Origin of the sequence: Streptomyces sp. NPDC050263, from assembly GCF_040655955.1 — a bacterium.
Classification (GTDB): domain Bacteria; phylum Actinomycetota; class Actinomycetes; order Streptomycetales; family Streptomycetaceae; genus Streptomyces.
Map to the genome: position 1 here is coordinate 1 of NZ_JBFAKW010000058.1, position 56082 is coordinate 56082.

The following is a 56082-nucleotide window of genomic DNA, read 5'->3' on the forward strand; positions in this document are numbered from 1 at the left end:
GCCAACGGCTCCAACGAGGTCCTCCAGCAGCTGCTGCAGACCTTCGGCGGACCGGGCCGCCGCGCGATCGGTAGTGATAGGCGTGGACGACCGCGTGGCCCTTTCCGCGGCCGATCATCCACTTGTTGACCGGTGTGGTGATCAGGAAGGCGACCGCGAAGCCGCCGAGCAGGGCGGACCAGAACAGCCCGTCGGAGAGATGGGCGTCCATCGCTCCCGGGACAAGGGCGATGATCCCGTTGTCGACCAACTCCATCACGGCGATGGAGACCGTGTCGGCGGCGAGTGCGACCTTGATCGCGGTCTTGAGGTCCAGGCCGGCCCGGCGGACCGCGAACAGTGTGAAGGAGTAACCGAAGACGAACGCGAGCGCGATCGCCAGGACCATGGTGGGCACGTTGCCCCACATGAGGGCGGTGCCGATGACCATGCCGAGGATCTCGCCGACGGCGCATCCGGTGAGGCAGTGCAGGGTCGCCTTGACCGCCGTTCCCCAGGAGGCTCCAGCGTGCGTGTCGTGGCCTGCGTGGCCGTGGTGACCCTCGTGGGTGGCGTGGTCGTGCACGGTGCCGGCGTGGTGAGCGCTGTGGTCCATGGCCTTCCCCATTCCCGTCGAGTGTGGCCCGCTCCCCGAGCCCCACAGTCGTAACTGTATACCCCCTGGGGGTATTCCCCAAGGGGCTTCCTCTTGAGGATGTCTGCCGCGAACCCTGGGCGGCGGTGTCGCGGAGAGTGGAAACCGGCCGGTCGACTCCCGCTGCCCGCATGCACGCACACGCCTCAGTGCACGTGCGGCCCGCCGCTCATTTGCGGTTGGCAGGTGTTGACGACCCCGGATACGAGGCCGGCCTCGTGGTGGTCCACCATGCCCAGCGCGAGTTCCACGGTCCGGGGCGGGACTGCTGGATCCCGTCCCGGACCGGGGGCCCGAGGGCTCAGGCCCCGTAGGCCACGAGCGCCATCATCCCGGCCTCGCCGTGGTAGGCGTTGTGGCAATGCAGCATCCACTGGCCGGGGTTGTCCGCGTCGAAGACGACGGACACCTTCTTCTTGGGGAGCACGAGGGTGGTGTCCTTGCGGGGGCCGGTGCTGCCGACCTGGTAGGTGTGGCCGTGCAGGTGCATCGGGTGCCACATGTCGCTGCTGTTGACGAAGTCGAGGCGGACGCGTTGGCCCTCCTCGACGAGCAGCGGGTTCGCGGTCGGGTCGGCCATGTCGTACCGCCTGCCGTTGACGGCCCAGTCGTACTTGGCCATGCTGCCGGTGAGTTCGATGCGGTGGACCCGGTCTGCTTTCTTCGCGTCCAGCCGTACGTCGTCGGCGGCGCGCAGCTGCGAAGCGGTCACGATCAGGCCGTCGAGTTCGGCCGGTCGTACGGTCGACCTGGGCGTGCTTCCCGACCCGGTGCGCATCAGAGCCATGCCGCCGGCGTCCTTGCCCTCGGCGAGCGCGACAAGCGGGAAGACGCCGTCGCCGAGGGTGACCAGGACGTCGTATCGCTCGCCCATGCCGACCAGCAGCGCGTCGACCTGCCGGTGTTCGACGGGGAAGCCGTCGGTGTGGGTGATGGTCAGCCTGTGGCCGCCGAGCGCAACCCGGTAGGCGGTGTCGCCGCCCGCATTGATGATCCGCAGGCGGACACGCCGGCCGGGCTTGCCGGTGTAGACGGCCGGGTCGGTCGGCACTCGTCCGTTGACCAGGTGGTAGGGGTACCTGACGTCTCCCGCGTCGCCGCCGAGCAGCTCGCTGGTGGCGCCCATGAGCATGAACCTCATCGACATGCCGTCCCCAAAGGAGGCGGACGAGGACGGCGAGGCCGTCTCCTCCGTGCCGGAGCCGCTCATCTCCATCCCGCCCATGCGCCCCATGTCCTGACCGGACGAGTCGGCCGCACCGGAGGGAGTCGACGAGTCGCCGGAACCGCCCATGTCCATGCCGCCCATACCCTGCCTGAGCTCGGCGAAGGCTTCGTCGGGGGTGCCGGTCACGCCGTCGAGCCAGTCGTCGAGGACGACGACCCACTCGTCGTCGTACGCCAACGGCTCCTTGGGGTCCTCGACGATCAGCGGGGCGTACAGGCCGCGGTCGAGCTGGACGCCCACGTGTGGGTGGAAGAAGTACGTGCCGGGCGCGTCGGCGATGAAGCGGTACGTGAAGGTGGACCCGGCTCGCACCGCCGTCTGGGTGACCGGCGGTACGCCGTCCATGTCGCTGCGCAGTGCGAGGCCATGCCAGTGGATGGAGGTCGTGGTCCCGCCGGGCAGCTGGTTGGAAAGCTCGGCGGCGAGCGTGTCGCCGGCCGAGATCCGGATCTCCTTGCCGGGAGCCTGGCCGCTGAAGGCCCAGGACTTGGCCATCGTGCCGCCGCCCAGGTCGAGCATCCCGGAAGCGGCGGTCAGGTTGAGACGGTGCACCCTGCCCGTACCGCTCCGCTTCTTCTCCGTGCGGGCAACCTGGGAACCGGAAGGGCTCAGGAGGGAGGGACTGCCGGAGGCGTCGTTGCTGCAGGCGGCGAGCAAGCCGGTACCTGCCGCACCCAGTCCGGCGAGCAGGACGGAGCGACGGTTGATGCTGTTCACGAAAGGTCCTCTTCTCGATGCGCGATAGGCGTTCGGGGTGGTCCGGACACGGCTCGCCGGCGTCGCGGGGACGCGGGGAAGCCGTGGGACGGCGGCCTATATGCGCAGCTGAGAAAGGAGGGACAGGTCGGGTGGCGCACGATTCACGGAGCGTGCGATGTCCACGCCCGTGAGCTCCGCGATCCGAGCCGGGACGGTCGGAGCCGGCGACTCGGGTGGTGCCGTGAGCTGTACGGCGTCGACGCCGGCGGCCGCGCAGAGCTGCATGGCCATGGACGGGCAGGCGGCGCCGTCGGGACCGTGTGCCATAGCGCCAGTTGAGGGTGGTGAGCCCATGTGAGGGTGGGCGGCAGGAACGGACACGGGTCCCGACATGGCGTGCGGTGTGGCCATCGACATCGTCGTGACCGGCGAGCCGGCGAGCTCGTGGTGGAGCAGGACGGCGACCACGGCGCACAGCGTGACGAGCAGGCCGCGTACCCAGCGGGCGGCACCGCCGGTCTGGGGCCAGGGCCACTTTCGTACCGTCATCAGAAGCGTCCGTACTTCCTGCCGTCGCGGGCGACCGACTATACCCCATACGGGTATACGGGTCGCCTGGAAGGTCGGCGGACGCGCTCTTTGGCGGCGGTGGACGCGTGCGCTGCGAGGGGTCGTTGAGGAGACGGGCCGCCGAGCGACGCGGATCTGTGCCATGACCGGGACTCAGGCGCCGGACCTTGAGGGGGTGACCTGGGCGACGTGTCGCCTACGAACCGGCCGAGTGCGGACCATGGACGGAGTGGCGACCCTGGTGGTGTGGCGGACGTGCGGTGCCGTCCGTGTGCGGGGGCGCGTCCGCCGCGTCGGCGGGGCTGGGCCGCACTCCGGTCAGTGTGACCGTGACGAGCCGGTGCACCGCGGCCTCGGAGGGGAGGTCACCGGCCGCGGTCAGGGCGTGCAGGCAGAAACTCGCGAGTTCGCCGGGCGCGATGTCGTCGCGGACGTCGCCGGTCTGCGAGCCGTCGGCCAGCAGCGCCTCGACCATGCCGTGGAGCCTTAGGGGGCTTCTGATGGATCTCCGCGGCGTCGCGACGCCCGGCACGCACTCTCGCCGCACCGGCCGAAAGCCCGAGTACGTCCAGTACGAGGACTTCCGGCCGGCACGCCGAGAGCACGCACCGGACGCCGCTCCTTGACGGGCGAACGTTGCCTGCCGCGGCACTAGACCGCCATTGAGACGCTGTGTATATCACAAGAGGCAGAATTGAGTATTGGACCGGCTCAATGGCCTGGTGTGACGCTGAGGGAGCCCACCTTCCCGAGGTTCGTCCAGCAGGAGGCCTTCATGTCCGCCGACTCCGACATCGTCGTCTGCCAGCCGCTGCGTACACCGATCGGCAGGTTCGGCGGCGTTCTGGCGGGGCAGCGTCCCGCACAGCTGGCCGCTCTCGTCGTCGCCGAAGTGGTGCGACGCAGTGGGATCGACGCCGAGCACGTGGACGAGGTCGTCCTCGGCCACAGCTATCCCAGCTCCGACGCCCCGGCGATCGGCAGGGTCGCGGCCCTCGACGCGGGGCTGCCCCAGACGGTGACCGGCCTCCAGGTCGACCGCCGGTGCGGCTCCGGACTTCAGGCCGTGCTCGACGCGGCGATGCAGATCCGCGCCGGATTCAGTGAGGTGGTCGTCGCGGGCGGGGTCGAGGTGATGAGCGCCGCCCCCCTCTACACGCATGAGGGCCGCTGGGGCATCAAGGGCCCCGGTCTCCAGTTGCACGACGCGCTCGCGCGTGGGCGCGTCACCGCGGGGGGTGAGAGACATCCCGTGCCCGGCGGCATGATCGAGACCGCGGAGAACCTGCGGCGCGAGTTCGGGATCGGCAGGGCCGACCAGGACGCCCTCGCCCTGCGCTCCCAGCGGCGGGCGGCGAGGGCGATGGAGGAGGGACTGTTCAAGGACGAGATCGTTCCCGTCGTCGTGCGGACCCGCAAGGGTGAGTCGGTCGTCGACACCGACGAGCACCCGCGACCCGGCACCACGGCGGAGCAACTCGCCGTGCTGCGGCCCGTCATGGCCCAGGCGGACCCCGAGGCGACGGTCACGGCCGGGAACGCCAGCGGTCAGAACGACGCGGCCGCCGCCTGCCTGGTCACCACCGTCGGTCACGCCCACCGGCTCGGGCTCGCCCCCATGCTCCGGCTGGTGTCGTTCGCCCGCGCCGGCGTCCCCGCGGCGGCCATGGGCCTCGGCCCCGTCCCGGCGACCCGTGCCGCACTGGACAAGGCGGGTCTGACCCTCGCCGACCTCGACCTCATCGAGATGAACGAGGCCTTCGCGGCCCAGGTTCTGGCCTGCACCCGCGAGATGGGCCTGACCGACACCGACCATGAGCAGCGCATCAACGTCAACGGCTCCGGCATCTCGCTCGGCCATCCCGTCGGCGCGACCGGCTCACGCATCCTTGCCACCCTGGCCTGGGAATTGCACCGCAGGCAGGCCCGCTACGCGTTGGAGACGATGTGCATCGGCGGCGGGCAGGGGTTGGCCGCGGTGTTCGAGCGCGTGTAAGGAGGCCGCCCGGCCGGGTGTCAAGGGCGTCGGGGTCCGTCCGTCTGGCGGCGGGCCGGCCGGGCCCGACGCCTTGACCTCAGCCGAAGAAGACCTGTTGCAGCAGATAGAGGTTGATGCCGGAGATGAGCAGAGCCGCCACCCACCCTACGAAGGTGGTCACGCGGCGGTTGACCAGATCTCCCATCAGGTCCCGGCGGCGGCTGATCAGCACCAGCGGGATCAGCGCGAACGGGATGCCGAAGGAGAGCACCACCTGCGACGCCAGCAGGACCCTGTCCGGCGACATGCCGAGCGCGAGGACGACCAGCGCGGGTGCCATGGTGATGGCCCGCCGGAGGAACAGGGGGATCCGCATCCGCAGGAAGCCCTCCATGATGACCTGGCCGGAGTAGGTGCCCACGCCTGAGGACGAGAGGCCCGACGCCAGGAGCGCGGCGGCGAAGGCGAGCGCGGCGCCGCCGCCGACGAGCCGGTCGAAGCCCTGGTGGGCGCTGCCGAGACTGCCGTCGAAGTCCCCGGCGGCACCGTGGAAGACGGCGGCCGCGACGCAGAGCATCGAGAGGTTGATCAGTCCGGCCAGGCTCAGGCCCAGCGTGGTGTCGACGCGCAGGGCGCGCAGGGCGCGCTTGCGCTCGGCCGGGCCCTCCGGCGCCTGCCGCTGCGCGGTGAGGGCCGAGTGCAGATAGATGACGTGCGGCATGACCGTCGCACCGATGATGCCGATGGCCAGTACCACGGAGTCGGTGCCGTGGAAGGCCGGCCTCATCCCCGAAGCCAGCCCCGAGGCGGACTGGCCGCCGGCGGCGGCGAGGGTGTACGCGAAGCCCAGGGCGATGACGCCGAGCAGGAAGACGATCGCCAGCTCGAACGGGCGGTAGCCGCGCCGCTGGAGGGCCAGGATGGCGAAGCTCACCACGGCGGTGATCAGCGCGGCGGGCAGCATGGGCACGCCGAAGAGCAGATAGAGACCGATCGCCGCGCCCACGAACTCCGCCAGGTCGGTGGCCATGGCCACGACCTCGGCCTGCGCCCACAGTCCCACCACGACCGGTCGGCGGAAGCTGTCCCGGCAGAGCGTCGGCAGGTCACGTCCGGTGGCCAGGCCGGTCTTGGCCGACAGGTACTGGATGAACATGGCGACCGCACAGGCCGAGACGAGGACCCAGACGAGCAGGTAGCCGTGCCGGGCTCCCGCCTGGAAGTTGGTGGCGAAGTTGCCGGGGTCGACGTAGGCGACGGCGGCGACGAAAGCAGGCCCGTAGAAGGCGAGTCGGCGCCGGCGCACGGCTCGACGGAGGGCGGGGCCCTGGGTGAGGGGCGGGGCTGCTGCGGAGGTGCCGGTGCTCATCAGAGGGCTCCTGCGAGTCGGGAAGGGGAGCGGGTACGCATGCCGACACCGACGGACAGACGTCACGTCAGACCGTGTGTGCGTATGATTGTCATACAATACTTGCGGGCGGGAGTCCGGGCAATGGAGTGGGATCAAAGGAGTGGGATCAAAGAGATTCGGGCCCTCGAGCCGCGCTCAGTTCAGCGCGGTACCGGGCTCGGGGCCGCCGAGGGCGGCCAGTGCCCGGAAGCCCGCTTCGTACGAACGGTCCACATGCGTGGCGCAGGCGAGGACTGCCCGTTCGGCGTCGCGGTCGGCCAGCGCCTCGTAGACGGCGCGCAGTTCGGCTCCCGCGACACGCGCACGGCCGGGCGAGCACAGGGAGGCGCACATCAGCACGATGATCCGTGCCCGCAGTCTCGCCAGGGCGTCCAGCGTGACCATGACGCCGGCGGCACGCAGCAGCAGTCCGTAGAAGTTGTCCCGTGCCTGGAGCAGGGCCGACGGGTCCGGCGGGAGCTCCGCCAGGTCCTCGAACTCCATCAGGGCGCCGTGCAGTGCCCTGAGCTGCGAGTCGGAGGCGTGGGCGACGAAACGCCGCACCGTGACCTCCTCCAGAGCACGTCGGACCTCGTCGATCTCGGCGGCCTCCTCCGGCGAGGGCACGCCCACCACGCATCCCTCGTCCACGGTGGTCAGCCAGCCCTGGTCGCACAGGTCACGGAGGGCCTGTCGTACCACGCTCCGCGAGACGCCCGTGCGTCCCACGACGAGGTTCACGTCGAGCCGCTGCCCTGGAACGAGCCGTGACCAGCAGATGTCCTCGCGCACCGTCCGCAGGACGCGGTCCCTGGAGTCGGCCATCACCGAGGCCGACTCCAGGCGCGAGTGGGGCGTCCTCGCCCACGAGCCTTCGTGCTCCACGACAGCGAGGCTACGGCCGGCTCGTCATACAATCAATGCCTTGTGTGGCGCGATTTCGCCGTATGCGCCCGCACGGGGCGTCGGGGCGCTCGCCGCGGTCGTCGTCACGGGGCGGGACGGCTCTCGCTCGGGCGCGCGCTCTCCGTGACGACCTCGGCCCGCTCCAGCAGGCGCGTGCGCAGCATACGCCGCAGACGGACGACCGAGTCCTCGTTGAGATGGTGCAGCGGGTCGTCGTACGTGGTCAGCTCGATCCTCGCGCCCAGGGAAGCCAGGGCGCCGGCCGTCCGCTCGGCCCGCACGAGGGGGACGAACTCGTCCTCCTGCGCGCACAGCAGCACGATCTCGGTGCCGGGCAGGCCGCTTTCCGGTCGCGCGGGCCAGGGCTTGGCCACCGGCCCGAGATGGCCGCCGGTGTGCAGGAACGCGCCGGCGCACGACGGCTGGTCCCGCAGCAGGTACTCGGAGAGCAGGCAGGCTCCCTGGGAGAAGCCGAACAGCACCACGTCCCGTGCGGCCCAGCCCATGCGTTCCAGGTCGGCGAGGTGGGTGCGTACCGTGTCGAGGGCATGGTCCAGGTGCGGCTGGTTCTCCTCCAGCGGTGCCAGGAAGCCGCGCGGATACCAGGTGTCGCTGTCGGCCCCCGGGACGACCCAGGCCACGCCGGGAAGGTTGACCCGCTCGGCCTGCTCCACCATGAAGCCCGGGCCCTGCCCGCGCCCGTGCACCGCGTAGACCACCAGCCCGGCCCGGTCGAGGGGCGCGCCGTGCGGCAGTGGCGGGCGCGTCAGGTGCGGGTTGTCGGGCGCGGTGGTGAAGGCCGTCGTCTCTGTCCCGGGCGTCTCAGGCATCTCGGATCGCCTCGCTGTCTCGTGGTGGCTCCCCGGCCCAGGCACGGGTGAGCAGGTCGGTCAGTTCCTCGGTGCCGACCGGGACGGGGTTGTCCTGCGGCACGTACGGCAGGATCAAGCCGGCCGCCTCGGGGATGTCCTCGCGGCGCATTCCGTGGTCGGCCAGTGCGCGCGGGGCGTCGAGCGTCTCGCGCAGCGCGTTCAGACCGCTCACCGGCGTGGCGCTGCCCAGAGCGGCGGCGATCCGGTGGGCCGCGTCCGGCGCACCCGGCGCGTTGAGCTGCAGCACATAGGGCAGCACGGTGGCGTGGGTCTGGGCGTGCGGCAGGTCGTACGCCCCGCCCAGCACATGACAGATCTTGTGGTGCAGCCCCGAGCCGGCGGAGGCGAAGGCCACCCCGGACAGGTAGCAGCCGTACAGTGTGGCGTCCCGTCCGTCGATGTGGTCCGGCTCACGGACGATCCGGCGCAGCCCGTCCGCGACGGCCCGCAGGCCCTCCATCGCGAAGGCCTGGTTGACCGGATTGGTCCGCGGGGCCCACATCGAGTCGACGCAGTGGGCGATCGCGTTGAGTCCGGAAGCCACCGACAGACCGACGGGCAGCGACAGGGTGAGTTCCGAGTCGTAGACCACGGCGACCGGGAGGACGGCGTCGTCGACGCCGGTGGTCTTGCGGGCGGCCTCCGTGAGTCCCCAGACGTTCGTGGCCTCGGAGCCGGCGTACGTCGTCGGCACCGCGACGATGGGCAGCCGCGTGGTGAGCGCCACGGCCTTGGCCAGTCCGGTCGTGGAACCGCCGCCCACGCAGACGACGAGGTCGGCGTCGCAGAGGGAGGCCGCAGCGCGGGCCGCCTCGGCCTGCTCCACGGGTACGTGGGGCCGGACGTCGGCGTGCCGCAGCACCACCGGGAGGTCCGCCGTGACGCGGTCGGCGATCGCGGCCTCGGCCGGCGCGGCGATCACCATGACTCTGCGGGCGCTCAGGCGGTCGGCCTCCGCGGCGAGGTTGCGGGCGGCACGGCCGTACCCGAAGAGGACGCGTTGGCCGAGCGTGATGTTCTCGAAGGTGAGGCTCACTGTTCGTTCCTGTTGGGGCGGGCGGGGACGACGCTGCGCGCCGGGGCCCGGGCGTGATGGGCGCGCCCGGGCCCCGGGCGGATGCGGGAGAGCGGAGGGGCGGGGGACCGTCAGTCGGTCGTGACCGGCTCCAGACGGGCGAGGATGTCGTCCCGCTCGCTCTCGAACTGCGGCGGCAGCATGAAGTTCTTGCCGAGCTCCTCGGGAGACTCGTCGCAGTCCCAGCCGCCCTCGTCGTCGGTGACCGCCAGCTCGAACAGGGCGCCGCCCGGAGTCCGCACGTAGTGGGACTTGAAGTAGGTGCGGTTCTTCAGCTCGGAGATGTCGGTGTAGCCGGCGCCCTCGATCTCGAACTTCACCGCGTTCTGGTTCTCCAGGGTGTCGAGGTTCCAGGCGAAGTGGTGGTAGGTGCCGGCACCGTAGCGCCAGGTGCCCTGCTCGTCGGAGCGGTTCCCGCGCAGCTCGATGAAGTTGCCGTACTCCTGGGTGCCGGCCTGGAAAGAGGCGAGGTCGCCGTCCTCCTCGACCTTGCCCTGGGAGAAGAAGGCCTCGTTCCCGAAGTCGACCATGCGGTCCTGGTCGTACACGTGGATGCCCATGCCGTGGATGCCGTGGACGGCGGCCTCGGGGGCCACGCCGTTGCCGGAGAAGCCCTCGCGCGGGTCGTTCTCGTTGCCGACCAGGACGTACTCGATGCCGGAGGGGTGGAGGAAGGCGACCCGGCCCCGGCCGAGGGCCTCGAAGCGCCTGGCTTCGATGTCGTGCTCGCCCAGCCGCTTCACCCAGTAGTCGAGGGAGCCGGCCGGAACGGAGAGGAGAACCTCGCGGGCCTGGTTGGTGCCCCGCTTGCCGTACAGCCCCGCTTGGGCCCACGGGAACGTGGTCACCACGGACGACGGGTCGCCGTTCGCGTTGGAGTAGTAGAAGTGGTAGATCGGCGTCGAACCGTCGTACAGCACGGTCTTCTTGATGAAGCGCATGCCCAGGACCCGCGTGTGGAAGTCCACGTCCTCCTGCGCACCACCCACGGACAGCGTCACGTGGTGGGAGCCGACGAGATACGTCATTGCTCGGTTCTCCTTGTCTGGTCGTGCCCTGCCGGAAGGGGAGCTCGGCGAGCCGTATGATTGTCATACGATATGACGGCAGAGGTCAATACGATGGAGCGCCCTCTTGCGGCCGGGAACTTTGGGCGAGGGGGGATGCCTGCCCATTGCGAGGGTGTCTGGTCTGCGCTAACGTGCTTCCGACAGATTGTCGGACAATCATACGGGGTGACCGTGATACCTTCACCCGTCGACGAGACGTACGAGGTCCTCATCGTGCGGTACGCCTCCCGTACGACGACCCGCGGGCTCGTCTTCCTCAACCACCACCTGTACGGCGAGCCGGACGGTCCCATCGGGATGGACTACTACATCTGGATCGTGCGCAACGAGCGCCGCACGATCGTCGTCGACACCGGCTACAGCGAGCTCGGCGGACGCAACCGGAACCGGGGCCACCTCATCCACCCGGGGGAGGCGTTCCGTCGCCTGGGAGTAGAGCCGGCCGAGGCCACCGTGGTCCTCACCCACGCCCACTACGACCACGCCGGCAACGTGGACCTGTTCCAGGACTCCCAGGTGATCGTGCCGCGGACGGAGTTCGACTTCTGGACCGGTGACTGCGCACGGCGGTTCCAGTTCCACCACACCGTCGAGGAGGCCGAGATCGACCATCTGCGGACCGTCCACGAGCAGGGCCGCATGGTCTTCCACCACGGCCACCAGGAAATCGCGCCCGGTGTGGAGCTGATCGAGCTGGGCGGCCACTCGCCCGGGCAGGCCATCCTCACCGTCAACACCAGCGAGGGCCTGGTGCTGCTCGCCTCCGACGCCACGCACTACTACGAGGAGTTGGAGCGCGACCTGCCGTTCTTGGTCGTGGCCGACCTCGAGGCGATGTACCGGGGCTTCGACCACATGAAGCAGCTCATCGCGGACCGCGACGCGATCCTCGTCCCCGGCCACGACCCGGCCGTGCTCGACCGCCACCGGCGGCTCGACGGCCCGATGGGCGAGTTCGTCGCGGTCATCGGAGGCGCGCCGAGTGGCCGCCTCAATGGCCCTCAGAGCGGAGGAACGGCATGACCGGCACGACAACGCCGGTGGGCTTCATCGGCCTCGGCAACATGGGCGGGCGGATGGCCCGCCGCCTGGTGGTCGCCGGGTACGAAGTCCTCGGCCACGACACCCGCCCGGAGAACGTCATCGCGTGCGGGGCGACCCCCGCCGAGTCCGTCGCCGAGGTGGCGCGCAGGTGTGACGTCGTCCTTCTGTCCCTGCCCGAGAGCAAGGTCGTCGAAGCGGTGGTCCTCGGTGAGCAGGGCGTTCTGGCGGACGCCCGCGAGGGTCAGGTCGTCGTCGACCTCAGCACCTCGGCGCCCGCCTCCACCACGCATCTGCACGAACAACTCGCCCAGCGGGGCGTCACCCTGCTCGACGCCGGCATCTCCGGCGGCGCGGCCGCGGCGGAGAAGGGCGCCCTCACCCTCATGGTCGGCGGGGACACCACGACCCTCGACCGGGTGCGCCCGCTGCTCGCGGCCTTCTCCGTCAACGTCTTCCACTGCGGACCCGTCGGCGCCGGCCACACGGCCAAGCTGCTCAACAACTTCCTCAACGCCGTCGCCCTGTCGGCGACCGCCGAGGTGATGGTCGCCGGACGCAAGGCGGGACTCGACCTCCAGGTGCTCCTCGACGTGCTCAACACCAGCTCGGGCGTCAACTTCGCGACGCAGAACCGCTTCCCGAAGATCATCCAGGGCGACTACCTCAAGGGCGGCCTGACCAACGCGCTGATGATGAAGGACGTCCTCGCCTACGTCGACCTCGTCACCGGCCTCGGCGTGGCGAGCCCCAACTCCGCCGCCCCGCTCGCCTCCTTCGGCCTCGCCCTCCAACTGGGCTACGCGCAGGACATCAGCAACACCGTCGTCGACGCGATCGGCGACGTCTCCGGGCGCGTCCGCGTCCACGACGGCGCGTACGACGCCGGGAAGGACAAGCCGTGAAACTCATCCACGGAACCACCCAGCACGGCCCCGGCACCAAAACCGGCTCGCAGTTCACCGGCACGGTGCACGCCCACCTCACCATGCCCGCCACCGACGGCGTCACCATCAACACCGTCAACTTCGCACCGGGAGCCCACACCTACTGGCACACCCATGAGCACGGCCAGATCCTCCAGGTGCTTGCCGGAAGCGGCTTCGTCGCGACCGAGCAGGACGGCGTCCGGCCGCTGCGGGCCGGCGACACCGTGTGGTGCCCGCCGGGCGAGCGGCACTGGCACGGCGCCGCCCCCGACTCCTATCTGACCCACACGGCCATCTCGCTCGGGAAGACCGCCTGGGCCGAGGAAGTCGGCCACGAGCAGTACCCCGCTCCCGTCACCGCAGAGGACTGAGACCCCATGGCAACCGATCACCCGACCACCGCCGCCGAGCCCCTGACCACCGACACCAGCCCGCAGGACGCCACCCACCGCGACACCTACGAAGCCGGTCTCGCCATCCGCAAGGCGGTCCTCGGCGCCGAACACGTCGAGCGCTCGCTCGCCCGGGTCACCGAGTTCTCGCGGCCGATGCAGGAGCTTGTCACCGAATACTGCTGGGGCGCCGTGTGGAGCCGTCCGGGACTGGAGCGACGTACCCGCAGCCTGGTCAACCTCGCCATGCTGACCGCCCTGGGCCGCAACCACGAGCTCAGCGTCCACGTCAAGGGAGCACTGACCAACGGGGTGACGACCGAGGAGATCCAGGAAGTGCTCCTCCAGACGGCCATATACGTCGGCGTCCCGGCGGCGCTGGAGTCCTTCCGTGTCGCCGAACAGGTGATCGGTGAGGTCAACGGCGATGCCTGACCGCAACGAGACCCCCGCCGCCCTGCCCTCGGTGGCCTTCATCGGCCTGGGGAACATGGGCGCGCCGATGTCCGTGCGCCTGGTCCGCGCCGGATACTCCGTGACCGCGTTCGACCTGAGCCGGGACGCCCGTGCCGTGTCGGCCGCCGCCGGAGCCGGTACCGCAGAGACCGCGGCCGAGGCGGCGCGGGGCGCCGACGTCGTCGTCCTCATGCTTCCCGGCAGTCCGGTGGTCGAGGCGGTGCTCGGTGATCCGGCGGTGTCCGAGGCGATGGCCCCGGGCAGCACGGTCGTGGACATGAGTTCCTCCGACCCGTTGTCCACCAGGCGCCTGGCCGCCGTTCTCGGCAGCCGAGGGGTCACCCTCGTCGACGCCCCTGTCTCCGGCGGGGTCAAGGGCGCCGAGAACGGCAAGCTCACGATCATGGTGGGCGGTGCCGAGGGCGACGTCGAACGGCTGTCACCGCTGCTGGCGACCATGGGCGCCGCCCGTCGCGCCGGACCGGTGGGTGCGGGCCACGCGCTCAAGGCCATCAACAACCTGCTGTCCGCCACCCATCTGCTGGCCACGGCCGAGGGCGTCCTGGCGGGGGAGAGGTTCGGGCTCGACCCGGCCGTCATGGTCGAACTGATCAACTCCTCCAGCGGGCGCAGCGGTTCGACGGACAACAAGTTCCCCAACTTCGTGCTGCCCGGCACCTACGACTCCGGCTTCGGTATGAAGCTGATGGTCAAGGACATGCGCATCGCCGTCGACCTGGCCCACCAACTCGGCGTCGAGAGCCCGCTCGCCGACCGCGCCGTCACTCTGTGGGAACGCGCACTCGAAGCCCTGCCCGACACAGCGGATCACACCGAGATCGCCCGCTGGGCGTTCGACGCTTCCGCAGACCGAGAGCCGGTGGCCGGATGAGCGCGCCGCCCGAGACCGAACTGCGGGAAGCCGTCGTCGAGTTGCACGGCGCCTGGGACGAGCAGTGGCAGGCGGTGCTCGAACTCGCGCCCGAACTGCTCGCCGCGTACGTACGGCTGGCCGGTGTGCCCCAGCGCAAGGGGCACCTGGACCCCAAGACCCGCGAACTGATCTACCTGGCAGTCGACGCGGCGGCGACCCACCTGTACGCCCCCGGCGTGCGCCGTCACATCCGCCGGGCTCTCGACCTCGGCGCCACGCCGGGTGAGATCACCGAGGTCATCGAGCTCACGACGACCCTGGGCATCCACGCGATGAACATCGGTGTGCCGCTGCTCGCCGAGCTCCTCGAAGAACGCGGCCTGCGCGATGGCCCCGGCGAACTCGACGCGTACCAGAAGGAGCTGAAGGAGCGGTTCACCGAGAACCGGGGCTACTGGCACGAGTTCTGGGACGAGATCCTCGAACTCGACCCGGAGATGTTCGAGGCGTACACCGACTTCTCATCGGTGTCGTGGCAGCACGGCTCCCTGGAACCGAAGGTGAAGGAGTTCGTCTACACGGCCTTCGACTGCGCCTCCACCCACCTGTACGTCAAGGGGTGGAAGGCGCACATGAACAACGCGCTGAGTCACGGCGCCACCGTCGGCGAACTCCTGGAGGTCATGGAGATCGCCTCGGTCATGGGCATGCAGAGCGCACTTGAGGCCCTGCCGGTGCTGCGCGAGCAACAAGCCCGACTCCTGCGACAGAAGTGAGGCGGAAAGACATGACACTGCGCGGACTGGACGGGAAGGTCGCCGTCGTCACCGGGGCCGCCGGTGGCCTCGGACGGGCCACGGTGGAGCGGCTCGTGGAGGAAGGCGTGAAGGTCGTCGCCGTCGACCTCGACGAGGCGGACGCCAAGGAGGTAGCCGCGGCTGTCGGCGGCGAGTCCGTCGGCGTCGGTGCGGACGTGACGACCGAGGACGGCGTCGACGCCTACATGCGGACGGCCGTGGACGTGTTCGGGCGGGTGGACCTGCACCATCTCAACGCCGGTATCGCCGGCTCCCTGGCCGACCTCGTCGACGTGAGCGTCGAGGAGTGGGAGAAGGTGATGGCGGTCAACCTGCGGGGCCCTTTCCTCGGCGTACGGGCCGCGTTCCGCCACTACCTGGAGCGCGGCAGCGTCGGGTCCATCGTCGTCACCGCCTCGATCGCCGGCCTGCGCGGCAGCAACGACCTGCTGGCGTACACCACGTCCAAGCACGGCACGGTGGGTCTGGTCCACGGGGCCGCCGTCTACGGGGGCCCCATCGGCGTGCGGGTGAACGCCGTCGCTCCGGGGATCGTGCCCACGCCGATCTTCGGTGAGGCCGGGATGGCCGACATGCGCGGGCGCGCGGGCACCTCGCCGCTGCGGCGCGCGGGACGGCCCGAGGAGGTGGCCGCGACGGTGGCGTTCCTGCTCAGCGACGAGTCGAGCTACGTCACCGGCGAGATCTTCTCCGTCGACGGCGGCGCCAGTGTGCAGAACACCAACCGCCGGGGTGGGGGAGCGGGGCTCTGGGACGTGGCGGTGACCGACGAGGCGCTCCTCGCGCGGCACGCGGCGGGAGCCGCCGGGACGCAGGAGGCCACCAGATGACGACGATGAGAGCAGCCCTGCTGCGAGGCTTCGAACAGCCCCTGACCGTCGAGGAGGTGGAGCTGCTCGACCTCGCGCCGACCCGTGTGCTGGTCCGCACCAAGGCGACGCCGTTCTGCTCCACCGACGTCACCAGCTTCCACGGCCGCCTCGGCAAGGTCCCGCCGACGATCCTCGGCCACGCCTCGGCCGGCGAGGTCGTCGAGGTCGGCAGCCAGGTCCGCGGCATCGAGGTGGGCCAACGCGTCGTCGTCCCCGGCACACCCGAGTGCGGCCACTGCTTCTACTGTGGCATCGGCCGCCCCGACCAGTGCTCGGAGCTGTTCGACCTCGGCGGTGTCTACCCGGACGTCGCCCGGACCTCCGACGGCCTGGTGGTGAACGCCGCCGGATGCGTCGGCGGCTACGCCGAGATCATGAACGTCTCGCAGAACCAGGTCTTCCCCGTCGACACGGATCTGCCCTGGGAGGTGCTCTCGCTCCTCGGATGCGGGGTCACCACCGGGGTGGGGGCGGTCCTCAACGTCGCCCGCGTCCGGCCCGACGAGGTGGTCGCCGTCGTGGGAGCGGGACACCTGGGGCTGTGGGCCGTCCAGGCGGCGCGTCTGGCCGGGGCCCGCGAGGTCGTCGTGATCGAACCCGAGGAGGAGCGCCGCGGCGTGGCGACCAAGGTGGGAGCCACGGCCGCCGTCGCACCCGAGGACGCGCTGGAGGCCGTACGGGGCGTGACTGGGGGACGAGGGGCCGACAAGGTCATCGAGGCGGCCGGTCCGCCCGCCGCACAGCGCCTGGCGCTGGAGATCTCCCGGCGGGCCGGCACCGTCGTGCTCTCCGGCCTCAAGGACGCCACCGGTCAGGTCACGTTCGGGCAGATCCCCCTCGCTGTCCAGAGCCGGCAGGTGCTCAGCACCCAGAACGGCAACGTCCGCATGCGCCGCGACCTCCCCGCGTACATCCGTCTGCTCGAACGGGGCGCGCTCGACCCGTCGCCGGTCATCACCGCGACGTACCGGCTCGACGACATCAACACCGCTCTCGAGCGGTCCGAACGGCTCGAGGACCTCTCGGGCGTGTTCGTCTTCTGACGGGAGCCGAGATGAGAGCAGCGGTACTGGAGGCGTTCGGCGCCCCCATGCCGGTCCGGGAGCTCACCCTGCGCGAACCGGCCGAGCACGAGGTACTCGTACGGACGGTCGCCGCGCCGTTCTGCTCCACCGACTGGCTCGGCTGGCGGGCGATGCGCGGCAAGAAGCCGCCGGTCGTGCTCGGCCACACCGCGCTGGGCGTGGTCGAGCGCTGCGACGGCGGCGCCCACGGTCGCGGCTACGGCGTCGGTGACCTCGTGGTCGTCGCCGGGACGCCGCAGTGCGACGCGTGCTTCTACTGCGGCATCGGCCGGCCGGACCAGTGCGCCCGTCTCTTCGAGAGCCCCGAGCCGGTCGTCGCCACCGACCCGGCGGACCGTCCGGTCCGCGCGGCCGGTCGCGTCGGAGCGTACGCCGAGTTCATCCTCGCGGACCGCAGCCAGGTGTGGCCCGTGCACAGTTCGCTGCCCGCCCCGCACCTGAGCCTGCTGGGCTGCGGCATCACCACCGGGCACGGCGCGATCATGAACGTGGCCGAGGTCCCGCCGGGCGCGTCCGTCGCGGTCGTCGGTCTGGGACACCTGGGGTTGTGGTGCGTGCAGGCCGCCCGGGTCGCCGGCGCCGGCCGGATCGTCGGTGTGGACCTGCTGGCCGACCGCCGTGCCACGGCCGCCGGGCTGGGGGCGACCGATGTCGTGGACCCCACGCAGGGCGATCCGGTCGAACAGGTCCGGTCCCTCACCGAGGGGCGGGGCGCGGACGTGGTCGTCGAGGCCGCGGGCCCCGAACAGGCGGTGCAGCAGGCGGTCGCCATGTCACGGCGGGCCGGGACGGTCGTGCTGACGGGCGTGCAGTGGGCGGACGGCCGTATCTCGCTGCCGCAGAACGCCGTCGCGATCCACGGCAGACGGATCCTGTCCTGCCAGAACGGACAGAGCGTCATGTCCCGCGACCTGCCCCGCTGCGTGGAGCTCCTGGAGAGCGGTGAGTACGACGCCCGGCCGATCGTGACGGCGCGGTACGCCCTCGACCGGATCAACGAGGCGCTGTACGCCTCCGGAGAGCTCCGGGACCTCAGCGGGGTCATCACGTCCTTCCGCCGTCAACCACCTACGCAGGAGTGAGGGATCATGCCCCGGGCCCCTAAGCCCACGACCACGACCACGACCACGACCACGACCTCGACCTCGACCTCGACCTCGAACTCTCTCGCCCCGGCCTGGACCACCAGCCCCGTCGGCCGTGTCGCCGCACCGCTGCGCGAGCAGGTCGTCACGGCTCTGCGCGAGGCGATCCTCGACTTCCGTCTGGAGCCGGGCCGCCGCCTCGTCGAGCGCGAGCTCGTCGAGCAGCTCGACGTCTCCCGCACCACGGTTCGGGAGGCACTGCGGGAGCTGACCTCCGAGGGGCTGATCAAGGTCGTGCCCCAGAAGGGCGCCGTGGTCGCGGTGCCCACCCTGGACGAGGCGCGCGACCTCTACGAGGTCCGGTGCGCGCTGGAGACGCTGCTGGTGCGACGGTTCATCGAGAAGGCGCCGCGTTCCAAGGTGTACGCCCTCGAAGCGGCGGCGGAGCACTTCGCCGAGGTCGCCTCGCGGGACGACGCCGAGCCGCGTGACGTGCTCGACGCGCGGCGCGACTTCAACTCCGTCCTGCACGACGGCGCCGGCAGCGAGGTGCTGCGGCAGTTGGTGGAGGGCGTCCAGGCCAAGGTGCGCGTCCTGGTGGTCAAGGGCATGTCGACGAACCACGCCGAAGTGATCCAGGAACTGCGCGACATCGTCGCCGCAGTCAGGGAGCGGGACGCGGACACCGCGGTCGAGATCTATGCCAAGCACATGCGGCGCGTGGCCGCCAACGTCCTTGAGGGCCTGAAGGGGATCCAGGAGCGGTAGAACCGCTCCTGGATCCCCTTCGCTGTCCCGTTCCCAGGGCGCCGCCTCAGCCTCCCCGCTCGGAGGTCACCGCCGCGAACGACTGCGCGGTGCGCTGCGTGTCCATGTACTCGCGGACCGCGCTGACCCGGTCGGCGGAGATTTCGTACACGTTCGCGTACCGGTTGTCGTAGCGGCTTCCGTCGCGGAAGAAGCCGCTGCCCACGGCCTCGGCGACGACCCGGCTCCCTTCGCCGACGAGGCGGGTGATCTCGATCTGGGGGCCGGTCGCGTCGAAGAGCGCGAGCATCTGCGAGAGGACCCCGACCAGGGCCTCCCCGTTCATCGGCGCGCCGGCGCCCGGCAGGTCGTAGGCCTGGATCGTATAGGTGAAGTCCGGTGTGATCAGCTCGCCGAGACGGTCCCAGTCCTGGCGGTTGAGCGTGTCCACGAAGGCCTGGACGACGTCCTTGGGGTCGATGGCCATGGAGGTTCTCTCTTCGGCAGGGATGGCGACGGAGGTGTCAGAAGGTCAGCGGCTGTCCGAAGTGGAAGCGCGAGACCGACCCGTAGGTGACGTCCCACTTGGCGGCGATGTGCGTCTTGAACATCGCGACGTCCCGGTAGTACTTCTCCATGGGCGACCCGAGCCGTGCCGAGCTGGATCCGGCGGTGGAGAACGCCAGGTCGACAGCCTGGTTCGCCAGCTGGGCGCCCTGCAGGATGACGCCGCGCAGCCGGGCGTCGTCCTCGGGTGTGAACTCCTGGCGGGTGCGCTCCCAGCGCCGTCCCAGCTCGGTGTACTGGCGCATCGCGCCGAGCAGCAGGGTCTCGCCCGCGTCGATCTGGGCGAGCATCTTGCCGTACCAGCGGTGGAACTCGGCGGAGTCGGTGCGCGGCATCATCGGAGGGAAGCTCGTCGGGCGGGTGGCCATGAGCTCGTCGAAGGCGTCGAAGGCCGCCCAGGCGGCGCCGATCTGGGTGGCGACGAGCTCACAGTTGAAGAAGGCCAGGGTGCGGCCCAGGTACATCGGGTTGCGGTGCAGCCGGTAGCCGACGGTGCCCGTGTCGCCCAGCGTGTGGTCCTTGAAGTCGTAGACCACGCTGAGGTGTTCGGGGACCAGCGCGTCCGTGACCTGGAGGGAGTTCGAGCTGGAGGCCCGCATGCCCAGGACGCCGGACCAGTCGTCGAGGATCTCGTAGTCGGATCGCGGGACGATGAACGCGCGCAGCCCGAGCGGCTCGTCCCGCTCGGTGAAGGTGGAGGCGACGAGCATCGCGTGGGTGCTCCACATCGAGCCCGAGCAGTAGTCCCAAGTGCCGGAAAGCCGGTAGCCGTGCGCGGTGCGGACCGCCCGGCCACGCGGGATGGTGCGCCCTGGCGCGATGAGGTCTCCCGCGAACAGCTCCTGTTGGGCCTGTTCGGGAAAGAAGGAGGCCACGTGCCAGGCGTGTCCGGCGCCGAGGACGAAGGACCAGCCGACACCCGGGTCGCCGCGTGAGATCTCCACGGCCACCCGGAGGAAGTCCTCCAGCGGCAGTTCGAGGCCCCCGTACCGCTTCGGGTGGAGCATCCGGTAGAAGCCGGCGTCGAGCAGCTGTTTGTGGATCGCCTCCGAGTAACCACCGAGCGCCTCGTGCTCCGCCTGCGCGGCCCGTAGGACCGGGCGGAGCCTCGTCGCCACCTCGAGAAGGTGATCGACCGTGCCCTCCGCCGCAGGCTGAGGGGCGGAGTCCGCGGCATACAGGCTTGCGCTCATCGGGCTGTCCTCTCGACACGTAACTTTGTATGACGATATTATAGGCATGCAGAGAACGGCGCTAGATGGGGTCGCCGACCAGTGCATCGACTCTGGTACTCGCCCCTCGCCTCCCCCTTTACGTCATTGTGCGATCGTCATACAGTCCCCCGCAGGCCCCATGCCCCCGGTCCGGGACTTCAGAGGAGTTGGTTGTGATGTCCACGCCGTCATCCGTCACCCGGTCCGGCTCCCGCCCGGTCACCGCGCGGGAGTTCCGCGACGTCATCGGACGGTTCGCCACCGGCGTCACCGTCATCACGACGGAGAGCGGCGGCATCCGGTACGGCAGTACCGCGAGCGCGGTCAGTTCGCTCACCGACGATCCCCCGATGCTGCTGATCTGCCTCAACCGGAACTCGGCCACCGCCGCGGCGGTGCGCGACAGCGGCGCCTTCGCGGTGAACGTCCTCGCCGAGGACCACGTGGAGCTGGCGACCCGCTTCGCCTCGCGCGTAGCGGACAAGTACGACGGCGTGCCCACCGAGACCGCGTCGAACGGCTCTCCCCTGCTCGTCGGCGCCATCGCCCACCTGATCTGCCGGGTCGCCGAACAGGTCGAGGCCGGCACCCACTACGTGTTCCTCGCCCATGTCGAGGAGGCGATGTCGTACCCCGGCCATCCGCTGGCCTACTTCCGCGGCCGCTTCGGCCGGATGCAGACGGCGCCGGAAGCCGGCGTCCTGCGCGAGGTCCGCGCCCGCGTCCTCGACGCCGGCAGCGACGTCGAGGAGATCATCGACACCGGTCGCTGGGCCGAGGACCTCGGGGTGGACACCAACCGCGTCCACCGCGCCCTGGTCGCCCTCGCCGACGAGGGGCTCATCCGGCGTCAGGCGGGGGAGTACCTCATCGCACCCGTCCCCGACTCGATCATCGACGACGTCTACAAGGCCAAGCTCGCCATCGAGACGGGCGTCGCGGAACTGACCGTCGGCAAGGTGACCGCCGGGCAACTGGCGCGGCTGCGCGAGCTGATGGAGGACACCCTCGGCTTCGTCAAGGACGGCCGGTTCACCGACCCCGAGGGCTGGGTGCGCGCCAACGAGCGCTTCCACGAGTACATGGTCGACCTCGCCGGATCCACGATCCTGCTCGACACCTACCGCCGCCTCTGCCTGCCGGGCCTCAACCTGCGCGCGCTCGACGCGGCGAGCTACGCCTCCAGCTCCCTCCTCGACGACCACCGCCGGCTCGTCGAGGGATACGAGGCCGGCGACCTGGCCCAGGTCTCCGGCGTACTCCGGCAGCACGCGCGGCGTCCGCTGGAGATGCGCCGCGAGGACCAACTGCGCCGCGCCACCGACGCGAACCCCGTCGCCTGAACCCGGCCACGCCCCGCATAGGAGATTCGATGACCACAGCACACGTCGCCGCACAGCCCGACCTGGCCGTGCCCTCGCAGGAGGAACTCGTCGGGCGGGCCCGGGCGATGCGCGAGGAACTGCTCGCCCGCCAGGAGGAGGCGGAGCGGCTGACCCACCTCCCCGACGACCTCCACGAGCAGTTCGTCGCGAACGGCTTCTACGACATGTTCGTCCCGAAGAGGTACGGCGGCCTCGAGGTCTCGCCCCGGACGTTCTTCGCGGTCTGCAAGGAACTCGCCCGCGGCGACATGGGCAGCGCGTGGTGCTTCGCACTGGCCGCGAACCACGCCCTCCACGTCGCCTCCTGGTACCCCGAGGAGGTCCAGGACCGGGCGTTCGGCAACCACGACTTCCGGGCCGCGTCGGTGTCCGCGCCGACGGTCAGGGCGAAGAAGACCGACGGCGGATACGTCCTCAACGGCGTCGTGGACTACTGCTCCGGCATCCCTCACTCCACCTGGTACCTCGGCCAGCTCATGGTCGAGCAGGAGGACGGCTCCGCCCCGGCGATGGGCATGTTCCTCGCGCCCGAGGAGACCTTCGAGCGTCTGCACAACTGGGGCGAGTCGACCGGCCTGAAGGCCACCGGCTCGGAGAGCATCCGCTTCACCGACGCCTTCGTCGAGGCCGAGCTGGTCGTGGAGGACGCCAACATGATCGACATCCCGGTCAAGGACGGCACCGTCGGCTCCCAGCTGCACGGCAACCCCATGTACGCCGGACGCGGGCTGCTCACCTTCACCGTGTCCCTGGCCAGCCTGGCGGTGGGCGGGCTGTACCACGCCCTCGACGAGTTCGAACGCCTCATGCGCACCCGCAAGACCCCGCTCCCGCCCGTCCGACTCCGCCTGTACGACGTGGACTACCAGCGGCACTACGGCGCGGCCTGGACGAAGATCAGGACCGCCGAACTGGCGCTGGACGGCGTCATCGCTCAGCACGAGGAGTTCTGCCGCGCCACGGTCGACGGCAGCCGCGAGTACACCTTCGTCGACGACTGGAGCCTGGCCTGCGTGGTCCGGGAGATCATCATCCAGCTCTGGGAGACGCTCGAACACGACCTGCTGCGCGTCGTCGGCTCAGGCTCCATGCGGCAGGGCGAGCGGTTCGACCGGATCTTCCGCGACATGAGCTCGCTCCTCACCCACCGCAACCCGATGCTGCGCGAGCAGGCGTTCCGCAACACGGCCAACCTGCTTCTGGAGATCCCGCCGCCCGAGGCCCGCTGACCGCCGACTCCCTTCCCCTTCCTCCCTGTTGGGCCGCCGAGACAGGACGACCGAGCATGACCGACATTCCGCCCCATCTCGACGACCGGGTCGAGCCGATCACCCTCCGCACCGGTTTCTTCTGGATACCGGGCGAGCAGATCCCCACCCCGCACGGCACCCTTCCGCGTGGACCGCTGTACGTCGAGTGGCTGGCACCCGCGGAGGTCACCCGCCCCCACCCGCTCGTCCTGGTCCACGGTGGCGGCGGCCAGGGCACCGACTGGCTCGGCACCCCGGACGGCCGCCCGGGCTGGGCCTACGACCTCGTACGCGCCGGATACGCGGTGTACGTCGTCGACCGACCCGGCCACGGCCGCTCGCCGCACCACCCGGACGGACTGGGGCCGGTGGCCCCGCCGCTGCCACTGGAGTTCGCGAGCTTCCTGTTCGCGCCCCCGGAAGCCGCCGGGTCCCACACCCAGTGGCCCTGGGACCGCACCTTCGACGGCCCCGAGTTCCAGCAGCTCACATCAGCGATGGGCTTCTTCCTGGCCGACTTCGCCGAGGGCCAGCGCATGGACGGGGAGCGCATCGCCGCCCTGCTGGACCGGATCGGCCCGGCGGTGCTCATCACCCACTCCGCGGGCAGCCCGGCCGGCTGGCTCGCCGCGAACCGACGTCCCGACCTGGTCGAGGCCATCGTCGCGATCGAACCGATGGGACCGCCGTACGCCGACTTCCCCGGCCTCGGCGAGATCACCTATGGCCTGACGTACGCCGAGCTCACCACCGAGCCCGCCATCGACGCCCCCGACCGGCTGAAGGCCGACCCCGCGGGCCACCGCATCCCCGGCCTCAGCGGCACCCCCATCGTCGTCGTCACCGGCAGCGCGTCCGGCAGCGCCGCCCAGTCCCCGCCCCTGGTCGACTTCCTGCGCACGGTGGGCGCGGACGCCGAACTGCTCCCGCTGGCCGACGCCGGCATCGTCGGCAACGGCCACGGGCTGATCCTGGAGGCCAACTCCGCCGAGACGGTCAAGCCGGTCATCGCCTGGCTGGACGGACTGGAGAGCTCACGATGACGACGACCACGCAGGAGCACACGGACCTGCCGGACGAGGCGGTGCGCCTCCTGACCGAGTTGGTCGGTGCGGACGCCGTCCTGCTGACCGACGCCGAACGCGACACCTACCGCGACCCGTACTGGTTCCAGGGCGACCGCACCTACGACTCCTCCGCCGTCGTCTTCCCCACCTCCACCGACCAGGTGCGCGAGATCGTACGGATCGCGAACGAGTACCGCATCCCCGTGTGGACCTCCTCCCAGGGCCGCAACAACGGCTACGGCGGCCCGTCGCCCCGCGTCCGAGGCTCCCTCCTGATCAGCTTCCGCCGGATGAACCGGGTCCTGGAGATCAACCGCGAACTGGCGTACGCCGTGGTCGAGCCGGGTGTGCGCTGGTTCGACCTGTACGAAGCACTGGAGGCGTCCGGCAGCGGCGACCTGTGGTGCTCGATCCCCGACCTCGGCTGGGGCAGCGTCATCGGCAACTCCCTCGACAACGGCGTCACCTACGGCCCGAACGGCTCCGACTTCCAGAAACTGTGCGGGATGGAGGTGGTCCTCGCGGACGGGGAGGTGCTGCGCACCGGCATGGGCGCCATCCCCGACAACCCCTCCTGGCACGTCTACCAGCGTGGCCTCGGCCCGGTCCTCGACCCGCTGTTCATCCAGTCCAACTACGGCGTCGTCACGCGCGCGGGCGTCTGGCTCCAGCGCCGCCCGGAGGCGTACGCGCCGCTCTACCTCACCGTCCCCCGGGACGACCAGCTCGCCCAGGCTGTCGACATCGTCCGCGAACTCCGCCTCGACGGGGTGATCCGGGGGGTGCCGAACCTGCAGAACACCATCACCATGGCGGCCCAGTTCCCCGAGCTGCTGGGCGAGTTCATGGGCGCCGAGGGACCGGCGAGCGAGGAGGCACTGGACGGCCTCGCCGCCCGCACCCGCATCGGACGCTGGGGGCTGCGCACCGCGCTGTGGGGCGACGGGCCCGTCGTCGAACACCACCTGCGCCGCATCCGTGAGGCGTGGTCGGCCATCGACGGCTCGCGCGTCGACCACCACCGCACCTATCTGTGCCACGAGTGGGGCGAGCTGAACACCTTCATGGAGAAGGTCCAGGCCGGCATCCCGAGCATGGACCTGATGGAGGTCGTCCCGGAGTTCGTCGGCCACATCGGCTTCTCGCCGGTGGTGCCGCTCACCGGCGGCGAGGTGCGCCGCGTCGTGGACGTGATCCATCGGCTGGTCATCGACCGGGCCGGAACGAACTTCGTCTGCGCGATCTTCCCGATCAACGACCGCAGTGCCATCGTCGTCAGCAGCATCAGCTTCGACACACGCGACGAGAAGCAGGTACGCGCGGCGGTGGACACCGCGAAGATGCTGGTGAGCGAGGTGGGGGCGCTCGGGTACGGCGAGTACCGCGCCCACCTGGACTTCATGGACCTGGCGGCCGACCAGTACTCCTTCAACGACCACGCCTACCGGCGCTTCGTCGAGCGGATCAAGGACGCGGTGGACCCGAACGGGATCCTGTCCCCGGGCCGGCACGGCGTCTGGCCCGCCTCCTACCGAAAGGCCGTCGCGTGACCGTGATCGAGGAAGTGAGCGGCCTCGTCGCCGTCGTCACCGGCGGCGCGTCGGGCATCGGCAAGGGCATCGCCCAGCGGCTGGCGGAGCGCGGTGCCCAGGTGGTGATCGCCGACATCGAGGAGGACCCGCTGGAGGCGGCCGCCAAGGAGATCGGGGCGGTGGGGATACGTACCGATGTCACCGACGCGGCGAGCGTGCTGGCGTTGGCCGGTCAGGTCGTGGAGCGGTTCGGCAAGGTGCACCTGGTGTTCAACAACGCCGGGGTGGCCCCCGAGTCGCGCATCGCGGACATGACACTCGGGGACTGGAAGTGGATCCTCGACGTCAACCTCGACGGTGTCATCCACGGCGTCCACGCCTTCCTGCCGCTGCTGAAACGGCACGGAGAGCCGGCGTACATCGTGAACACGTCCTCCATGGGCGGCTTCGTCGCCGACATGCCCGGACTGGGGGCGTACGCCACGACGAAGTTCGCCATCATGGGCCTCACCGAGGCGCTCGCGCACGAACTGGAGCGGGAGGGCTCGAACGTGGGCGCCGCCGTGCTCGCGCCGGGCACCGTCCGCAGCAACATCGCCCGCAGCCTGCGCACCAGGCCCGCGAAGACCCAGGGTGGCAGCAGCTTCGTGCAGAACGACATCTCCGACAACGAGGAGCTGGCCAAGCTGCGCTGGCTGGACCCGACCGAGGTGGGAGACGTCGTACTCGCTGCCCTGGCCCGCGGCGAGACCCACATCGTCACGCATCCCGAGTGGTACCCCATGGTCGCCGAGCGCGCGGCCGCGATCGACGCGGCGTTCCGACGCGGGGCTGCCGCACGGGAGGAGAACTCTGACGGCAACTGACCCCGAGGACGCCGTAAGAGCCTTCGTGGACGCCCTCAACCGCCAGGACCGGAACCCGCTTCCTCTGCGACGGAAGCCCGTACGCCAACCGGTACGCCAACGTCTACGAGGTCGCGGGCGACCGCGTCAGGACACTGCGCGAGTACATGGACACCCAGCACACGGCACAGCCGTTCGCCGCAGCGCGGGAAATGCGGTAGCGGCGCGCCATCCGCGGGCTTGAAGAGAAACGGACATGCTGTGGGGCCCCGACTCGGTCGGGGCCCCACAGCATGTCCGTCGCCGTCTCAGCCGCGATCAGCCAGGTGGCGGAGGTTCTCCGGCCAGATCCCGTGCCGGCCCGGCGACAGGATCCCGTTCGGATCCACCGCGTCCTTGATCGTCTCGCAGAACCGGCGGTAGGCGTGGTCGTTGAAGGAGTACTGCGCCGACGCCAGGTCCATGAAGTCCAGGTGCGCACGGTATTCGCCGTACCCGCGTCGCCCCGCCTCCGCCACGAGCACCTTCAGCGCGTCGTAGGCCCGACGGCACTGCTCCGCGTCCCGGTAGTCGTAGTTGAGCCCGGTGACGTACAGCGCCGTCCGCTCATTGATGATGAGCAACCCGCCGGCCACATTGACCCCGACCTGCTCCCGCACGATCCGGTCGAAGAGGTCCACGACCTCCCGTACATCACTGCCGACCAGCGGAATCGCGGGGGAGAAGCCGATATGGGCGACGCCCTCCGGAATGGCGTCGAGCAGATCGAGCCCGGGCAGACCCCCCTGGCACTTGTCGGGGATCGAACGGATCTCGTCGTACTCCTGCGGCCCGTACGTCCGCTCGAAGAGCACCTGTCCGCCGGGAACCGCGCTCCACGCCGCCCGGATCTTCGCCAACTGGTGCTCCACCACGGGGCCGTCCCCCCACAACGCCCCGCGCAGCGCCCACCGGCCGAGCCCGGTGGCATCGGCCATCTCGTTCAGGGTCTCCTCGCTGAAGGCGCCGTCGGCACCCGCGAAGCGGCCCATCACGTCGGGGAACTGGGCCGCCAGCGTCACGGTGTTGTACATGCTCGGCACCCCGCGCAGCGTGCCGTCGAGGCGGAGCCGGCGGATGATGTCGACGGCCTGCTCCAGGTGCTCGTCCCGCGGCACCGTGAGGAAGAACGGCGCGTACGCCTCCGGGCGCGGCATCAGCCAGTAGCCCATCCGCGTCACGATGCCGAAGTTGGACTGCACGAACAGGCCGTCGAGCACCGGTCCGAGGCCGCGCTTGTAGGTGTGCCAGGACTTGTTGTCCGGGATGGCGCCCATGCCGGTGCGCAGCAACTCGCCATTGGCGAGGACGACTTCCATGCCGCACGGTGCCATGAAGTCGGCGCCGTAGGGCTGGTAGGTGATCCCGCAGTCGAGGGAGTTGCCGATGACGCTGCCCCAGCCGAGGTCGGGGACGGTCACCATCAGATCCTCGTTCCCGGACTCCTTCAGCGCGTCGTACAGGTCGAACCAGCGCACGCCCGGTTCGACCACGGCGTACGCCAGGTCGCGGTTGATCTCGAGGACGCGGTTCATCCGGGTCAGGCTGACCACGACGGTCGCCTTCAGGCGGGGCGAGGAGCCGCCGTAGCCGTAGTTGCGGCCCTGCGAGGAGGTCCAGATCGGCACCCCGAACTCGTTCGCGATCCGGACGACCGCCTGCACCTCCTCGGCGCTGCGCGGCAGCAGGACGGCGGCGGGGTCGTAGGTGTCGTCGTCGCGGTGCCAGTACTTGTCGCGGTACTGCTCGTGGAAGCGGCCCTCACCGAGGACGACACCGTCCTCGCCGAGCACGTCGACGAAGCGCCGCAGTGCCTTGTCGGTGAGGTAGGTGCCGTCGTCGGCGGCGTCGGTGTTCGTGTCGGTGCTCATCGCGCGGCCTCCACCACGGTCTCGGTGGCGTCGGCGGGCGGGGCGGCCGGCGGCCAGGTGGCCGCGGCCTCCTTCAGCACCGAGCGCATGGAGCGAGGCGCCCGTCCGGCCAGGATCTGCACGGCGTCGCTGAGGGACGACATGTGCCCGCGGCGGACCGCCCGGCTGAAGGAGACCATGTCGTCGCTGTTCCACGGGATCGGGGAGGCGGCGATAGCCTCCTCGTCGTACTCCCGGGGCACGCCCATGGAGTCGAAGATGGCGTACTGTTCCTCGTCGCTGATCGGAACGTACGCGATGTCGGCGCCGCTGATCTCGGCGATCATGGCACACACCTGACGGTAGGACAGTTCCTCCGGGCCGGTGATCTCGTAGGCCCGGTCGTCCGCGCCGCGCCCGAGCAGCGCACCGACGGCCGACGCGGCGCAGTCCTCCCTGGAGACGAACCCGACCGTGCCCTCGCCCCAGGCGCCGACCATGCTGCCCGTGGCGACGGCGCCCGGCGCTATGAAGTAGGCCACCGCCTGCGCGTACTGGGCGTCCCGCAGGGCGTTCCAGCGCAGCCCCGACTCGCGGAGTATCTCCTCGGTCGCGCGGTGCTCCAGACAGACGACGGCGTCGTTGTCCGCGGCGCCGGCGCCGACGATCGAGGTGTAGGCGAGGTACCGCACCCCGGCGCGCCGGGCCGCGTCGATCGCGTTGCGGTGGAGACCGATTCTCGTGCCGACCTGGGCGGTGGACACCAGCAGCATCCGCTCCGCCCCCCTGAAGGCCGCTTCGAGGCCGTCCGGATCGGCGAAGTCGGCGTACCGCACGTGGACGCCACGGTCGGCGAAGGACTGGAGCTTGCCGGGCGCCCGCGTCGTCAGGATGACCTGGTCGGCGGGGACCGACTCCAGCAGCAGCTCCGCTGCGGTCTGGGCCAGCCCTCCGCTGGCACCGGTGATGAGGTACACGTGCACTCCTTTGGTGCTCGCCGACCCGGCCCGCCCGGGTGGTGCTCGCCAACCGTACTCTTTGTATGACGAGACGACAATTAAGCTCGGGTTCGATTTTCCTGCGAACCGTTGCTGCGGTCCGGGGTCCAGGGGCCGGTCGACGTGTTCGCCTCCCCCACCCGCTGGTCCAGGCGTCGGTCACCGAACAAATTCGAGGTGATTCGACTCTGGACGCCGGTTTCGACGACGCGCTACCGTCTGCCTCGCCCTGAAACATTGTATGACCAGACGACAATCATTCGATCTGGGATGCTTCTCGGTCCCGTCTGGAATCAGTCACCCAAGTCAGGAGGGGTCAGTGCCGACCCACCCGCTCACAGCTGAGCCGGAAGCCGTGCTGGCGGTCGACGGCCTACGGAAGCACTTCGGTCCGACGGTCGCCCTCCAGGACGCCGCACTCCGTCTGTTCCCGGGCGAGGTGCACGCCCTCGTGGGGGAGAACGGCTCGGGAAAGAGCACGCTGGTCAAGATCCTCAGTGGGGTGCACCGCCCCGACACCGGTTCCATGACGGTCGGCGGCCGGCCCTTCGCCCCGCGCACCCCGGCCCAGGCACTGCGCGCGGGCATCGACACGGTGTTCCAGGAGGTGCTCGGCGTCGAGAACCGGTCCGTCCTGGACAATCTGTGGCTCGGCGCGGACCGCCTGCTGCGCCCCGTGACCCGTGACGCCGGCCGCCGTGCCAAGGCGGCGGAGATCCTCGCCGCGCTGCTCGTCACACCGCCGGATCTGGACGCCCCCTTCGGCTCGCTCCAGCTCAGCGACCGCCAGGCCTGCGGCATCGCCCGGTCGCTGCTGCGCGACCCCAAGGTGCTGATCCTCGACGAGGCGACCTCCGCCCTCGACCACGACACCCGCACCCGCCTGTTCGCCCTGGTGAGACAACGGGCGGCGCTGGGCATGAGCATCGTCCTCATCACCCACCGGATGGACGAGATCCGGGAGATCGGCGACCGCGTCACCGTGCTCCGGTCGGGCCGCACGGTGGGCACCCTCGGCGCGGACTGGGAGCACGACGAGATGATCCGGCTGATGACGGGTGGCGCGCACCTGGTGCAGGACGCGGCCCGCGCGGTCCCCGACGCCACCGCCACCGATTCGGCCACCGCCACCGATTCCGCCACCGAGGCACGCCCGGTCGTCCTGAAGGTCACCGGCTCACGCCTGCGGCCCGGCGGCGAGCCGTGCCGGGCGCAGTTGCGCCGGGGCGAGATCGTCGGGTTGGCCGGCCTGGAGGGCCACGGCCAGGACGATTTCCTCCGCCTCCTCGTCGGGCACGGCGACACCGACGGAGTCGTACGGATCGAGGGAGACCGGGAACACCGGGTGACCGACCCCGGCAAGGCGCGGGACCTGGGCATCGCGTACGTGGCGCGGGACCGGCGCGGAGAGTCGATCCTGCCGTGGATGTCCATCCTGGACAACTTCGCCATCGCCACCGCCGAACAGGACGTCAGGAAAGGGCTGCTGTCCGAGCGCGCCGCCGAGACGCGGTTTCGCCACTACGTGGAGCGGCTCGGCATCAGGTTCGGCCGTACGTCGGACGCGATCACCACGCTGAGCGGCGGCAACCAGCAGAAGGTCGTCATCGCCCGCTGGCTGGCCGCCGACCCCGACGTCCTGCTGCTCAACGACCCGACGAGAGGAATCGACGTGGGAGCCAAACGCGACCTCTACCGGCTGCTGCGCGAGTTGGCCGGGCAGGGGCTGACCGTCGTCATGCTGTCCTCGGAGGTCGACGAGCACGTCGAGCTGATGGACCGCGTCCTGGTGTTCCGGGAAGGTTCGCTCGCCACGGAACTCACCCGGGGAGAGCTGAACAGGGAACGGCTCGTCGACGCCTTCTTCGGCGGAGCGGCGGTGGCCGCATGAGCACCGTCGACCACGCCTCCCGCACCTCCGCCCACAAGCCAGGCCGGCCCGCCCGGCACACGGCCCCCGCACCCCGGCGCACACTCAGATCCCTGTTCGCACGCCACACCTGCCTCTTCGCGGTCCTCCTGGCGGCCACGCTCCTCATCGCCAACCTCGCCCTGCAACCCCGCTTCGGAGCCACCTCCCAACTGGCCGCCCTGGCCCCGCTCGGCATCGCCGCCATGGCGAGCGTGCCCTCGATCATGAGCGGACGCGGCGGCATCGACCTGTCGGTCAGCCCGCTGATGACGCTGAGCGGTCTCCTCTACGCGACCCAGCTCCAACCGGCCGGCCTCGGCGGGTACGTCGCCCTGCCCCTCCTCATGGCGGTGGGCGCGCTGGTCGGAACCCTCACCGGTGTGCTCATCGTCGTGGGCCGACTTCAGCCGATCGTCGTCACCCTCGCCATGTTCTTCGTCCTCACCGGCGTCGACCTCAAACTGTCGCCCAGCCCCACCACCATCTCCGGCTCCTGGATGGCCGGCTTCGCGGGGTCGATGGGACCGGTCCCCGGCGGCCTCGTCGCGCTGGCCGTCCCCGCCGCCCTCTGGCTGCTGGTCACCAGGCTGACGACGTACGGCAGCCTGCTGCGCTCCGTGGGCGGCAACGACGTCACGGCGTTCACCAGCGGAGTGCCCGTCGGCGCGGTGCGCGTCCTCGCCTACTCCCTGGGCGGCGCCATGGCGGCGGTGGGAGGCCTGGTCCTCATCGGGCTGGCGTCCACGGCCGAGGCCGGCACAAGCACCTCCTACACGCTCATCGCGATCGCCGCCGTCTCCCTCGGCGGCATCCCCCTGCAGGGCGGGGGCGGCGGAATCGCCAACGCGCTCGCCGGCGCCGCCGCCATCTACCTGCTGCAGAGCCTGCTCGGTGTGCTCCAGGTGCCGCAGACATGGCTCCAGGTGATCTACGGCGTCCTGCTCATCGGCGCGGTGCTCTTCGGGGCCGTCGCGGCACGAGAACTGAAGGAAAGGCGATGATGACCACGCAGCAAGGCTCGCTCGACAGGGCCCCCCTCGCCCCCGTCGGCGACATCCCGGCACCGGTGGCCGCCCACGGTCCCTCGGCCGGACAGCGGCTCCTCTCCCTCCAGCGACGGTTCCCGCTCGTCCAGCTCCTGCTCACCGTGGCCGTTCTCGCGTGGGGCGCGGCCGTCATGCCGGGGTTCCTCGAACCGACGAGCATGCGCTCGGTCCTGGTGCTCTGCGCGCTCACCGGCCTCGCCTCGATCGGACAGACCCTCGTCGTACTGATCAGGGGGATCGACCTGTCCCTCGCCGGGTTCATCGTGGCCGGCGCGGTGACCGTCACCCAGTTCGGCGCCATCCCGGGAGTGCCGCTGCCCGTCATGCTCGCCGTCGCCGTCGCCTGCGGCGCCGCCATGGGCGGTCTCGTCGGCTACCTGTGCCACCGCTTCGGCATCCACCCGATCATCGTCACCCTCGCCGCGGGCTCGATCGCCGTCGGCGTGACCTCCGTCCTCAGCGGCGGCGGCACCGGAGCGGGCGCCCCCGACTGGGTGAGCCGACTGAGCGCCCCCACGGCGTCGACCTTCGGTATTCCCGTGCCCCCCGTGGTGGTCGTCTGGGCACTCGCGATCGCCGTCGTCTCCATGGTGCTGCACCGCACCCGCCCCGGCCGGCGACTGCTGGCCACCGGCGCGAGTCCGGTGGCCGCGGACCTCGCCCACATCAGCACCCGGAAGGTCTGGGTCACGGTGTACGCCGTCGCGGCGGCCCTCGCGATCCTCGCCGGCGTCGTCCTGGCGGGCTTCGCGGGGAACGTCGACAACCGGCTGGGGAACCCCTACCTGTTCCAGAGCATCGCCGCGGTCGTCCTCGGCGGTACGGCGTTCGGCGGACCCGGGAGCTACACCCGCACCACCGTCGGCGTCCTGTTGCTCACCGCGGTCTCCACCGTGCTCGTCGGGCTGGGCTTCCAGGAAGCCGACCAGCAGATCCTCAACGGCGTCGTGATCCTCGCAGCGATGGCGGTCTACGGCCGCGAGCGCAGGCTCCGCGACCAGGTCTGACGTCTCCCCTCTTTCTCCCTCTCTCCTCTTCTCTCTCCTTCTCCTCTGTTTCCGAAAGGCTCACCATGAACAGATCCAGCTACCGGCACGCCGGCAGGAGCGTCGTGGCGTCGTCCACCGGGATCGTCCTCACGGCCCTGCTCGCCGGCTGTGGCGGGGCGGGCGGCACAGTCGCCTCCGACGCGACCGACACCCAGGGGAAGGCGTCCGCCGCCTGCGGTGAGGTGCCGACCATCGCGCCCAAGGACCCCGACGGCGCTGTCAAGGCCCTGCCCGCGGAGCTTCAGAAGGCCTACAACGCCTACGGCGAGGACGTGTTCGCGAGCGCCTGGCGGGACAAGAAGAAGCTGAACCGCGCCGCGAAGGTCGGCTTCTCGTATCTGCCGGTCTCGAACGCGTTCGCCGCGTCCGTCGTCAAGCAGATGGACGCGAGCTTCGCCGCCGCCAAGGCCAAGGGCCTGGTCCAGGGCAAACTCGTCGAGCGCATCATGACCGATCCGGCAACCATGACCCCGGCCGAGCAGATCCGCGGCTACAACGAACTGGTCGACTCCGGTGTCGACATCATCTTCATCACGGCCCTCTCCGGCGACGCGATGGTCTCCGCGGTCGACGCGGCCGGCAAGAAGGGCGTGGTGACGGTCACGCTCTCCTCCACCATCCGTTCCAAGTACGCCGTGAACGTGGCGGAGAACTCCTACCTGAACGTCGCCCGGCCGACCGCCCTCGTCGCGAAGCAACTCGACGGCAAGGGCAATGTCGTCGTCGTCCGCGGCTTCCAGGGACTGTCGACGGAGAAGATCGGCTACCAGGCCGTCAAGGACGTGCTGGCCGCATGCCCCGACATGAAGGTGCTCGGCGAGGTCAACGGCGCCTTCGTGCCGCCCGTGGCCAAGGCCGAGCTGCTGAAGTTCCTCTCCAGCCACCCGCAGAAGATCGACATGGTGGCGCAGCTCGGTGTCATGGGCTCCGGCGTCTACGCGGCCTTCGACTCGACCGGACGGAAGGTCCCCAAAGTGGTGGACGCCGGTGCGTCCGCCTCGTCGCTCGCCTCCTGGAAGGAGCTGGAGGCGGCCGACGGTTATGAGACCGCCGGTACGGGCGGCAACGGCACGCAGGAGACGAAGGCATTGTTCTCCGTCGGGATGATGGTGATGGGGGGAGAGGGCCCGAAGGTCGGCACGATCACCCGCGAGCCGTCGTTGATCACCAAGGCGAACCTGGCCGACTACCTGCCCAAGGGCGCGAAGTCGAGCGATCTCGGAGAGGTCGCGGACGGCGAGGCGTGGATGCCGCAGGCGTACCTCGACAAGTTCTTCGACCACCCCGCCGGCCCCGCGACGAGCTGAGGACCGGGGCCGTATGGGAGCGTCATCGAGTGGGAGCCGTCGGCCACCGGCCGGCGGCCGGCTCGCCGGTAGGACCGCCCTGGTCACCGGCGCCGCATCGGGCATCGGGCTGGCCACGGTGAGCCGCTTCGCCGACGAGGGAGCGCGGGTCCTGGCCGTGGACCTGGACCTCGAAGGGACGGCCCGGGCGGTGGCCGGGATCGCGGGGGCGATCCCGGTCGGTGCCGACGTACGGGACAGCGGTCAGGTGGACGCCGCGTACGAACGCGCTCTCACCGAGTTCGGACGGCTCGACATCGCGGTGAACGCGGCAGGCGTCTCGGGCGCCCAGGCCGACATCTGCGAGCTCACCGACGAGGACTTCGCGGAGGTCATAGCGGTCAACCTGACCGGTACGTTCTACTCCGTGCGAGCCGCCGTGCGGCTCATGCGTCGCAACTCCCCGTCGGGTGGGTCCGTCGTCAACGTCTCCAGCGTGGGAGCCCTCGCCAACTTCCCCCTGCCTGCCATGTACCCGGCGTCCAAGGCCGGCGTGCTGGGGCTGACCCGTGCGGTGGCCGCGCTCGTGGCGGACGACGGGATCCGGGTCAACGCGGTGGCGCCCGGGGCGACGGACACACCGATGCTGCCGACGGACCGGGAGATCCGCCGTGCCGTCGTCGGCCTGGGGGTGCTGCGCCGGGCCGCCTCCGCAGAGGAGATCGCGCATACGATCCTGTTCCTCGCCGGCGACGAATCGGCGTTCTACACGGGCCAGACGCTGTCACCGAACGGCGGATACGTCATGCACTGAACCGCAAGCGCGTGTCACCGCAAGCGCGTGTTCTGGACCGCGCGCCCTGGCTCCCGGCTCCCGGCTCCCGGCGGTGCGGCTCAGGCGAGGCGGCTCAGAGCGAGGCGGAGCTGAACGGCAGCCCGCTGGTGGCGGACAGCCCCTCCAGTCCCGCCCTCTTCGCCTGCTCGATGTGGTGGTTGCACGCACGCACGGCGGCCTCGGGATTGCGCGCCTCGATCGCCTCGACCACGGCGCGCAATTCCTGCGCACTGCGTGCGGTGCGCCCTGGCTGGGCCAGTGAGGTGGCCCGCAACAGGCTGAGGCGGGCCTGGACACCGCCGAGCGTGGAGTGGACCGAGCGGTTGCCGCAGCCGCGCAGCAGGACGTCGTAGAACTGGCCCTTCGCCTTGAGGATCCGCAGGGTGTCACCGTCGCCGTTCGCCACTTCGGTCAGTTGTTCGAACGCGGCGCGCAGCTCCGCCACCTGGTCGTCCGACGCGACCTCGGTGAACCGGCGCACGGCGAGCGCCTCCAGGGCGGCGCGCAGTTCGTAGAGCTCCAGCGCCTCCTGGAGTGAGGGCACCACGACGACGGCGCCCTTCTGCGGGATGGTCTTGACCAGGCCCTCGGCCGCCAGCTCGCGCAGAGCCTCGCGGATGGTGGTGCGCGAGACGCCGATCTCCTCGATCAGCTCGCGCTCGACCAGCCGCTGACCAGGTGCGTAGTGGAAACTGAGGATGGCCTGACGCAGCACATCGAGCACCTGCTGACGCAGAGGTGCGGCGACCCGGCCGACCTGGGCGGCCAGATCGACGGATTCTCCGGGGCTACGGGGCGCTGAGTTGCCTGATACGGTCACGGGATCAGGATACGGTACGGCGATCGTACAACCCAAGCGGCAGCAAGCTTCCGCGCGCGAATTTCGCGGACTGACTCGGGAAGTTCAACCGCCTGACACATGGGCTGATCGGCGGGCCTCCACGCATTGCGTCGATGTCCGGACGCTCCGTGAGGCAGTCGGCAAGATTGTATGACAGGCCGGCCCGGGCGAGGAAGAGCCAGGAAGGGAAAGACGACCGTCAGCGCGCCCGCCGACATCGCTACCGTGGAGTGACGACGTGCGAGCCTGGCTCCGGGAGTGTGTATTCATGCCTTCCCGCAGGCTTCCGACCATCGCGCGGGCAATGCGGGTCACGGCAGTCGCCCGAGATCGACGCCTTCATCGCCACCTACGACAGACTGGTGAAGACCGCCTACCCCGACGGCCCCACCAGCGACGACTACACCTCGATCATCGACGACAAGCAGCACAAGATCCTCACCGACCTGATGGAGGACGCCCGCGCTCACGGGGCGCGGATCATCGAGGTCGGACACCGGCCGGGCGACGCGGACGGCCGTCCGCACACCCTCGCACCGACCGTCGTGCTCGGCGTCGCCGACGACATGCGCATCGCTCACGAGGAGATCTTCGGCCCCATCCTGCCGATCTTCGGTTACCGCGACATCGACGACGCCATCACCTACGCCAACCGCTGGAGCGGATAATCGCGGACGCCCAGAGGCGCGGGGAGATCATCGAGGGGACCCCGCCCACTTCACCCTCGTCGTGGGCGCCACCCTCCAGGGCGCCGCCACCTTCGCCGCCAACGACCGGCTCGACGCGCAGGCCGAACCGGATGACGCTGCAGACCCTGCTGCACAATCCCGCCTATGCCGGCATCTACGCCTATGGGCGGCACCGGGTCGACCCGCGCCGCCAGGACCCGGCCCGGCCGAGCACCGGACGGGTCGTCCGCTCCCGGGACGGATGGCATGTGATGATCCCGAACGTCCTGCCCGCCTACATCACCGTCACCCGGTTCGAGGCGAACGAGGCGAAACTGGCGGCCAACCGCGCCAGCGCCGAAGCCATGGGGGCCATCCGCGACGGCCCCGCGCTCACGGCCGGGCTGGTGCACTGCGGACGCTGCAACCGGCGCATGAGCGTGCGCTACCACACCCAGCACAGCAAGGCCCTGCCCGAATACGTGTGCGCCCGGGACATGACCAACTACGGCGCCCAGAAGAGCTGCCGGCTGCTCAACTCCGCCTGCGTCGACGCCTTCGTCGAAGAGCAACTGACGCCCGCCGCCGTCGAGGTGTCCCTGCGCGCGGCCGACCAGGTCCTGGCCGAGCGGGCCGAGCTGGAACGGCTGTGGTCGAGGCGGCTTGAACGCGCCGCGCAGGACGCCGACCGGGCCCGCCGCAGCCATCACCTTCAGCAGGGTCTCGCCGGCGGTGGAGTCCTGGATGCTAACGACCGGCCTGCTGCTGACCGTCCTGGTCACCGCCGCGAGCCTCAACGGGAGACCGGCCGCTGGGGGTGCGAGCTGCTCACACCCCCAGCGCACTCTCAGGGAGAGGAAACCTTCAGGTCGCGAAGCCGTCCGGTGTTGTCGAACGACCCGAAGCCCACCCTGCCGGAGGCGAGGGTGGTGTCGACAGCGGTCATCAGCGGCCGTTTCGAGCCGTCGACGTAGACCGCGATCTCGCCCGTGCTCGCGCAGCGCACCACCCGCACCTTGTGCCAGGCGGTGTCGGTGATGGCCGGTGGTGCGCCCGTCGTGCCGTTCCACTGGTCGTCGATGCGCAGGCGGTCGGCGTCGTTGACGACGAAGACGCCGTTGTGCGGGTAGATCGTGTTGTCCTGGGACAGATGGGCGTAGGAGAACTTCGTGTCCGACTGGTAGTCGAAGACGATGATCACGTCCCGGTTGGTCGTCTCGACGGGGGTGTCTATGCGGACTTCCGCGTCGATCCGTACGTCGCCGTACGCCGCCGGGCCCGCCGTCAGTACGGCGTACTCGTAGGGGCGGCGCGGTCCGGGGCGCTGGACGCCAGCCTCGGCGAGGACGGCCTCTCGGCCCGGGAAGCGCCACTTCGACGGGGTGACGGGAGCCCAGTTCCGGCCGTCCATGACGTGGGTGAGCCGGGAGCCGTAGGTGTCGCAGGAAGCGAATGTCCGGGTGCCGGTGATCTTCCAGATCTTGCCGTTGGCCTTCGACAGGAGGTACAGCTCGCCGGCGGCGTCCCGGCCGAAGTGCAGGTCCACCCGGGTGCTCTGGGCCAGGTCCTGCATCGTGACGCGCTTGCCGCTGGCGTCGTACAGCATCAGGTCGTACAGCTGCGCCAGTTTCTCGCTGCCGCGCCGCATGTCCTTGGTGTCGGCGAAGAGCAGACGTCCGTCGACGATGTCTCCGAAGACGTACTTGCCGCGTAGGGCGGGGAGGTCGCTGCCCCGGTAGACGAAGCCGCCGACGACTGCCCGGCCTACGTCGGAGGTGCAGTTCCAGTCGGCGGGCGGGTCGTGGTCGTAGGCGACGACGGGGTAGGTGTAGCCGTACTTCTCGTCGTCCTCGGGGAGGGGGAGGATCTGGTCGCAGGGGTCGGTGGCCGTCTTGTCGTAGACGAACGGGCCCTCGCGTTCGCTCCAGCCGAAGTTGTCGCCCGCGCGCACCTCGTAGACCGACTCGATGGCGTGCTGGCCGATGTTGCCGACGTACATACGGTGGCTGCCCGCCGGGTCCCAGCTGAAGCGGTGCGGGTCGCGCAGGCCGTACGCGTAGATCTCGCCGAGTGCGCCGGGTACGCCCACGAACGGGTTGTCCGGCGGGATGCCGTACTTGCCGTTGGTGCTGTTCGTGCCGCGCGGGTCTATGCGCAGGATCTTGCCGTGCGGGAGGGAGAGGCTCTGCGGCTCTGTGTTCCTGGCGCCTTGGCCGCCTTCGCCGACGGCGAGGTAGAGCAGTCCGCGGTCGCGGTCGTGGGGTCCGGCCGTCGGGTTGAAGTCGATCTGCTGGATGCCGTGGATCGTGCCTGCGAAGCCGATGCGCAGGATCTCCCGGCGGGTGCCGGTGAAGGTGTCGGCCGAGGGGTCGTTGGCGGTCCACTCGGTGACGACGCCGTGGTAGACGGTGGCCGCCTGCTGCCGGTAGTCGGGTACGGCGGTGGTGGCGGAGGCCAGTTCGGTGTGCACGGTGTAGAAGCGGCCGTTGCGCCGGAAGCCGGGGTCGAAGGTGACGAACCCGAAGCCCTGGCCGAGGCCACGGCTGGCGAAGAACGCGGGGGAGAAGGTGGCGGCTATGTCCAGGTAGAGGTGGGGGTTGCTGCCGTCCCGTACTAAGTAGAGCTTGCCGTTGAGGTCGGGTACGGCCTTTCTGCCGGAGCGGTCGGGGAGTTCGCTGAGGTTGTTGATGCGGGCGTGCCGCATCAGCCGGGGATCGGTGACCGGGCCGGGCGGTGGATCGGTCTTCGGGAAGGAGGCGTACTCCTCGACGGTCAGCCCGATGCCGGAGGCGGCGGGCCGCTCGGGGATGGGGTCGGTGAGGGGGTCGGCGGCCGCCGCGAGCGCCGTGCCGGGGAGCGCGACGAGGGCCGACAGCAACAGCGCGAGGACGACCAGGGGGATCAGCAGGGAACGGACTCGGGGTCTGGCGCCGGGAGATGGTGGAGACGCGGCCATGGGAATGTCACTCCTTTGTCCGTCGACGTGTGTCGTCAGCGGCCGGCGGCGGCTGCCACCAGTCGGTACTGGGCCCGGATCCGGTCGTGGCCCACCGCGCTGTCCAGGAACATCAGGCTGTCCATGCGGCAGTCGCAGGGATTGCGTTCGGTGGTGTTCTGCGGGAAGCTGCCGCCGATCTTGATGCCCCGGGGATCGGTGGGCGAGGAGCGGTGCGGGCCCGGCCGCGCGAGGTCCCAGGGATCGCCGGGAACGGTGTAGAAGCCGTCCAGCCGCTGCCCGTCGCGGTACAGCGCCATCGCACCCGTGTCGAAGTCGAAGGTGGCGGCGAGGAAGACCCACTCGTCGACCGGCAGCAGGGTCCGCCAGTCCTGCGAGGCGGCGAACGTCTGCGAACTCGCCCCGTCGACGCGTCGGCCGAGGGCGACGAGCCGCAGTTCGCCGTTCACCTCGATGATCTCCAGCAGGCCCCGCACCGCGTGACCGTCGGAGTCCCCCGACAGCACTCCGGCCAGGCCCACGGCACCGTAACGGTCGTCCGGGGCGGCCGTGTTGCTGTTGAGGCCCGGGTTCGGGCCGGTCATCTTGAACCAGCCCATCACGGTCATCCCCTCGACCGCGTTGAACGCCTTGAGCGTCGGCACGCCGGAAGGCCCGTACACGCCTGCCTTCCAGTCGTCGTTGCCCTTCGCGTCCGGGGTGACCTGCCGCACCTGGAGCGAGGTCCGGCTGCCCCGGTGCGCTCCCTCGTTCGTGCGCATCCGTGCCCCGCCGCCGACCAGGTCGATGTCGGTACGGGAGAAGCCCAGGTCACGTTCCCTCGCCGGGTTGCCGGGGACCGGGTGCTCGAAGTCGTAGTACGCCGTCAGGTGGGGGCGGAGGGAGGGGAGTACGGGGCCGGCCCCTGCTCCTGTCCCCACCCCTGCCCCTGCTCCGGAGGGTGCCGCTGCTGTCGTGGCGAGGGCGGTCAGCAGTGCGGCGACGGCTGCCGTGAGCGTGTTCCGTCTGCTGCGCATGTGCGGTCTCCTTGGAGTCATCGGAGTCGTCGGAGTCATCGGCGTGCGGGACGACCGCCCAGATAGAGCTCGCCGAGCTGCGGGTCGGCGAGCAACTCGCGTGCCGGGCCCGTGATATGGACCCGGCCGAGATCGAGGACACAGCCGGTGTCGGCGGCCTCCAGGGCGCGCCGCGCGTTCTGTTCGACCAGCAGTACGGCGGTCCCCGCGTCCCGCATCCGTACGATCTGCTCGAAGACCACCCCGGTCGCCTTGGGATCGAGACCCATCGACGGCTCGTCGAGGAGCACGACACGGGGTTTGACCATCAGTGAACGCGCGAACTCCACCTGCTTCTGCTGTCCGCCGGAGAGCAGCCCGGCCAGGCTCGTCCACCGCTCGGCCACGACCGGGAACAGCGCCCGCACAAAGTCGGCCCGTTCGGCGACGAGTGCCTTGTCCCGCAGGGTGTAACCGCCGAGCAGGACGTTCTCGGCGACCGTCATCTCCCTGAAGACACTGTGACCCTGGAGGACATGGGCGACTCCGGCGGCGAGCATCCGCTGCGGTCCATGCCCGGTGACCTCCTTGCCGTCGACGAGGATCCGGCCCGAGCGAGGGGCGAGGAGGCCACTGGCCACCCTCAGCACGGTGGACTTGCCCGCCCCGTTGGGCCCGATCAGACAGACGATCGCTCCGGCCGGTACGCGGACCGTCAGCCCGCGCAGGACCAGCGCCGCCCGGCCGTATCCGGCGCGGATGTCGTCGAGTTCGAGAAGGAACGCCGGGTCGGTGCCGGTGCCGGTAGCGGAGTTGGAGTCGGTGTGGGAGTCAGACGCCAAGGTATGCCCCGAGGACTCGTTCGTCGGACTGGATCAGTGAGGGCGGCCCCTGTGCGATCGGCCGACCGCGGTCGAACACGACGACGTGGTCACTGAGGCTCATGACCATGTCCATGTTGTGCTCGACGATCAGGAACGTCCGGCCCTCGGCGTTGAGTTCGCGCACCAGGTCGCCGATGCGGTCGATGAGCGCCGGGTTGACCCCGCCCGCCGGCTCGTCCAGCAGGATCAGCTCCGGCTCGCTCGTCAGTACCTGGGCCAGCTCCAGCAACTTCTGCTGCCCCCAGGAGAGTTGGTGGGCCTCGGCCTGCTCCAGGTGCTCGATGCCCATCCGGGTCAGCCAGTAACGGGCCCGCTCGGTCTCCGCACGCGTGCCCGAGCGCGCGAGCCGGCTGGTGAGACCGCGCGGCCGGACGGCAGCCAGGAGGTTGTCCAGCACGGTCATCCGGGGGAAGACCCGGCAGAGCTGGAAGGAACGCCCGATGCCGGCGCGGGCGATCCGGTGCGGGGGCCTGCCCGTGAGGTCGCGTCCGCGGTACGTGACGCGACCGGAGTCCGGGCGGATCATCCCGGTGACACAGTTGAAGAAGGTCGTCTTTCCCGAACCGTTGGGTCCGATCAGGGCGTTGACCTTGCCGTGGTGGAAGGTCACGGCGGCCGAGTCGAGTGCGGTGACTCCGCCGAACGCCTTGGTGAGCCCGGTGGTTGCGAGGCTCGGTTCGGGCTCCGCCTCAGGTGCCGGTTCGTTCACTGTTCCTCACCTTCGGCGCGTCGCGCCCGTCGGTCTCCTCAGGCCCGTAGATCTCCTCGCGCTCCTCGCCCCGCTCCCGCAGTTCGGCCGCGGTCACCTCCCGGATGGAGGCGTCGCCGGTCCGGCGGAACCGGTGGAGCAGGGCGCCGGCGGCCGGGATGACGCCGTCCGGCATGAACGTCACGACGACGCCGAGGAGCAGCCCCGCCACGACCAGGTGCAGAGGCGTGTCCCCGTACTCGACCTTGGAGTACTCCAGGGCGTACCCGACGATCAACGCTCCCAGCAGCGGTCCGTACAACTGGCGTACGCCACCGAGCAGTGCCATCAGCACCATGTACGACCCGCTGAGGATGGAGAACTGGAAGACCGGGTCGAGATCGCCGAACCACAGGGCGTACAACCCGCCGGCCAGCGCGGTGAAGGCGGCGGAGACGACGAAGACCACCAGCTTGTACGTGAAGGTGGGGATGCCGAGCGACTGGGCCTTGTCCTCGTCCTCGCGGATCGCTTTCAGGCCCATGCCGAACCGTGACCGGTCGATGACCCACCAGACCAGCAGGGCCAGCGCGAGCAGTGCCAGGAAGAGGAAGTAGAAGGTCCGGTGGTGCTCGGCACGCAGCATGCCGGGGAAGGGCCGCGGCACGACCAGTCCCCGGGAACCGCCGGTGAGGGAGGACCAGCTCTGGAAGACCAGCAGCAGGATGAGGACGAGGGCGATGGAGACGATGACGAAGGAGGCACCGCGTACCCGCAGGGCGGCATAGCCGACCGGAACGGCGAGCGCCGCCACCATCAGCGCGGCCACGAACAGCGCGGCGAAGGGCGGGAGTTCGGCCTTGGCGACCAGCAGTCCGGTCCCGTAGGCGCCGAGTCCGGCGAACGCCGCGTGCCCGAGGGAGACATAGCCCGTGAATCCGCCGACAAAGTTCCAGGAGGTGGAGAGCACCGCGTAGTTGAGGATGGCGATGCCCACGGTGATCTCGTAGGGGCTCGGGGCCATGGACGGGAACGTGAGCGCCACGACGGCTGCCAGGAGCAGGACGACGAGATGGACGTATCGGGGACGGACGAACCTGGACCTGAGGACGGAAGGGTCAGAACCGTTGCGCAAGCCGCCCCCCGAAGAATCCCTGCGGCCTGACGGCCAGCGTGGCGAAGAGCGCGACGTAGAAGACGGTCTGCGCCCAGGTGGTGGACAGCTCCAGTTGCAGCAGGCTCTGGAGGACGCCCAGTGCCATGGCGGCGATGGCGGCGCCCGGCACACTGCCGAGACCGCCGACGACGATGATGGCCATCAGCGGGCCGATCCAGTGCCAGTGCAGCGAGGGGTAGATGGTGGTGTCGAGGGCGAGCGCCGTGCCGCCGACGGCCGCCGTGGCGAGACCGAGGCCGAACCCGTATCCGGCGATCCGGTCGGTGTCGATGCCGAGCAGCCGGGCGGCGTCCGGGTGCTGGATGGTGGCGCGCAGTGCCTGGCCGAACCGGCTGTGCTTCATGAGGAGGTAGAGGCCGAGCAGGGCGAGTGCGGCCATGCCGAAGGCGATCAGCTTCACCACCGCCACGTGTGCCCCGAGGAACTCGATGCTCGCGGAGCTGTAGCCGAGCCTGACCCGGCGCTGGGTGCCGCTGAACGCGTACCCGAGCAGCCCCTCGATGACGAGCGCCACCGCGAACGTGAGCAGCACGGACATCATGGTGAGCGTCGCCGGACGGAGCCGGGTCAGGAGCAGCCGTTGCATGGCGACGCCCGCGGCGAAGAACAGGGGCACGGTGACGAACAGGGTGAGGAGCGGGTCGACGCCGGTCTCCCGGTGCGCGAACCAGGCGAGGTAGGCGGCGAGGATCAGGAAGGCGGAGTGGGCGATCATCACGACGCGCATCACGCCGAAGTAGAGGGTGAGGCCCGCCGCCAGAAGGGCGTACAGCCCACCCAGCAGCACGCCGAGGACAAGGCTCTGCAAGACGAGGCTCGCGGAGGGCATGCCGGCCTCACCACTTCGGTTTCGGATAGATCAGATCGGCTTCCTTCTGCGCCTCGGGGAGCACGATCTGTATCTCACCGCCGACCCACTGCTGAATCATGTGCGCGCTCTGCGGTCGGCCCTTGTCGTCCCACTTCAACGGTCCCACGACGGTCTCCACCTGATGGCCGCGGAGCCACTTCACGAGCTTGCTCTGGCAGTCCGGGTCCTGGGAGGCGCATCGGGCGGCCTCGACAGCGGCGGCCACCACCTGACCGGTCGTATAGGCGTTGGCCTCGTCCTCCTCCGGCGCCTTGCCGAACTGCTCGGTGTACTTCTCGACGAACTCCTTGTTGCTCGGGTAGCCGGCCTTCTGGGTGTAGCCGGTGGGCGCGAGAATGCCCTCGGTCCTGTCGCCGATGGCCTTGGCGAACTCCGGCTCGGTCGGCGCGGTGGAGAAGGCGGCCAGCTTTGGCTGGTAGTCGAGCTGCTGCAGGGCGACGATCAGGTTGACGCCGTCCTGGTACTGGGTGCCGCCCACCACCATGTCGGCCTTCGAGTCGGCGATCTGGGCGGCGATGCTGCCGAAATCGGTGGTGTTGGGCGGGTAGACCTCGTCGGCGACGGTCCTGATGCCGCCCTTCTCCAGTTTCTCCTTCAGCCCGTAGGCGGTTCCCTGGGCGAATGGGTCGTCCATGGCGGCGTACGCGACCGTCTTCGGGCGCTCGCTCTCCGGCATGGCCAGGATGTGGTCGGCCAGGAGGTTGTAGTGGTCGTCGGCGACGGCCGGAGCGGCGTAGAAGAGGTTCTTGAAGCCCTGCTCGAAGACCTCCGGGGCCGCACCCGCCGGTTCGACGAAGAGCATCCCGTACTCCTCGGCCAGACGCGCGGACGGGACGACGAGCCGGGTGGAGAACGGCCCGAAGAGCAGGTCGACCTCTTCCCTGCCGATCAACTGCTCGTAGTCGGAGACGACGCGGTCGGCGTTGGACTGGTCGTCGAGGATCTTCAACTCGACCTTGCGGCCCAGCAGGCCGCCCTTGCCGTTGACGATCTTCGCCCAGGCCTTGTAGCCCCGTTCGACACCTTTGCCGGGTTCGGAGAAGTCCCCGGTGAGCGGTAAGGAGACACCGATCACGATGGGGTCGTCGGCCGAATCCTGGGAACCGGAGCCCGAGCCGCAGGCACTGGCGGCGAGCACCAGGGCGAGCGTGCCGGCGGCGGCCCCTGATCGTCTGCGGCCACGTCCGCGGTCTGGTCTGTGGCCTTGCCTGCGGTTTGGTCTGCGGTGCGGTCTGGTCATCGCTTCACACCCCTCGTGGCTTCCGCGTGGTGGCGATCGGGCCCGCGGTAGACGTAGTGCGAGGCGTCGGCGGACGGGGCGTCGGTGTGCGGCGTCCCTGACAGGGTGCGTACGAGAGCGTGGTCGGGGGAGAGCGCGCAGGCGGGGTCGGTGCGGGCGGCGTCACCGGTGAGCGCGTGGGCCTGACAGCGGCAGCCGCCGAAGTCGATCTCGCGGCGGGGACAGCCACCGCAGGGTCCGCTCATCCACTCCGTGCCGCGATAGCGGTCGAAGGCCGGGGAACTGTTCCAGATCCACTTCAGTGACCGGTCGCGTACGTTCGGAACGTCCAGGCCCAGCATGTCCCGGGACGCGGGGCACGGCAGGACGGCGCCGTCCGGGGCGACCGTCAGCGACACCGCACCCCAGCCGCCCATGCACGGCTTCGGCACACCGTCGAAGTAGTCCGGCACGACCCACACCAGCTCGATGGTGCCCGCCAGTTGCTCCCGACGGCGCTCGACCGCCTCCCGGGCGCGGGACAGCTGGTCTCGGGTGGGCAGCAGCGCGGTGCGGTTACGCAGGGCCCACCCGTGGAACTGGACGTTGGCCAGCTCGATCCGCTCGGCGCCCCAGGCCACACCCAGGTCCACGATGTCGTCGACGGCGTCGAGGTTGTCGCGGTGCAGGACGACGTTGAGGCCCAGCGGCAGGCCCGCGTCGCGTATGAGAGCGGCGGCCCGTGCCTTCGCCTCGAACGACCGGTGACCGGCGATCCGGTCGGACGCCGCCGGATTCGCGTGCTGCACCGACAGTTGCACGCTGCGCAGTCCGGCGGACACGAGCGCGGACATCCTCGCCGTGCTCAACCCGACGCCGCTGGTGACCAGTTGGGTGTAGATCCCGGCTCCCTCGGCGGCGGCGACAACAGCCGTGAGATCGCGGCGGAGCAGTGGCTCGCCACCGGAGAGATGGGTGTGTACGACGCCGAGGTCCGCCGCCTGCCGGAACACGTCGTCCCATTCCTCGGCGGAGAGTTCGTGTGAACGGCGCGTGAGTTCCAGGGGGTTGGAGCAGTAGGGGCAGTGCAGCGGGCAGGCGTGGGTGAGTTCGGCCAGCAGGGCCCAGGGCGCCGGGGGAGCCGTGCCCGGCGGCGGTGGATTCGTCATCGCAGCCAGCCCTCCTCGCGTACGCGGTCGAGGAACCGGGGGACTTCGGCCGCTACGGGGGCTCCGGGGAAGCGGCCCGTCAGCTCCTCGACGATCTCGTCCACGTGCCGATGGCCGTCGCACAGCCGCAGGACATCCGCGGCCTGGCCACTGAGGACGACCACCCGTTCCGGCAGGACCAACAGGTCCGCCCGGCGTACCCGGTCGTGGCGGAGCACCACCGAGCGCGCCAGGGCCGGCCGCCATCCGGTCACGGTCACGGTCATTGTCGTTCCTTCCGGTCGCCGTGGTCGATCGCGTCGAGCAGCGACCACAACACGTCACACTTGAAGGCGAGGGCTGCCACGGCACGCTCCTGATCGGCCTCCGTGCGGGCCCAGTCCAGGACGAGGCCCAGTGCCTCGCCGCTGTCCTGCCGGCCCTGGGTCTCGCGGGAACGGAAATAGGCGAGACCGTCGGCGTCGATCCACCGGTAGTGACGCTCGAACGCGGCGATGCGCGTGTGCATGATGCCCGGCGCGGACAGCTCGGTGAGGGACGCCGCGACGGCTTCCAGCGGGGAGCGGAGCCGGCAGAAGTTGACGTATCCGTCCACCGCCAGCCGTACCCCGGGCAGCACTCCCTCACCGGACAGCAGATCCGACCGGTCGAGCCCAGCGGCCTCGCCCAGCCTCAGCCACCGCTCGATGCCGCCCTCCCCGTCGGCCCGGCCGTCGTGCTCCTCGATCCGCCGCAGCCACATACGGCGCAGCCGCGGGGTGCCCAGCTTGGCCAGGACCAGGGCGTCCTTGACGGGGATGTGCCGCTGATAGTGGAACCGGTTGAGGATCCAGCGGCGCAGCTCGTCAGGGGTCAACTCCCCCTGATGCATACGTACGTTGAAGGGATGGCGGTCGTGGTAGTGGTCCCGGGCCACGGCTCTCAGCCGTTCCTCGAAGCCCGTCGCGACACCTGTGCCGACACCTGTGCGGATACCTGAGCCGATGTCTGTGCTCACAGTTGGATCACCATTCCGTCTCCGGCCACCTCGATGCCCTGGTCGGCCAGCCGTTTGTACTGCGGTGCGCTCGGATCGACGAGGGGATTGGTGTTGTTCAGATGGGTGTAGAGACAGCGGGCGCGAAGCGGCGCCAGGCGCTCCGCGGTGCCGCCCGGCCCATCGATCGGGAGGTGCCCCATACCCGTCGCCGTGCGGGTGGAGATGCCTGTGCGCCGGGGTTCCTCGTCGTCCCAGAACGTGCCGTCGACGATCACGCAGTCGGCTTCGGCGACAGCGGACTGCAGGGCGCCCGGCCAGGCGGCGAGTGCGGGCGCGTAAACGGCTTTCGCTCCGGTGGCGCGGTCGGTGAGAAGCAGCGCGACGACCCAGGTATCGCCTTCAGAACCGGGCAGGTGCACCGCGTAGCGCGGGCGTTTGCCGGAGACGGGGATCGCGCTGATCGTGACGATTGAGTCCTCGGTGAGCGGTACGGGCCGCTCCTGGGACAGTTCGCGCCAGGTGAGCGGCGTGTACGGGCCGAGGACGTCCTCCAGACACAGCCCGGTGAGCAGTGCCTCGCGCACGGACCCGGTGGCGAGCAACTCCAGCCCGTCGGCACCGGCTTCGCGCAGCCGGGCGATGCCGAGAGTGTGGTCGAGTTCGGCGTCGGTCAGGATCAGCCCGGCGATCGGGGTCCGCCGCGAACCGGCCCGGGGGCCGGAAGCGGAGCCGCGGACGGGTACGGGTACGGGTACGGGACGCAGTGCGGGACAGTCTTCGATCTGGTCGCCGATGTCCGGCGTGGCGTTGATGAGATACCAGCGGTCGTCGGACGCCTGTACGGCGAGTGAGGCGTGGCGGCGGCGCCACGTGGGGTGGGCGCGTGCCCCGGAGCAGCCGGGGCACGCGCAGTTCCACTGGGGTACGCCGCCGCCCGCCGCAGTGCCGAGCACATGCAGCAGCACGGCGGCGGGCTAACGGTCGCTCAGGAAATAGGCGGTGACCTCCAGCGCGGTCTCGACGACCACGAAGTCGGGGGTCTGCCAGCTCGGTGCCTTTTCGTCGACGGGTGGCGACTGACGTTCCACCGCCTGCCGTACGGATTCGGTCATGTGCCGTACCTGCCTTCCGATGTGGGGAACCGGTGTACATGGGCCAGGTCGTGCTGTGTTGCAGCATCGCGAGCATCGGCCACCGGGGTCAATAGGTCGACAGAAAAGTGCTCCGATCTATCGTTGGCCGAAAAGGAGAACGTCAAGGTCGGCCACTGTCGGATCTGTTGGCAAAGCAGCTGTTGAGGCGGTGTCAGCGGCTTGATTCACCAGGCGAAGGTATGAACCTTTGGCTTCATTGGCGCTTGACCCTCAATCACATACCTCCTACCTTCCGGAGAGCTGATTACTCATCAGGTTTCGAGCCCAGCACGGCTTCCTGACACCCCCACAGCGAGGAGCTCGCCCATGCGCGGATTCCGAACCATCACATCGGCCGCTGCCGCGGCCACGCTCACCGCCGGTCTGCTCGGCGCGGCGGCCGGCGCCGGAAACGCCACGGCACGAAGTGACAGCGGAACAGACAGCGGCATTGCCTCGGTCCCCTCGGCCATCCGAACGGTCTCGTCCGGCTGGACCGTTCCCTGGGGCCTGAGCTGGCTGCCCGACGGGTCGGCGCTCGTCACCGAACGGGACTCCTTCAAGCTCTTCAAACTCACCCAGGCGGGCACGAGGACCGAAATCGGCAAGGTGCCCAACGTCGTGACCACCAGCGGCGAGGGCGGCCTCCTCGGCCTCGCGGTCTCACCGAACTGGAACAGCGACCACTACGTCTACCTCATGCACTCGGCGGCCTCCGACAACCGCATCGTCCGGATGACGTACGACGGCTCCTCGCTGAGCGGCTACACGGTCCTCGTCAGCGGCATTGCCAAGAACAAGTACCACAACGGCGGTCGCATCAAGTTCGGCCCGGACGGCCACCTCTACGCCACCACGGGCGATGCGCAGAACAGCAACCTCGCCCAGGACAGGAACTCCCTCAACGGGAAGATCCTGCGGATGACGAAGGACGGCAGGCCCGCACCCGGCAACCCGTTCGGCACACTCGTCTTCTCCCTCGGCCACCGCAACCCCCAGGGCATCACCTGGGACGCCCAAGGGAGGCTCTGGGAAGCCGAGTTCGGCAACAGCAAGTACGACGAGCTCAATCTGATCGAGTCCGGCAAGAACTACGGCTGGCCGGTCTGCGAGGGCAGCTGTTCCACGTCCGGCATGACCAGCCCCAAGCGGCAGTGGACCGTCAGCGAGGCATCCCCGAGCGCGGTCACGTACGCCGACGGAGCCCTCTACATGGCGGCACTGCGCGGCGAGCGGCTATGGCGCATCCCGGTCAGCGGCACCAGCGCCGGCACCCCCACCGCGTACTACACCACCCAGTACGGCCGACTGCGCACGGTGGAGACGCTCCCCGGCAAGAACGCCCTGTGGCTGGCCACCACCAACGCCGACAACAACGGAGGCGAGCCGGACGGCGCGGACAAGGTGTTCCAGGTCGATCTGCAGTAGGACGCCATCCGGCGTCACACGTCGTAGACGGCGCGTTGGACTCCAGGGACGCGTGACGGCGCCGGCATCGCCCCGGCCGGTGCTGCCGCCGATCTTGTACAGGCCGGCCGCCGCGGTGGCTGGGGGTGGTGTTCTCCGGGAGCCGCTGCCAGGCGTCGGCGCCCGGGTCGTAGGCCCAGGTGGCCACGGTGATGTCCGCCGTGGCCTGGGTGGCGACGGAGCCTCTAGCCTCTACTCAGGTCGTGGGGTCTCCCGGGCCCGAGCCTGGTGCCGGCGGGCTTTGAGCCGGTTCCCGCAGGTCTTCATCGAGCACCACCGTGCGGTGTTGGCGCGACTGCGGTCCAGAACGAAGAGGCGGCATTCAGGGTTCTCGCACGGCCGCAGTCGGCCGGGCATGCGCTCTTTGACGTCCGCCCACGCGAGCACAAGTTCCACGGCGAGCCTGCGCTCCGGCGGCACCTCCAAGTGCCACTCGATGCCCGACGCGCTGGACTGCGGGACTTTGCGAACGCCTGCGAGGACTCCGCGCAGACGGGGCTCTTGCGACGTGCCCGACTCCACCGCCTGGAGCGCGTCCCGGGCGGTGCGCAGCCACCGGTGCTCCTCGTCACCGCCGAGACCCCCGTGCCCTCGTGCCCAGCTGTCCACCTCATGGTCGTCACGCCACAGGTCCTGGCGTCGGCCATCCACGATGGGGGTGCTGTTCAGCGCCTGCATCAGGGCTTGGTCGTCGAGCACGGACCTCACCTTCCCCGGCTAACTCCATCAAGTGGTTTGACAGGTTACCCCAAGGGGGGTGTACTGGGACCCCGAAAGTAACCATCATGGGGCGTCTAAGAGGTTAGTCATGGTTGAGATCCGCCACCAGTACGCGACAGTGCGGGGACATCGCGTCTTCTACCGCGAGGCAGGAGCCCGCGAGGCGCCCACGCTCGTACTCCTGCACGGATTCCCCTCCAGTTCGCGTATGTTCCGCCACCTCATTCCGGCGCTGGCCGATCGATTCCACGTCATCGCCCCCGACCACCTCGGCTTCGGCAACTCCGATGCCCCGCCCGTGGACGCGTTCACCTACACCTTCGACTCCCTGACCGACATCACCGAAGCCCTTCTGACCCACCTCGGCGTCACCCGCTACGCCCTGTACGTCCAGGACTACGGCGCACCCATCGGCTGGCGGCTGGCCCTGCGCACCCCGGACGCGATCACCGCGGTGATCACGCAGAACGGCAACGCCTACGAGGACGGCTTCGTACCGGATTTCTGGAAGCCTGTATGGGCGTACTGCGAGAATCCGGGCCCCCAGACCGAACCCGCCGCCCGTACCGCCCTCTCGTTCGATGCCATCCGCTGGCAGTACCTGAACGGAGTGGACCGACCCGAGCTGGTCGATCCCGACACCTGGGCCGCTGACCACCGCGAGGTCAACCGGCCAGGCAACGACCTCGTGCAGCTCGCCCTGTTTCGCGATTACGCCAGCAATCCACCCCTCTACCCTCAGGTGCACGCCTACTTTCGGGAACGCCAGGTTCCTCTCCTGGCGGTCTGGGGCGCAGGCGACGAGATCTTCGGCCCGGACGGAGCACGTGCCTTCACAAGGGACCTGCCGGACGCGGAGATCCACCTGGTTCCCGGAGGCGGACACTTTCTGCTCGAAAGCCACCTGGACACCGTGGCCGGGTACATTCGCGGGTTCCTGACCGTCACCGAATCACCAGCGTGAAGCGACAGAGCTTTCTGCGCTGACGCCCAGCTGGTGTCCTCGGCACGGGTCGGCCATCCACTCCGGTCCTCTCACGGACAGCAGAGAGTCGTCCCTGTCCCCAGCGATGTCGAGGCGGTGGTCGTGGGCCAGGCGCAGGCCCTGGCACAGGCAGGCGACCAGCAGCAGCCGGCCGGGGCCGTCGGCGGCCCGGTGCTGTTCGCCCAGGGTGGTGAAGGCGCGCTGGGCGGCCTGCTGCCAGTCGCGTTCGGTGCAACGGTCGTCGGTGGTGTCGTCGTACAAGCAGACGAGTGGAGCACCAACCCACGGCGGATCGGCTCTGCGGGTCCACCGTCCACACGGGCCGGCGCGACGGCCTCGCCCGCGTGGACGGTGGACGAGGCGGCCGCGATCACCTCCCGTCCTGGATCACCGGCACGGGTGGTCATGACCAGGATGTCGATCACGCCTCGGCGTACGACGCCATCCGGCCGGGCTCAGGGACAGAGTCGGGCCACGGTCGGTCAGGCGGTGATGGCACGCGGTTCAAGATAGGACTCGAGGCCGTACAGGTGGTGTTCGCGGCCGATGCCGGACTGTTTGATGCCGCCGAAGGGAGCCTCGACATCGCTGAAGATCCGGTTGATGAGGACGGCGCCCGCCTCGACCTGCCGGGCGACGTGGTGGGCTCGCTCGGTGTCGCTGGAGAACACGTGAGCCTGCAGGCCGTATGGGCTGTCGTTGGCGATGCTCACTGCCTCGTCGTCGTCCTCGTAGGGGATGACGACAAGGACCGGGCCGAATATCTCCTCACGGGCGATGCGCATCTGATTGGTGACGCCCGCGAACACTGTGGGCTTGACGAACCAGCCCTTGTCGAGACCCTCGGGCCGCCCCTCGCCGCCGACCAGCAACTGCGCCCCCTCCTGCAGACCGAGCCGGATGTAGCTCTGGACCCTGTCGAACTGCGCCTGGCTGACTACTGGTCCCACACCCGTCGACGGGTCTCGCGGGTCTCCGACCCCGAACGCGGGCATGGCGGACTCGATGGCTTCGAGGATCTCCTCGAGCCTGCTGCGCGGTGCGAGGATCCTGGTACCGGCGAAGCAGGTCTGCCCATTGTTGAGGAAGCCGGACGAGAGCGCCGCTGAGACGGCTGAGGGGATGTCGGCGTCGTCGAGCAGAATGCTCGGCCCCTTGCCGCCGAGCTCGAGTGTGAGGCGTTTGAAGGTGGCGGCGGCGTTGCGCATGATGCGCTGTCCCACCACGGTCGATCCCGTGAAACTGACCTTGGTCACGTCGGGGTGTGACGTCAGGACATCGCCGACGATGCTGCCGCGACCGGTGACGACGTTGATCACGCCCGGCGGTACGTCCGCTGCGTCGAACGCTTCGGTCATGATCTGCGTCTGGATGGCGCTGAGTTCACTGGGCTTGACGACGGCCGTGGCTCCGGCCGCAAGGGCGTTCGCGAGTTTCTGCGCCACGAAGACAGTGTTCAGATTCCACGGAGTGATCAGCGCGGCGACGCCGAGCGGCTTCATGACGACGGTGCTCGTGCCCCGGGCCTTGGTGAACTCGTACGACTCGAGAAGCTTGGCAGCATCGGCGAACATCGTCGGTGCCAGGGGAATGAGGCCGTCTACGATGCCGCGTACCGCTCCGTATTCCTCGACCATGGCTGCCTTGAGCTCGTCGAGACGCTCGGTGAACGTGACGCTCAGACGGTTGAGGAGGGCGATGCGCTCCTCCTTGCTGGTCCTGGAGTAGCTCGCGAAGGCCTGCTTGGCGGCGGCGGTGGCCGTTCGTGCATCAGTTTCGTCGGCGAGACGCACCTCGCCGATGACCTCCTCGGTCGTGGGGTTGAACAGGGGGGACAACTCCGTCCCGTGAGGGGTGACGAACTGGCCGTCGATGTAAGTCCGGTCGATTTTTCGCATCTCTCCGCTTCCGCTTCTCTGCCGGTTGGCCGGCCTGGGCAGGCCCGGCCGGGAACGCGGGGCTCGCGGACCGTGCTCCCCTGTGTTGACCGTGGCGCGCGCCGGCCGCTCGGGCCATGTCTGGCCGTTGGAGGTGGCGTTGCCCATGATGTTCGCTTCTGTCAGTTCTGACCGGTTTCCGCGATACGCAGGACCGGTTTGACGACATCGCCGCGTGCCGCATCGGCGAATGCCGCGTTGATGTCGTCGAATTCGTAGAAACGGATCAGTCTGTCGATGGGAAATCGGCCTGACTGGTACAGCTCGACGAGCTTGGGGATGAACAGCTGCGGAACGGCGTCGCCTTGGATGATTCCGCGCACTGACTTCCCGAGCGCGAGCTCGGCCGGTGACAATGTGCCCGGAGCCCCGCCGGCCACCAGGCCGACCTGCCCCATCGGGGCCAGGGATGCCACAGCGTGCCTGAGCATGTCGGCACGACCGGTCGTGTCCAGGACGTAGTCGATGCCTCTTTCCGTGATCTGTTTGATGGCCTCGACCACGTCCGTTCCACCCGCGTTCAGCGTGTGAGTCGCACCCAGTTCGTCGGCCAGGGCAAGACGCTGAGCGTTGACGTCGACCGCGATGATCGTCGACGCTCCCGCCACGCGGGCCGCCATCAGGGCGCTGAAGCCGACGGCCCCGACACCGAAGATGGCGATGGTCCCACCTGTGGGTAAGCCGAATGAGTTCAGCACGGCCCCGGCACCCGTCTGTATGCCGCAGCCGAGCGGGGCCAGCAGTTCCAGGGGCACGTCCTTGTCCACCTTGACGGTGTTGCGTTGTGTGGTCAGCGCGTAAGTAGCGAAGGAGGACTGACCGAAGAAGTGGCCGCTCAGATCACTATCCGTGTTGTCGACACGGTGCACTCCTCGGCTTCCGTCGAGCCGTGCCCCTGAGAAGTTGGCAGTCAGTGCCTGGTCGCAGTAGGCCGGATGCCCGCTCAGGCACTGGGCGCACTGCCCACACGCCTGGAACGACATGACGACGTGGTCGCCGGGCTGTACGCCCGCGACGCTCCGCCCCACGCGCTCGACGATGCCGGCCCCTTCGTGGCCCAGCACCATGGGGAGCGGGGCAGGGACGCGGCCGTGCAGCGCATGGGCGTCGGTCTGGCAGATGCCTGTGGCCACCAACTTGACCAGGATTTCGTCGTCCCGGGGCTCATCCAGCTCGAGTTCCTCGATGAGGAGCGGATTCGCTTTCGCTTCGGCTACTGCTGCGCGTATGCGCATAAGGGAGTCCTTACGTTGTAGGTGGGTTGGTTTCGGTTTCGGTCACTCGTTCGCTTGGTAAGGACACGCTGGCGAAATCGTCTGCTGGGCTGTGAACGGAATCGACTTCGGAGGTGGCCGTGCCCGAACTGTGGGCCGGTACGGATGCGGGCAAGGCCCAGCACCACTGCACGGTGATCGACGCCGACGGCAAGCGCCGACTGTCGCGGCGGGTGGACAACGACGAGACCGCGCTGCTCAAACTGATCGCCGAGAGCGACGCCAAGGACGCCTTCGTCATCGCCGACCAGGCCCGCATGCGCCGCGATCTGGAGTCGGTGCATCGGGGCGGCGACATTGCCGTGGGCCTGCGGATCCTCACCTCGTGCCGCCTGGGCCTGGCCGCCGACCGCACCCGGGCGATCAACCGGCTGCGGGCCCAGATGCTGGAGTACTTCCCCGCCCTGGAACGCGCCTTCGACTACAAGACGTCCAAGGCGGCCCTGGTGCTGCTGACCCACTACCAGACGCCGGCCGCCCTCCGGCGTATCGGCAAGACGCGGCTCGCGACCTGGCTGAAGAA

Annotated in this window: 54 protein-coding genes and 2 pseudogenes (1 of these 56 only partly in view); 26 read left to right on the top strand and 30 right to left on the bottom strand. The window is 69.8% G+C overall.

The genetic code is table 11. The features are described 5' to 3' along the window. Positions 1-73 precede the first annotated feature (73 nt). From AB0J04_RS24760 to AB0J04_RS24775, 4 genes and pseudogenes are all read right to left on the bottom strand, one after another. A pseudogene (locus tag AB0J04_RS24760) lies at positions 74-595 on the bottom strand (DUF4396 domain-containing protein); the annotation flags it as partial. A 340-nt stretch (positions 596-935) separates the two neighbouring features. Beyond that, positions 936-2579: a multicopper oxidase family protein gene (locus tag AB0J04_RS24765; RefSeq protein WP_363170731.1), complete on the bottom strand. Its 1644-nt coding sequence runs from the start codon at positions 2577-2579 to the stop codon at positions 936-938. Positions 2580-2675: 96 nt separating this feature from the next. Then, positions 2676-3110, bottom strand: coding sequence for a DUF6153 family protein (locus AB0J04_RS24770; RefSeq protein ID WP_363170732.1), 435 nt, complete (start codon positions 3108-3110; stop codon positions 2676-2678). Between the two features lie 217 nt (positions 3111-3327). Continuing rightward, a complete protein-coding gene (locus tag AB0J04_RS24775) occupies positions 3328-3606 on the bottom strand; it encodes a hypothetical protein (RefSeq protein WP_363170733.1) in 279 nt (92 codons plus the stop codon). Positions 3607-3906: 300 nt separating this feature from the next. Between AB0J04_RS24775 and AB0J04_RS24780 the strand changes: the two genes are divergently transcribed. Then, complete coding sequence (locus AB0J04_RS24780) at positions 3907-5127, top strand: acetyl-CoA C-acetyltransferase (RefSeq protein ID WP_363170734.1); 1221 nt, start codon at positions 3907-3909, stop codon at positions 5125-5127. A 79-nt stretch (positions 5128-5206) separates the two neighbouring features. Here AB0J04_RS24780 and AB0J04_RS24785 read toward each other — a convergent pair whose 3' ends face one another. From AB0J04_RS24785 to AB0J04_RS24805, 5 genes are all read right to left on the bottom strand, one after another. Beyond that, positions 5207-6478 carry an Nramp family divalent metal transporter gene (locus tag AB0J04_RS24785; RefSeq protein ID WP_363170735.1) on the bottom strand — a complete coding sequence of 424 codons (1272 nt, stop codon included), beginning with the start codon at positions 6476-6478 and terminating at the stop codon, positions 5207-5209. Positions 6479-6655: 177 nt separating this feature from the next. Then, positions 6656-7384, bottom strand: coding sequence for a GntR family transcriptional regulator (locus tag AB0J04_RS24790; RefSeq protein ID WP_363170736.1), 729 nt, complete (start codon positions 7382-7384; stop codon positions 6656-6658). Positions 7385-7488: 104 nt separating this feature from the next. Further along, positions 7489-8235, bottom strand: coding sequence for a hypothetical protein (locus AB0J04_RS24795; protein WP_363170737.1), 747 nt, complete (start codon positions 8233-8235; stop codon positions 7489-7491). Then, positions 8228-9313 carry a maleylacetate reductase gene (locus AB0J04_RS24800; RefSeq protein WP_363170738.1) on the bottom strand — a complete coding sequence of 362 codons (1086 nt, stop codon included), beginning with the start codon at positions 9311-9313 and terminating at the stop codon, positions 8228-8230. The genes AB0J04_RS24795 and AB0J04_RS24800 overlap by 8 nt, the downstream gene beginning before the upstream one ends. A gap of 110 nt (positions 9314-9423) precedes the next feature. After that, complete coding sequence (locus AB0J04_RS24805; protein WP_363170739.1) at positions 9424-10380, bottom strand: hypothetical protein; 957 nt, start codon at positions 10378-10380, stop codon at positions 9424-9426. Positions 10381-10587: 207 nt separating this feature from the next. Here AB0J04_RS24805 and AB0J04_RS24810 point away from each other — a divergent pair, with 207 nt between their 5' ends. The 10 genes from AB0J04_RS24810 to AB0J04_RS24855 are packed head-to-tail and all read left to right on the top strand — an operon-like array spanning position 10588 to position 18742. Continuing rightward, positions 10588-11445 carry an N-acyl homoserine lactonase family protein gene (locus tag AB0J04_RS24810; protein ID WP_363170740.1) on the top strand — a complete coding sequence of 286 codons (858 nt, stop codon included), beginning with the start codon at positions 10588-10590 and terminating at the stop codon, positions 11443-11445. Then, positions 11442-12368 (top strand): NAD(P)-dependent oxidoreductase, encoded by a 927-nt coding sequence (locus AB0J04_RS24815; RefSeq protein ID WP_363170741.1) that lies wholly within the window; start codon positions 11442-11444, stop codon positions 12366-12368. Before AB0J04_RS24810 ends, AB0J04_RS24815 begins: the two co-directional genes overlap by 4 nt. Beyond that, positions 12365-12763 (top strand): cupin domain-containing protein, encoded by a 399-nt coding sequence (locus AB0J04_RS24820; protein WP_363170742.1) that lies wholly within the window; start codon positions 12365-12367, stop codon positions 12761-12763. Before AB0J04_RS24815 ends, AB0J04_RS24820 begins: the two co-directional genes overlap by 4 nt. 6 nt (positions 12764-12769) lie before the next feature. Beyond that, complete coding sequence (gene pcaC, locus AB0J04_RS24825; protein WP_363170743.1) at positions 12770-13219, top strand: 4-carboxymuconolactone decarboxylase; 450 nt, start codon at positions 12770-12772, stop codon at positions 13217-13219. Beyond that, positions 13212-14132, top strand: coding sequence for an NAD(P)-dependent oxidoreductase (locus AB0J04_RS24830; protein ID WP_363170744.1), 921 nt, complete (start codon positions 13212-13214; stop codon positions 14130-14132). Before pcaC ends, AB0J04_RS24830 begins: the two co-directional genes overlap by 8 nt. Continuing rightward, a complete protein-coding gene (locus tag AB0J04_RS24835) occupies positions 14129-14890 on the top strand; it encodes a carboxymuconolactone decarboxylase family protein (protein ID WP_363170745.1) in 762 nt (253 codons plus the stop codon). The genes AB0J04_RS24830 and AB0J04_RS24835 overlap by 4 nt, the downstream gene beginning before the upstream one ends. 11 nt (positions 14891-14901) lie before the next feature. Further along, complete coding sequence (locus AB0J04_RS24840) at positions 14902-15762, top strand: SDR family oxidoreductase (RefSeq protein ID WP_363170746.1); 861 nt, start codon at positions 14902-14904, stop codon at positions 15760-15762. After that, the gene (locus tag AB0J04_RS24845; protein WP_363170747.1) at positions 15759-16847 is read left to right on the top strand and encodes a zinc-binding dehydrogenase; all 1089 of its coding nucleotides are present in this window, start codon (positions 15759-15761) and stop codon (positions 16845-16847) included. The genes AB0J04_RS24840 and AB0J04_RS24845 overlap by 4 nt, the downstream gene beginning before the upstream one ends. A gap of 11 nt (positions 16848-16858) precedes the next feature. Further along, on the top strand, positions 16859-17971 hold the full coding sequence (locus tag AB0J04_RS24850; RefSeq protein WP_363170748.1) for a zinc-binding dehydrogenase: 1113 nt from the start codon (positions 16859-16861) through the stop codon (positions 17969-17971). A 6-nt stretch (positions 17972-17977) separates the two neighbouring features. Then, on the top strand, positions 17978-18742 hold the full coding sequence (locus tag AB0J04_RS24855) for a GntR family transcriptional regulator (RefSeq protein ID WP_363170749.1): 765 nt from the start codon (positions 17978-17980) through the stop codon (positions 18740-18742). Positions 18743-18788: 46 nt separating this feature from the next. Here the strand turns inward: AB0J04_RS24855 and AB0J04_RS24860 are convergent, their stop codons facing one another. Both AB0J04_RS24860 and AB0J04_RS24865 read right to left on the bottom strand, forming a co-directional pair. Continuing rightward, positions 18789-19208 carry a nuclear transport factor 2 family protein gene (locus AB0J04_RS24860; protein ID WP_363170750.1) on the bottom strand — a complete coding sequence of 140 codons (420 nt, stop codon included), beginning with the start codon at positions 19206-19208 and terminating at the stop codon, positions 18789-18791. A gap of 37 nt (positions 19209-19245) precedes the next feature. Further along, positions 19246-20481, bottom strand: a complete 1236-nt coding sequence (locus tag AB0J04_RS24865) for an acyl-CoA dehydrogenase family protein (RefSeq protein WP_363170751.1) — start codon at positions 20479-20481, stop codon at positions 19246-19248. A 197-nt stretch (positions 20482-20678) separates the two neighbouring features. Here AB0J04_RS24865 and AB0J04_RS24870 point away from each other — a divergent pair, with 197 nt between their 5' ends. Genes AB0J04_RS24870 through AB0J04_RS24890 form a run of 5 tightly spaced genes read left to right on the top strand, consistent with a single transcriptional unit; the run spans position 20679 to position 26602 of the window. After that, positions 20679-21845, top strand: coding sequence for a flavin reductase (locus tag AB0J04_RS24870; RefSeq protein WP_363170752.1), 1167 nt, complete (start codon positions 20679-20681; stop codon positions 21843-21845). Positions 21846-21874: 29 nt separating this feature from the next. Further along, positions 21875-23116: an acyl-CoA dehydrogenase family protein gene (locus AB0J04_RS24875; RefSeq protein WP_363170753.1), complete on the top strand. Its 1242-nt coding sequence runs from the start codon at positions 21875-21877 to the stop codon at positions 23114-23116. Between the two features lie 56 nt (positions 23117-23172). Next, a complete protein-coding gene (locus AB0J04_RS24880; RefSeq protein WP_363170754.1) occupies positions 23173-24180 on the top strand; it encodes an alpha/beta fold hydrolase in 1008 nt (335 codons plus the stop codon). Continuing rightward, a complete protein-coding gene (locus AB0J04_RS24885; protein ID WP_363170755.1) occupies positions 24177-25754 on the top strand; it encodes an FAD-binding oxidoreductase in 1578 nt (525 codons plus the stop codon). Before AB0J04_RS24880 ends, AB0J04_RS24885 begins: the two co-directional genes overlap by 4 nt. Continuing rightward, positions 25751-26602 carry an SDR family NAD(P)-dependent oxidoreductase gene (locus tag AB0J04_RS24890; RefSeq protein WP_363170756.1) on the top strand — a complete coding sequence of 284 codons (852 nt, stop codon included), beginning with the start codon at positions 25751-25753 and terminating at the stop codon, positions 26600-26602. The genes AB0J04_RS24885 and AB0J04_RS24890 overlap by 4 nt, the downstream gene beginning before the upstream one ends. A gap of 287 nt (positions 26603-26889) precedes the next feature. Here AB0J04_RS24890 and AB0J04_RS24895 read toward each other — a convergent pair whose 3' ends face one another. Beyond that, positions 26890-28491, bottom strand: a complete 1602-nt coding sequence (locus AB0J04_RS24895; RefSeq protein ID WP_363170757.1) for an FAD-binding oxidoreductase — start codon at positions 28489-28491, stop codon at positions 26890-26892. Beyond that, positions 28488-29447, bottom strand: a complete 960-nt coding sequence (locus AB0J04_RS24900) for an SDR family oxidoreductase (protein ID WP_363170758.1) — start codon at positions 29445-29447, stop codon at positions 28488-28490. The genes AB0J04_RS24895 and AB0J04_RS24900 overlap by 4 nt, the downstream gene beginning before the upstream one ends. A gap of 340 nt (positions 29448-29787) precedes the next feature. On the opposite strand from AB0J04_RS24900, the gene AB0J04_RS24905 reads away from it, so the two are divergent. The 5 genes from AB0J04_RS24905 (at position 29788) to AB0J04_RS24925 (ending at position 35575) form a co-directional block, all read left to right on the top strand. Next, positions 29788-31359: a sugar ABC transporter ATP-binding protein gene (locus AB0J04_RS24905; protein WP_363170759.1), complete on the top strand. Its 1572-nt coding sequence runs from the start codon at positions 29788-29790 to the stop codon at positions 31357-31359. Then, a complete protein-coding gene (locus AB0J04_RS24910) occupies positions 31356-32381 on the top strand; it encodes an ABC transporter permease (protein ID WP_363170760.1) in 1026 nt (341 codons plus the stop codon). The genes AB0J04_RS24905 and AB0J04_RS24910 overlap by 4 nt, the downstream gene beginning before the upstream one ends. Beyond that, the gene (locus tag AB0J04_RS24915; protein ID WP_363170761.1) at positions 32381-33433 is read left to right on the top strand and encodes a hypothetical protein; all 1053 of its coding nucleotides are present in this window, start codon (positions 32381-32383) and stop codon (positions 33431-33433) included. The genes AB0J04_RS24910 and AB0J04_RS24915 overlap by 1 nt, the downstream gene beginning before the upstream one ends. Positions 33434-33498: 65 nt before the next feature. Further along, positions 33499-34782: a substrate-binding domain-containing protein gene (locus AB0J04_RS24920; RefSeq protein WP_363170762.1), complete on the top strand. Its 1284-nt coding sequence runs from the start codon at positions 33499-33501 to the stop codon at positions 34780-34782. A gap of 13 nt (positions 34783-34795) precedes the next feature. After that, positions 34796-35575: an SDR family NAD(P)-dependent oxidoreductase gene (locus AB0J04_RS24925; RefSeq protein ID WP_363170763.1), complete on the top strand. Its 780-nt coding sequence runs from the start codon at positions 34796-34798 to the stop codon at positions 35573-35575. A gap of 94 nt (positions 35576-35669) precedes the next feature. On the opposite strand, the gene AB0J04_RS24930 is transcribed toward AB0J04_RS24925, so the two are convergent. Next, positions 35670-36416, bottom strand: a complete 747-nt coding sequence (locus AB0J04_RS24930) for a GntR family transcriptional regulator (RefSeq protein ID WP_363170764.1) — start codon at positions 36414-36416, stop codon at positions 35670-35672. 134 nt (positions 36417-36550) lie between these two features. Here AB0J04_RS24930 and AB0J04_RS24935 point away from each other — a divergent pair, with 134 nt between their 5' ends. Continuing rightward, positions 36551-37105: an aldehyde dehydrogenase family protein gene (locus tag AB0J04_RS24935; RefSeq protein ID WP_363170765.1), complete on the top strand. Its 555-nt coding sequence runs from the start codon at positions 36551-36553 to the stop codon at positions 37103-37105. Between the two features lie 131 nt (positions 37106-37236). Then, a complete protein-coding gene (locus tag AB0J04_RS24940) occupies positions 37237-38079 on the top strand; it encodes a recombinase zinc beta ribbon domain-containing protein (protein ID WP_363170766.1) in 843 nt (280 codons plus the stop codon). A 686-nt stretch (positions 38080-38765) separates the two neighbouring features. Here AB0J04_RS24940 and AB0J04_RS24945 read toward each other — a convergent pair. The 12 genes and pseudogenes from AB0J04_RS24945 to pqqA form a co-directional block, all read right to left on the bottom strand. After that, positions 38766-40061, bottom strand: a pseudogene (locus AB0J04_RS24945) (PQQ-dependent sugar dehydrogenase); the annotation flags it as partial. A 35-nt stretch (positions 40062-40096) separates the two neighbouring features. Next, positions 40097-41077: a hypothetical protein gene (locus tag AB0J04_RS24950; RefSeq protein WP_363170767.1), complete on the bottom strand. Its 981-nt coding sequence runs from the start codon at positions 41075-41077 to the stop codon at positions 40097-40099. A 35-nt stretch (positions 41078-41112) separates the two neighbouring features. After that, complete coding sequence (locus tag AB0J04_RS24955; RefSeq protein ID WP_363170768.1) at positions 41113-41898, bottom strand: ABC transporter ATP-binding protein; 786 nt, start codon at positions 41896-41898, stop codon at positions 41113-41115. After that, positions 41888-42649 carry an ABC transporter ATP-binding protein gene (locus tag AB0J04_RS24960; protein WP_363170769.1) on the bottom strand — a complete coding sequence of 254 codons (762 nt, stop codon included), beginning with the start codon at positions 42647-42649 and terminating at the stop codon, positions 41888-41890. Before AB0J04_RS24960 ends, AB0J04_RS24955 begins: the two co-directional genes overlap by 11 nt. After that, complete coding sequence (locus AB0J04_RS24965; RefSeq protein WP_363170770.1) at positions 42630-43652, bottom strand: branched-chain amino acid ABC transporter permease; 1023 nt, start codon at positions 43650-43652, stop codon at positions 42630-42632. The genes AB0J04_RS24960 and AB0J04_RS24965 overlap by 20 nt, the downstream gene beginning before the upstream one ends. A gap of 94 nt (positions 43653-43746) precedes the next feature. Continuing rightward, a complete protein-coding gene (locus AB0J04_RS24970) occupies positions 43747-44634 on the bottom strand; it encodes a branched-chain amino acid ABC transporter permease (protein WP_363170771.1) in 888 nt (295 codons plus the stop codon). 7 nt (positions 44635-44641) lie between these two features. Continuing rightward, entirely contained in the window at positions 44642-45814 is a 1173-nt protein-coding gene (locus AB0J04_RS24975) for an amino acid ABC transporter substrate-binding protein (protein ID WP_363170772.1), read from the bottom strand. A 98-nt stretch (positions 45815-45912) separates the two neighbouring features. Then, complete coding sequence (pqqE, locus tag AB0J04_RS24980) at positions 45913-47064, bottom strand: pyrroloquinoline quinone biosynthesis protein PqqE (RefSeq protein ID WP_363170773.1); 1152 nt, start codon at positions 47062-47064, stop codon at positions 45913-45915. Continuing rightward, positions 47061-47330, bottom strand: a complete 270-nt coding sequence (gene pqqD, locus AB0J04_RS24985; protein WP_363170774.1) for a pyrroloquinoline quinone biosynthesis peptide chaperone PqqD — start codon at positions 47328-47330, stop codon at positions 47061-47063. Before pqqD ends, pqqE begins: the two co-directional genes overlap by 4 nt. Continuing rightward, on the bottom strand, positions 47327-48049 hold the full coding sequence (gene pqqC / locus AB0J04_RS24990; protein WP_363170784.1) for a pyrroloquinoline-quinone synthase PqqC: 723 nt from the start codon (positions 48047-48049) through the stop codon (positions 47327-47329). The genes pqqD and pqqC overlap by 4 nt, the downstream gene beginning before the upstream one ends. A gap of 8 nt (positions 48050-48057) precedes the next feature. After that, the gene (locus AB0J04_RS24995; RefSeq protein WP_363170775.1) at positions 48058-49008 is read right to left on the bottom strand and encodes an MBL fold metallo-hydrolase; all 951 of its coding nucleotides are present in this window, start codon (positions 49006-49008) and stop codon (positions 48058-48060) included. A 9-nt stretch (positions 49009-49017) separates the two neighbouring features. Beyond that, the gene (pqqA, locus tag AB0J04_RS25000; RefSeq protein WP_363170776.1) at positions 49018-49155 is read right to left on the bottom strand and encodes a pyrroloquinoline quinone precursor peptide PqqA; all 138 of its coding nucleotides are present in this window, start codon (positions 49153-49155) and stop codon (positions 49018-49020) included. 348 nt (positions 49156-49503) lie between these two features. On the opposite strand from pqqA, the gene AB0J04_RS25005 reads away from it, so the two are divergent. Continuing rightward, positions 49504-50604: a PQQ-dependent sugar dehydrogenase gene (locus AB0J04_RS25005; RefSeq protein WP_363170777.1), complete on the top strand. Its 1101-nt coding sequence runs from the start codon at positions 49504-49506 to the stop codon at positions 50602-50604. A 231-nt stretch (positions 50605-50835) separates the two neighbouring features. On the opposite strand, the gene AB0J04_RS25010 is transcribed toward AB0J04_RS25005, so the two are convergent. Then, positions 50836-51342, bottom strand: coding sequence for a CGNR zinc finger domain-containing protein (locus AB0J04_RS25010; protein ID WP_363170778.1), 507 nt, complete (start codon positions 51340-51342; stop codon positions 50836-50838). 109 nt (positions 51343-51451) lie between these two features. Between AB0J04_RS25010 and AB0J04_RS25015 the strand changes: the two genes are divergently transcribed. Continuing rightward, positions 51452-52327, top strand: a complete 876-nt coding sequence (locus AB0J04_RS25015; RefSeq protein WP_363170779.1) for an alpha/beta hydrolase — start codon at positions 51452-51454, stop codon at positions 52325-52327. On the opposite strand, the gene AB0J04_RS25020 is transcribed toward AB0J04_RS25015, so the two are convergent. From AB0J04_RS25020 to AB0J04_RS25030, 3 genes are all read right to left on the bottom strand, one after another. Beyond that, positions 52316-52609, bottom strand: coding sequence for a hypothetical protein (locus tag AB0J04_RS25020; protein WP_363170780.1), 294 nt, complete (start codon positions 52607-52609; stop codon positions 52316-52318). The genes AB0J04_RS25015 and AB0J04_RS25020 overlap by 12 nt on opposite strands. A 221-nt stretch (positions 52610-52830) precedes the next feature. Continuing rightward, positions 52831-54393, bottom strand: a complete 1563-nt coding sequence (locus tag AB0J04_RS25025; protein WP_363170781.1) for an aldehyde dehydrogenase family protein — start codon at positions 54391-54393, stop codon at positions 52831-52833. Between the two features lie 14 nt (positions 54394-54407). Beyond that, a complete protein-coding gene (locus AB0J04_RS25030) occupies positions 54408-55520 on the bottom strand; it encodes an NAD(P)-dependent alcohol dehydrogenase (protein WP_363170782.1) in 1113 nt (370 codons plus the stop codon). A gap of 113 nt (positions 55521-55633) precedes the next feature. Between AB0J04_RS25030 and AB0J04_RS25035 the strand changes: the two genes are divergently transcribed. Beyond that, on the top strand, positions 55634-56082 hold the 5' portion of the coding sequence (locus tag AB0J04_RS25035; protein WP_363170783.1) for a transposase. The gene runs 574 nt beyond the window's last position; the window shows 449 of its 1023 coding nt (coding positions 1-449); the start codon lies at positions 55634-55636; the stop codon falls past the right edge of the window.

What these genes read in the sequence shown, in the direction of transcription:
- AB0J04_RS24770 (WP_363170732.1), bottom strand. Translation starts at nt 3,110, where the DNA reads ATGACGGTACGAAAGTGGCCCTGGCCCCAGACCGGCGGTGCCGCCCGC.
- AB0J04_RS24775 (WP_363170733.1), bottom strand. Translation starts at nt 3,606, where the DNA reads ATGGTCGAGGCGCTGCTGGCCGACGGCTCGCAGACCGGCGACGTCCGC.
- AB0J04_RS24780 (WP_363170734.1), top strand. Translation starts at nt 3,907, where the DNA reads ATGTCCGCCGACTCCGACATCGTCGTCTGCCAGCCGCTGCGTACACCG.
- AB0J04_RS24785 (WP_363170735.1), bottom strand. Translation starts at nt 6,478, where the DNA reads ATGAGCACCGGCACCTCCGCAGCAGCCCCGCCCCTCACCCAGGGCCCC.
- AB0J04_RS24795 (WP_363170737.1), bottom strand. Translation starts at nt 8,235, where the DNA reads ATGCCTGAGACGCCCGGGACAGAGACGACGGCCTTCACCACCGCGCCC.
- AB0J04_RS24805 (WP_363170739.1), bottom strand. Translation starts at nt 10,380, where the DNA reads ATGACGTATCTCGTCGGCTCCCACCACGTGACGCTGTCCGTGGGTGGT.
- AB0J04_RS24815 (WP_363170741.1), top strand. Translation starts at nt 11,442, where the DNA reads ATGACCGGCACGACAACGCCGGTGGGCTTCATCGGCCTCGGCAACATG.
- pcaC (WP_363170743.1), top strand. Translation starts at nt 12,770, where the DNA reads ATGGCAACCGATCACCCGACCACCGCCGCCGAGCCCCTGACCACCGAC.
- AB0J04_RS24830 (WP_363170744.1), top strand. Translation starts at nt 13,212, where the DNA reads ATGCCTGACCGCAACGAGACCCCCGCCGCCCTGCCCTCGGTGGCCTTC.
- AB0J04_RS24835 (WP_363170745.1), top strand. Translation starts at nt 14,129, where the DNA reads ATGAGCGCGCCGCCCGAGACCGAACTGCGGGAAGCCGTCGTCGAGTTG.
- AB0J04_RS24840 (WP_363170746.1), top strand. Translation starts at nt 14,902, where the DNA reads ATGACACTGCGCGGACTGGACGGGAAGGTCGCCGTCGTCACCGGGGCC.
- AB0J04_RS24845 (WP_363170747.1), top strand. Translation starts at nt 15,759, where the DNA reads ATGACGACGATGAGAGCAGCCCTGCTGCGAGGCTTCGAACAGCCCCTG.
- AB0J04_RS24850 (WP_363170748.1), top strand. Translation starts at nt 16,859, where the DNA reads ATGAGAGCAGCGGTACTGGAGGCGTTCGGCGCCCCCATGCCGGTCCGG.
- AB0J04_RS24855 (WP_363170749.1), top strand. Translation starts at nt 17,978, where the DNA reads ATGCCCCGGGCCCCTAAGCCCACGACCACGACCACGACCACGACCACG.
- AB0J04_RS24860 (WP_363170750.1), bottom strand. Translation starts at nt 19,208, where the DNA reads ATGGCCATCGACCCCAAGGACGTCGTCCAGGCCTTCGTGGACACGCTC.
- AB0J04_RS24865 (WP_363170751.1), bottom strand. Translation starts at nt 20,481, where the DNA reads ATGAGCGCAAGCCTGTATGCCGCGGACTCCGCCCCTCAGCCTGCGGCG.
- AB0J04_RS24870 (WP_363170752.1), top strand. Translation starts at nt 20,679, where the DNA reads ATGTCCACGCCGTCATCCGTCACCCGGTCCGGCTCCCGCCCGGTCACC.
- AB0J04_RS24875 (WP_363170753.1), top strand. Translation starts at nt 21,875, where the DNA reads ATGACCACAGCACACGTCGCCGCACAGCCCGACCTGGCCGTGCCCTCG.
- AB0J04_RS24880 (WP_363170754.1), top strand. Translation starts at nt 23,173, where the DNA reads ATGACCGACATTCCGCCCCATCTCGACGACCGGGTCGAGCCGATCACC.
- AB0J04_RS24885 (WP_363170755.1), top strand. Translation starts at nt 24,177, where the DNA reads ATGACGACGACCACGCAGGAGCACACGGACCTGCCGGACGAGGCGGTG.
- AB0J04_RS24895 (WP_363170757.1), bottom strand. Translation starts at nt 28,491, where the DNA reads ATGAGCACCGACACGAACACCGACGCCGCCGACGACGGCACCTACCTC.
- AB0J04_RS24910 (WP_363170760.1), top strand. Translation starts at nt 31,356, where the DNA reads ATGAGCACCGTCGACCACGCCTCCCGCACCTCCGCCCACAAGCCAGGC.
- AB0J04_RS24915 (WP_363170761.1), top strand. Translation starts at nt 32,381, where the DNA reads ATGACCACGCAGCAAGGCTCGCTCGACAGGGCCCCCCTCGCCCCCGTC.
- AB0J04_RS24920 (WP_363170762.1), top strand. Translation starts at nt 33,499, where the DNA reads ATGAACAGATCCAGCTACCGGCACGCCGGCAGGAGCGTCGTGGCGTCG.
- AB0J04_RS24925 (WP_363170763.1), top strand. Translation starts at nt 34,796, where the DNA reads ATGGGAGCGTCATCGAGTGGGAGCCGTCGGCCACCGGCCGGCGGCCGG.
- AB0J04_RS24935 (WP_363170765.1), top strand. Translation starts at nt 36,551, where the DNA reads ATGTCCGGACGCTCCGTGAGGCAGTCGGCAAGATTGTATGACAGGCCG.
- AB0J04_RS24940 (WP_363170766.1), top strand. Translation starts at nt 37,237, where the DNA reads ATGACGCTGCAGACCCTGCTGCACAATCCCGCCTATGCCGGCATCTAC.
- AB0J04_RS24950 (WP_363170767.1), bottom strand. Translation starts at nt 41,077, where the DNA reads ATGCGCAGCAGACGGAACACGCTCACGGCAGCCGTCGCCGCACTGCTG.
- AB0J04_RS24965 (WP_363170770.1), bottom strand. Translation starts at nt 43,652, where the DNA reads ATGGCCCCGAGCCCCTACGAGATCACCGTGGGCATCGCCATCCTCAAC.
- AB0J04_RS24970 (WP_363170771.1), bottom strand. Translation starts at nt 44,634, where the DNA reads ATGCCCTCCGCGAGCCTCGTCTTGCAGAGCCTTGTCCTCGGCGTGCTG.
- pqqE (WP_363170773.1), bottom strand. Translation starts at nt 47,064, where the DNA reads ATGACGAATCCACCGCCGCCGGGCACGGCTCCCCCGGCGCCCTGGGCC.
- pqqD (WP_363170774.1), bottom strand. Translation starts at nt 47,330, where the DNA reads ATGACCGTGACCGTGACCGGATGGCGGCCGGCCCTGGCGCGCTCGGTG.
- pqqA (WP_363170776.1), bottom strand. Translation starts at nt 49,155, where the DNA reads ATGACCGAATCCGTACGGCAGGCGGTGGAACGTCAGTCGCCACCCGTC.
- AB0J04_RS25005 (WP_363170777.1), top strand. Translation starts at nt 49,504, where the DNA reads ATGCGCGGATTCCGAACCATCACATCGGCCGCTGCCGCGGCCACGCTC.
- AB0J04_RS25015 (WP_363170779.1), top strand. Translation starts at nt 51,452, where the DNA reads ATGGTTGAGATCCGCCACCAGTACGCGACAGTGCGGGGACATCGCGTC.
- AB0J04_RS25025 (WP_363170781.1), bottom strand. Translation starts at nt 54,393, where the DNA reads ATGGGCAACGCCACCTCCAACGGCCAGACATGGCCCGAGCGGCCGGCG.
- AB0J04_RS25030 (WP_363170782.1), bottom strand. Translation starts at nt 55,520, where the DNA reads ATGCGCATACGCGCAGCAGTAGCCGAAGCGAAAGCGAATCCGCTCCTC.